We start from the raw sequence: 55,467 nt of genomic DNA on the forward strand, positions 1-55,467 counted from the left end.
GCTACGGCCCCGATAGTAGCAGCGGCAGCCAGTCGGCCGTCCCCCTGGCCGAGAGCGATCGCGTCTATCGATTCGCCGAGAACCTCACCGGCGTCGAATCGCCGCGATTCCGGAGCCCGCCGACGCTGGCTCGCCGGCGCTACCTCGTCCGGTACGCTATCGTCGCGGCCATCGTCGTCGCTGGAGCCTTCGGACTCGCGCAGTTCACCGGCCTCGAGCGCTGGTATCTCGCCGCGGTCGTCTTCGCCGCGGTGCCCCCCGCGGCGCACCTGAAGTACGTCAACCTCGGCTACTACGTCGGCGACGACCACCTCGTGATCCGGAGCGGGTTCTGGAAGCGCCGGACGACCGTCGTTCCCTACTACCGCATTCAGACGGTCTCGACGCGGCGGTCGATCTTCCAGCGCCGGCTCGGACTGGCGTCACTGGCCGTCGACACCGCCAGTTCGCGCACGTTCGCCTGGGGAACGCCGACGATCGACGACATCGCCCTCGAGACGGCTCGCGACGTGCACGGGACGGGCCGGGAACGGCTCCAGATGGCCTTGCGAGAACGCGCCCGCGCGAACGATATCGGGCTTTCGGTGGATTTTACCTGACCGACCCCGAGCCTCCGCGTATGGCAGACGGAGACGACTACCGAATCGAGGAGGACAGCCTCGGCGAGATGCAGGTACCCGCGGACGCCTACTGGGGTGCCCAGACCCAGCGCGCCATCGGGAACTTCCCCATCTCGGGGATCACCTTCAGCCGGCGGTTCGTCCGCGGGCTCGGCGTCGTCAAGAAGGCCGCCGCGCAGGCCAACCGCGATCTCGGCCTGATCGACGACGACGTCGCCGAGGCGATCATCGAGGCCGCCGACGAGGTCATCGCCGGCGAACACGACGACCAGTTCCCGGTCGATATCTTCCAGACCGGCTCCGGGACCTCCTCGAACATGAACGCCAACGAGGTCATCGCCAACCGCGCCGCCGAGATCATGGGATCGGAGATCGGCGACCGCGTCGTCCACCCCAACGACCACGTCAACTACGGTCAGTCGAGCAACGACGTCATTCCGACCGCGATGCACGTCGCCTCCCTCGAGGCCGTCGAGAAGGACGTCATCCCCGCGCTCGATACCCTCCGCGAGGCGCTCGAGGAGAAAGAAGAAGAGTTCGACGACGTGGTCAAGACCGGTCGAACCCACCTGCAGGACGCGACGCCGGTCACGCTGGGCCAGGAGTTCGGCGGCTACCGGACGCAGGTCGCGAAGGGACTCGCACGCGTCGATCAGGTGCGCGACCACCTCGGCGAACTCGCGCTGGGCGGGACCGCGACCGGGACCGGGCTCAACACCCACGAGGAGTTCCCCGGCCGCGCCGCCGAGTACATCACGAAGGAGACCGGCGTCCAGTTCCGCGAGGCCGACAACCACTTCGAGGCCCAGGCGGCCCACGACGCGATGTCCGAGGCCCACGGCGCGCTGCGAACGGTCGCGGGATCGCTGAACAAGATCGCCAACGACCTCCGCCTGCTCGCCTCCGGTCCCCGTAACGGACTCGGCGAGATCGAACAGCCCGAGAACCAGCCCGGCTCCTCGATCATGCCCGGCAAGATCAACCCGGTCGTCGCCGAGGCCGTCAACCAGGTCCACAAGCAGGTCGTCGGCAACGACGCGGCGGTCTCCGCCGGTGCGGCGGAGGGCCAGATCGACCTCAACCTCTACAAGCCCGTGCTGGCGCACAACTTCCTCGAGTCGGCCGAACTCATCTCGAACGCGAGTCAGGTGTTCGGCGAACGGTTCGTCCGCAAGCTGGAGGCCAACGAGGAGTACTGCGAGTCGCGAGTCGAGCAGTCGATGGCGATGGCCACCTCGCTGAACGTTCACATCGGCTACGACAAGGCCAGCGAGGTCGCCAAGACCGCGCTCAAGGAGGACAAGACCGTCCGAGAAGTAGTGCTCGAGAAAGGATATCTCACCGAGGAAGAAGCCGACGAGGTGCTCGATCCCCGGAAGATGACCGAGCGCGGCATACTCGGGCAGGACGACTGAAACGACTGATCTGACCGTTTTTAGTTCGCTGCTGAGTGCGCTATCGTCTCGTTCCGGTCGTCCGCGACGATCAGCGGTCGATCGGATCGATTCGCCCCTCGTCGAGGGGGTCCTCGATATCGCCCATCACCGCCTCGAGCAGGTCGGTCACGGTCACTAATCCGACGACCTCCCCGTCGTCGGACTGCGTCCGACTGCTCGAGGAACTCCGTCCCTCGCTGTCCTCGATCACCAGCGCAATCTCCTGATTCTCGGCCTGGAACTGGTCGACCGCGTCGCTAACGTCCACGTCGGGGGAGAGCGTCATCGGCGGGGCTGCGAGCTCCTCGAAGTCGATGGTTCCGTCGGCCAGTTCCTGACGATGCCGGACGAAAACCGGCGTGTAGACGATTCCGCGGAAGTCAGTCAGCTCCTCGCCGACGAGCGGATACCGCGTCTGCGGTCGTTCCTCCATCTTCCGGAAGTTTTCCTCGGTATCGTCTTCGGTCGACAGCGCGACGATCTCCTCGGGCGGCACCATCAGCTCGCCGATGGACTGGTCGCCGATCTGGAACGCGTTCATCACCTCCTCGCGGCGCTCGTCGGACAGGTCGCCTTCCTCGAGCACGGAGCCGAGCCGGTTCCGGAGGTCCGCGCGGGACTCGATGACGTCCTCTTCGGTCTCGAGCCACGCGCCGGTCATCTCGATTCCGAAGAGTTTGAGCGTCAGTTTCGCGACGCTATCGCCGAGCGTGATGACCGGCGAAATGAGCCAGTGAAACCAGTACAGCGGCGCGGCACCGTACCGGCAAACCATCCGCGATCGCTCGACGCCCAGATACGTCGGCGTCTGCTCCCCGTGGGTTAGGTGAACGAGGTTGATGATGAGGAACGCGAGGATCGCCCCGCTCCCGATCGAGGCCAGCGCCGTGTTCGCGAACACCGGCTCGAAAATGGCCGCCAACGCGGGTTCGGCCACGATCCCGACGGCGATGCTCGAGGCCGTAATCCCTACCTGACACGTGGTTAGATAGATCTCGAGGTCGTCGGTCATCGCCCAGGCCCGCTCGAGTTTGGGGTTCCCGCTGACGAACTCCTCCTCGGTGAACTGCCGTGCGCGCGTCAGCGCGAACTCGATAGCCACGAAGAAGGCGTTCGCCAGGATCAGTAACACGCCCGCGATCAGTCGACCGGCGATGAGGAGTGGATCCATTACGGCTGCCGTTCGATCGCCGCACACAAATTAGTGGGGAGATCGAACCGAACGAAACCGGGTTTTGGGACCGATATGCCAGCAAACGAACATAGCTCAAAGGCGTTAGTTCACACGGAACACGGGTACGGTCATCTGCCAGCGTTCCGAATACTCGAATTCGGGTAAACACGAACTTTGCCCGTTCTTTATTCCCGATCGGTCGGCGGTAAATCGGGACAGTGACGCCGAATCATCTCGGAATCCGGCGGAATAAAATAACCAAGCAGTTTTAGCTGATGCTCGCGTCTGACGAAATATGCACACCTGTCGCAACTGCAACCAGTCGTTCCAGACCGAGCTCGCCCTCGAGTTGCACCGAGATACGTGCAAAAAGGCACAACTCTTCTGTCAGGTATGCGGGGAGCGGTTCCGAGAGGGAGTGGCGACCCAGGACGGCTGGCACTACGAGTGTCCGAACGAGGACTGTGACGGCGACGGCCTCCAGGAGGATCTCTATCGCGTCGAGGACGTCCGGACGACCGCTCACTGAGCTCGCGATTCGCTTCTCGCGGCCCTCATAGATCCGCTGTCTCGAGCGAGAGGTGAAACGGTGATTCACGGGTTCGCGTCGCTGCCGTCGAAACCCGTCCGATGCGACGGCTCACTCGGGAGCGTACGCGGCCGATTTCAATTCGTGAACCACTGTTGACTCGTGTTCGGCGATCCCGCCGACGAGTTCGCGGGCGGCGTCTCCGACGTCGTCCTCGGCGACGACCCTGTTCGCCAGCCCCAGTTCGCGGGCCCGGTCGGGATCGATCGCGTCGCCGGTGAGGGCGATCTCTTTCGCGGCTCTGGTTCCGACGATCCGCTCGAGGGGTGCGATCGTGTGCGTCGCGGCGATCCCGAAGCGCACTTCTGGCAGAGACAGCGTCGTCTCCTCGCCGACGACGAGGAAGTCACAGTGCAGCGAGAGGATGAAGCCGATGCCGACGAGTGCCCCGCGGGCCGCCACGGCCGTCGAATACGGCCGCGATGCGAGGAAGCCGTAGATCTCGTCGTTCAAGTCGTCGATCTGGTCCGCGTACGTTTCGTCGTACTCCTCGTCGGCGACGATCTCCCTGTCCATTCCGACACAGGTCGCCGGGCCGTCGCCGGCGACGATGAGCCCGTCCACCGCCACCTCCGGCAACTCGACGAGGGCATCACGTAGCTCGGAGTGGAGTTCGAGGGTGACCGCGTTGCGTTTGTCCGGGCGGTTCAGTCGGACGGTAGCGATCCCATCGGATCGATCCACCGCGACGAGGTCGTCTGTTGCCATATCGGTCACCGCCCGTCAATCAGCATAAATTCGGGGGGTGACCGAACTGAACGCGATCCGAATCGATCGAACTCTCACGGAGTGCGAACCGCCGCCGCTTTCCCACCCTTTAATCGCGTTTGTTCCGTGACGATACGTATGGAACGGCTCACCCCGCGAGTGCGAGGCGTCTGGCTCGTTCTCGCGTTCGTTCGAGCCGCGATTTTCGGTGGGATCATCGTCGGCGGGGCGATCGCTCTCTCCCGCACCGATCTCTGGACCGACGCGCCGGGCGCACTCGTCCCGGCCGCCGTCGCGATCGCCCTCTCACTCGCCGTCCTGCGGGTCGTCGTCGCCTGGCTGCGATACGGCGTCTGGCGGTTCGACCTCCGGGACGACGATCTCTACATCGAACGCGGCGTCTTCACGCGAACCAAGACGGTCGTCCCCTACGTCCGGGTCCAGCACGTCGACTCCAGACGCTCGCCGCTCGAGCGAACCGTCGGCCTCGCGACGGTGGTGGTGTACACGGCCGGCTCGCGGAGTTCCGACGTCGCGATCCCCGGTCTGACGCCGGCACGCGCGGAGGAGCTACAGGAATCGCTGCGCCGGCTCGCGATCGAGAGCGAGGGTGAAGACGCCGTATGAAGAAACTCCACCCGGCGTCGGTCGCCGTCCGATCGCTCTCGAGAAGCCTCAACACCGGCTTCGTTTTCTTTGTCGTCGGTATCGTCGTCTCGCCCGGCGGCAACGGGATGGATCTGCTCTCGGTGTTCGGCCTCGTCCTGTTCGGTGTTGGTATCGGGATCGTCTACGAGTTCGCCTACTACCAGCGATTTCGGTACGAACTCACCGAAGACACGTTCGACGTTACCTCCGGGGTGATATCGCGTCGGGACCGCGAACTCCCCCTCGGTCGGGTCCAGAACGTCGATATTCGACAGAACGTGATCGAACGGCTCCTCGGCATCGCCGCCGTCCACGTCGAAACCGCCGGGGGCGGCGAGACTGAGGTCAGCCTCAGGTACGTCGACGAGTCGGAAGCCCGGCACCTCAGGCGGCAATTGCGACGCGGCGCGAGCGCCGAGACGGGCGAAGCGGACGACGAGGCGACGCTCGAGGACGGGGACGACGCGGCCGAACCCGCCGCGGAGCCGTCGGCGGACGAAGAGCTCCTGTTCGAGATCGAACCCCGCGAACTCGCGATCTTGAGCGTCTTCACCATCGATCCGGGAGCCAGCGTCCTGGGCGGTATCGCGCTCTCGTTCGCCAGCGGGTTCGATCCCGACACGTTGCTCCCCGCGGATCGAATCGCGGGACTTCCGGGGCCGGCGACGGGTATCTTCCTCCTCGCGTGGGGTGTCTTGCTCTTCGTCCTCGCCGCCTGGATCGTCAGCGCGATCCTCACGTTCACCCGCTACTACGGCTTCCGGCTCACTCGCGTCGACGACGAACTCTACTACGAACGGGGGCTCCTCCAGCGCTACAGCGGGACGATCCCCCTCGAGAAGGTCCAGACGCTGACGATCTCGGAGTCGATCCCCTTCCGGTGGTTCGGCTACGCCGCGCTGGGCGTCGAGACGGCCGGGTACGCGCCCGGTCAATCCGGCTCCCGCGGGACGGAATCCGCGATTCCGCTCGCCGACGCCGACCGCGTGGCCGGGCTCGCACGCGCGATCGAACCGTTCGGTCCGGTGAATCTCGAGTCGCCGCCGCGTCGCGCTCGAGAACGCTATGCGGTCCGCTACCTGCTCGTCATCGCCACGATCGTCGGGAGCGCGTACGTAGTAGCGCGCTACACCGCAATCGTTCGCCAGTGGTACGTCCTCGCCGTTCTCGCCGCGTTCGTTCCCGTGGCCGCCCACTTGAAGTGGTCGAACCGGGGGTACCGCGTCGGCGATCGGTACGTCCTCACGCGGACGGGATTCTGGCGACGAACGACGAAGGTCGTTCCTTACTACCGAGTGCAGGCCGTCCTCCACGAAGCGACGATCTTTCAGCGTCGCCGTCGTCTCGCCAGCGTGACGGCCGACACCGCGAGTTCCGCCTCCTTCTTCGGCCGGGCAGCGACGGCCCACGACATCGACGCCGAGCGGGGCCTCGAGTTGCAAGCGACGATCGAGGAGCGACTGCAGGAGCGACTCCGGATACGGAAGCACCGGCGCTCGACCGATCGGAGATTTCGGGACGCCGCGGAATCGACGGACGGCGAATCGTCAGTTGACGAAGACGATGTGATTTAAGCCGACCACAGTCTGGCCATCGTTCAGTGGCGCCACTCTCGCAGATACGTATAGCGGTATATGATTTATGAGACCGAGGTCGGACACTATTCGTCGCAAAATATTGCGTGAGAAACACACGCAATGGTATCGAGGACTTCGATCTGTCGACCGATACAACCTCGGGCGCAGAGAGAGCCGGGCCGTGTAACACTGGCGGGGAAGACCAACGATAACCCAACCAAAACGCCCTCAGTCGCGTTCTGAGACGATCCGAGCCGATCACGGACACTTGGTCACGACGAGACGTTCTCTGGCGAGAGAGTCATCGGAGGAGTCGTGACTGGCATGCTACGATCGGGATGGCTCTCAGTGTACTGGGATCATCGAAATACACGCAAGGAGAGGGGACTCGCGGAACAGATTGCGACGGAGGCGGGTCGTTTGCCGGATCGATCACGAAACTGCATCGCCTGCAACGCCTGCAACGCCGATATCGATGATGAGATACGTCGAACGCAAGCCCATCGAGACCGACTTCGCATCCTGCCTCCCACCAGCGAGCGAGTCCATCGATGCGATCCTGGTTCGAGGGACGATGCCAGACACTGCGATAGTTGCCACCCTCGTGAAAGGGATCGATAATTCGATGAACCCCAGCGAAATTCAGCCATCATCAGGCGATCGTTCGAGCGTGCCATCGAATCGAACTCCTTCCGTTTGAAGGGACTCGCTGATTCGATCGACCGTCGAAGCGGAGGCCGATCGATACCCTCCGCTCGAGCGATATCGGCCATCGTTATCGAGGGGGCCAAACGGTAACTGCGGGTCGTCGTGAGAGACGAATCGAAATCGGTTGCAGACCGCACGAGACAAAATCCCCACACGAATACGGACACCATCTCAACTCGTCAACTCAACTTTCGCGTATCTATATATTGGATTGTGGGGCCACATTCAACGATCTAATATCCAAATTTGTGTCACCTTTTATATTTACATCTCGAACGGTGTCACCTCATTTGGCGTAATTAGGGGCATGCCATCGGAGATAAATATACTTAGCTCGAATAATGGGTAGATTGAAGATCACCGCGTCTGATAGACGACGTATGAGCGATTCGGCGGATACATCTCGAGCCGCTGTCAAGACTTACGTCCCGTCCTACCAGAAATCGGAGTGGCAATCGCACGCCGACGAACTCGATATGAGTCAGAGCGAGTTCGTCCGGACGATGGTGCAGGCGGGACGAAAGGGGTTCGAATCCGACTCTGCGGAACCCGATTCTCCGGACCCAGACCCTGGGGGTAACGCCCTCGAAACGCAGGTCCTTAAACTCCTCTCAGCTGACACGTATTCGTGGGACGAACTGCTCGAGGCGGTCTCCGACGACATCGAGTCGCGACTGGACGAGACGCTCGAGGAACTACAATCGAGCAATCGGATTCGATACAGCGGACGCCACGGCGGATACACGACGGTCGACGGTGGTGGCGATGGCGACTGAACCCACCGGCGACGCGCCGGCGGACGTGACGGATCCGATCGCGTACTTCCTCGACGACCAGCGCTATCACGGCAAGAGCGAACGGACGCTCGAGGCGTACGAGCGGGTGCTTCGGCGGTTCCAGGCGTTTCTCGCCGATCAATTCGACGTCGAGGCCGTCGGACGGGCTCAGCGGCGGGAGTGCATGGCCTGGATTCACTCGCTGCGCGGCGAGTTCGAAGACAGCACGATCGCGTCCTACGCGTCCTATCTCAACCGATTCTACGACTACATGACCCGCGTCGGCGCCTTCGACGACAATCCGATGGCGCTCGTCATGGAGGAGATGTCCGAATCGATCGATACGAACCCGACGAGACGCGACATCTCCGTCGGTGAAATGCGGTCGTTCGTCGGAACGATCGCTCATCCCCTCGAGCGATGCGTCATCGTCGCCCTCCTCAAGACGGGGATGCGTGTCGGCGAGTGCTGTAACCTCGATCTGCGGGATCTACACCTCGAGCTGCCCGAAATCGACCTCGAGTGGGAGCCCCGCGTCGGCCTCGAGCGGCGGCCCTCGTCGGTGTTCGTCTCGTCCGAGCCGGCCCGCGGAACGACCGTCAACGGCGAGGAACGGACGGCATCGAACAAGCGAAAGCGGGATACGGTCGTCCCGGTCGACGACGAGCTTCGAGCGGCGTTGCTCGAGTGGCTGGCGATCCGCCCCGACGCGATATCGCCGGCGCGGCCGCTCTTCCTCGATACCGGGTCGTCGTGGGGCGAACGGTTGACACCGTCGGACGTCCGCTATATCATCCAGAAGCACGCTCGAGAGTACGGCTGGTACCGGACCGGCGGCGGAACGAAGGAGAACGTCACGCCGCACTACTTTCGGCACTTCTTCACCACGCATCTCCGGGACCGAACCGGTGATCGAGGGATCGTGCAGTACCTCCGGGGCGACGTCGCCGGCGACGTGATCGATACCTACACCCACAACTGGGGCGACCGCGTTCGAGAGACCTATCTCGAGTCCGTTTACTCCGTCATTCGATAACCGAACGCCAACAGGCCGGCCGACCGGTTGTTCGACTATGTAGTCAGGTTCGAATCCGTTATTTGTCCAGGATTCGCTGCAGCTCGGTGTTGAATCGAACGATAGTATCGTCTGGCGACCGGTTCTTTTATCGAAAGTCGACCAACCATCTCTATAATTACTATGAATGTACTCAAATAATCTGCTCTATTTCACTCCTTTAAACTCTATTTCGCTATACCAACATCAAGAGTTAGTGCCTGCCGGACTTCCGAGTTCAGTTCTGATTCTCGTGACGTAGTCGACGAAGGCACGATCCGTCCGCTCCCGCGGGCGCGCTCTATCGATAGAGACGGTCGACTGCACCGCCCCGGGGTCGGCTTCCATGACGATCACGCGATCGGCCAGCGTCACCGCCTCGTCGATATCGTGCGTGACGAACACGACGGTCTGACCGGTCTGCGTCCAGATGTCGAGTAACTCGGAGTGCAAGCGGTCGCGCGTCCGAGCGTCGACACTGCCGAACGGTTCGTCCATCAAGAGGATCTCCGGATCGACGGCGAGGGCGCGAGCGATACCGACGCGCTGTTTCATGCCGCCGGATAGCTCCTTCGGATACGCGTCCTCGAAGCCCTCGAGCCCCACCAGGTCGATCAACTCCCGGACCCGTGCCTCGCAGTCGGGGCAATCACACGCGGGCCGATCGAGGCCGAACCGGATATTCCCGCGGACGGTTCGCCAGGGGAACAGTGCGTACTCCTGAAAGACCATCCCCCTGTCCAACCCAGGACCAGTAACCGGGTCTCCGCCGACCAGTATCGATCCACCATCCGGATCGTCGAGTCCGGCGATCGCCCGCAACAGCGTACTCTTCCCACACCCGGACGGACCGACGACACAGCAGAACTCGCCCTCCGCCACCGTGAACGAGACGTCTGCGAGCGCTTGCGTCGACTCATACGATCTGCTGACGTTCTGTACAGCGATCTTCGCGCTTGACTCTCGACTGGTGGACGAGTCCCTACTTAGCGCCATGCGAGTACCCTCCGTTCGACGAGTCGGAACCCGACATCCATACAGAGGTACGCCAGGCTGATCAGGAACATGTATGCGACGCTGGTCGCCATCGCGAGGTTGTTCGAGGCGTTGATGATCTCGTAGCCGACGCCGGGCGCACCGAACAGTTCGGCTCCGACGACGATCATCCAGCAGCGACCGATGCTCGTCCGGAACCCCGTCAACACCTGTGGAGCAGCACTGGGGAGTGCGACGAGTTTCAGCATCGAGAGATCGCGCTCCACACCGAGCGTCGACGCGGCGTCGGTCAGTTCGCTCGAGACGCCTTCGACGCCACCGTAGGCGCCGTAGAAGTTGATCCAGAACGCGCCGACGAAGACGATGAATGCCGCACCGGTGTGGTGAATGCCAAACCAGACGATCGCGAAGACGACCCACGCCAGGGGCGGAATCGGCCGGAGAACCCGAACGAGTGGCCGCAACCAGTCGTCGAGCGCACCGTTCCAGCCCATCGCCAGTCCCAGACTGATACCACAGCTGGCACCGAGGAGGAGGCCAGGAACGTAGTGGAACAACGTCTGTACGAGGTGCGCGAGCCCGGTCGGCAGTATCAGACTCGATTCCAAGACGGGGACCACGATCGTAGTCGAGGTCGCGAACAGGTCGACGAACGCGCGTACCGAATCAAGCGGTCCCGGTACCAGATACGACGGCTGGGTCGTTAGCGCGCCAACCCACCAGACGATGAGGAACACGAGGAGCCCACCCAACCCGCGCAGATACCGCCACAGCTCTCCCTCGAAGTCGCCGGGGACCGCCGCGTTGGAACTGGTGTCGGTACGCGTACTCATACCTGAATAGCGTCGTAGGGATCGAGCGCGAACAGGTTCTCCGTCGCGATCGGTTCCTCGATGTTGCCGACGTTCGCGACGAATTCGCCCATCGTCGCGGCCTGATCGTTGATCGCGCGTGGATCCGAGAGGAAATCAGACGCCTGTGAGTCCATAGCCGCCGTAGCGAGGTCCTTGCTCACGCCGGAGCCGATGACCGAGGCGGCGTGGGAAGCGGCCGCATCCGCTGAATCTGCCGTGAACTCGGTCGCCGCGGTATGCTGTTCGACGAGCGACTGTGAGATTTCGCTGTCATCGATCACCTGCTGGTTCGCGAACAACACTGTGACCGGATGGTTTTCCAAAATGTTTCCAGACCAGACGAGTTCGTCAACGCCGTCGTCCTGACCGATGATGGTCGCGAACGGTTCCTGGATGATCGTCGCGTCGATGTCGCCCGATTGGATCGTCCGGATCGCCTTCGCCGGTGGGACTTTCGACTTGTTAATTGCGGACTCCATCTCACCGGCGTTGAGAACCTCCCGGATCCAGTATCGGAGGACGATGTCGGGAACGCTCCCGTCGGGTGGGGGACCGAACCGTATCTTTCGACCATACTCCTGCTCGAAGCGCTCGAACGTTGCTACTCCTTCCTGTTCGTAGAGATCGACGAGCTCGGTCGTCCCCATGACCTTGAAGCCGTTTCTCGAGTTCGACGCGAGGACGCCGGCGTCGGTGCCTTTGTCGACGAGGACTATCGCGGGGGTGATTCCGAAGAGCGCAGCGTCGACATCTCCGCTGGCAAACGCCGTGACGACACTGGGACCAGAACTAAATCGCTCGATAGTGACAGCTACTGGAATGTCGTCGTAGTAGCCCTCTTGCTCCATTACGTAGTGTTGCATGTTCGGGTAAATCGGGACGTACGCGACCGTGAGGGAGTCGAGTGACCCGTCTCCTCGACCGAGACAGCCAGCGATTCCCGTTGCCGCAATCGTGGTTGCACCTGTCCTCTGGATCAGTCGTCGTCGCGAGAGTTGAACCATCGATGTTAATAATACCACCTCCAATTCTAATAATACCTATGATTTGAAAAGGTAGAGATGATATTTATAGGAGCTTGAGAGCGTAGATGTTGCTAGAGTCAGCGTGGGCTCAGCGAGAGGGTCATCCTTCCGTGCCGATCCGTCTCTGAGCTATCAGTTCCACCAACGGGGCAGTCTCGAGACCGTCGAACAGTCATTACCGGTGACGGGCCCTCCCGAAGCATTATTAGCCGTTGTGTTGGCATGTCGTTGTGGTATCATATGACAGACGCTACCGTCCACGTGCTCGATCGCGGCAGTCTCGACGTCGACATGAACTACATGATGGAGGGCCACGTGCTCGGCACGCACGACGAGCCGAATCCCGACATCGACTACGGCGAAATACCGGTCTGGAGCCTCGTCATCGATCACCCCGAGGGGACGATCCTCTGGGACACCGGCTCCCACCACGACGCCCTCGAGGGGCACTGGCCCGACGGGTTGTTGCAGGCGTTTTATCCCTACGACGCCCACGAGCATCGCCTCGACGACGACCTGAACGAGGCCGGGTTCGGAATCGACGACATCGACTACGTCTTCCAGAGCCACCTGCACCTCGACCACGCCGGCGGACTGGAGTTCTTCGACGGGACGGACGTCCCCGTTTTCGTTCACGAGACGGAACTCAAGTACGCCTACTACAGCGCCAAGACGGAGGAAGGAAGCGGGGCGTACATTCTCGAGGACTTCGATCACGACCTGAACTGGCGCGTGTTACATCGGGATCGTGAGTGCCACTTCGCGGACCTGGAGTTCGTCCGCTTCCCGGGACACACTCCCGGGCTCACCGGGACGGTACTCCACCTCGACGGCGAGGAGACGCTCGTGTTCACCGGTGACCAGGTCTACATGGCCGACAACTTCGAGGCGGAGATCCCCCTCGGTGCGAACCTCCTCTGGGGGAAGACCGAGTGGTTCGACAGTCTCCGTCGAATCCAGGAACTCGAGCGGCGTCACGACGCTGAAATCGTCTACGGACACGACCCCGAACAGTTCGAGGCCATGCAGCCGGGGTGGGGGCTGTGAGCTACGACAGGTCGGTCTCCGCCAGCCCGCACGAACTCGCGCCGGAAACCGTCTGGCACGTCCAGATGCCACAGATTCGCGTCGGCCGCGGCGCGGTCAGGGAGCTCGGATTCCAGCTGGAGGACCTGGGCGTCGCCGGGGACGCGCGCGGACTGCTCGTGACCGACGAAACGCTCGCCGAGATCGGCCACGCGGGGCGGGTCGCCGACCACGTCGAGGACGAAGGGTTCGACGTCGATATCTACGACGAGTCGGAGCGCGAACCGTCGATCGAGGCCGTCGAGGACTGCATCTCGTTCGTCCGCGAGGAGATGGGCCAAGACGGCTACGACTTCTACGTCGGGCTCGGGGGCGGGAGCTGTCTCGACACCGCGAAGACGACCCGCGCTGTCGTCGCTAACGGCGGCGAGATCCTCGATTACGTCGCCGAGCCGACGGGCTCGGGCGAGGCGCTGACGGACTCGGGCCCGCCCCTCGTCTTGCTCCCGACGACGGCCGGGACGGGGTCGGAGATCTCGCCGGTCGCGATCCTCTCCGTCGCCGAGAAAGACATCAAGGAGGGGATCTCGAGCAACAACGTGCGGGCGGACGCGGCGGTGCTCGATCCGACGCTGACCACGTCACTCCCGCCGGATCTCACCGCGAAGACGGCGATGGACGCGCTCGGACACGCCATCGAGGGGTACACCACTCATCGGTACGACGATCTCCTCCGCCCCGAAAATCCCGCAGATCGCCCGGTGTACGCCGGCCGAACCGGCTTCACCGAACTGTTCAGCGAGAAGGCGATCGCCCTCCTCTCGAGCAACGTTCGACGGGCGGTCAACAACGGCGACGATCTCGAGGCTCGCGAGGCGATGTTGAAGGGGGCACTGTACGGTGCGATCGCCGGGCTGACGGCCGGCGCGAGCCTCTGTCACGCGATGGCGTATCCGGTGGGGAACAAGTATCACACCTACCACGGGGAGACCATCGCCGCCCTCACGCCGGCGAGCACGCTCGGGTACAACGTCGCCAGCGATCCCGAACGCTTCGCGGACATCGCGGAGATGCTCGGCGCGAATACGGACGGTCTGGGTACCCGCGCGGCCGCCGATCGCGCCCGCGAGGAGTTCGTCGCCCTCCAGCGAGATCTGAACGTCCTGCCGAGCGGGCTCCACGAACTCGCCGGCGTCACCGAAGACGAGATCGACTGGCTGGCCGAGCAAACGGTCGACACCCAACAGCGGCTGCTCCGATGTAACCCGCGACCGGTGACGAAAGACGACGTCGCGGAAATCTTCCGCGACTCGCTGCACAACTGGGAGGAATAACTCGAAACCGCGATCGCGCCCTATCCGCCGACCGCGAGTTCCGTCTCGAGGTCGGCCCCGTCAAGCAACGATCGAACGAGGTCGACCGTCTCCGTGGTCTCCGCCGCGTTCTCGAGCAACACCGTCTCGCTGGGGAACAGTTGCTCGCCCAGCAAGAGGCCGTGATCGCGGGCGGTCGAACCGGTGACGGTCAGGTAGACGCCGAGTCCCGCGTCGGCGATGGCCGCCTCCTCCTCGCGGCCCTCCTCTGGGTAGCGAAATTCGACTCCGTCGAGCGTTCGCGTCCCGAGTACGGCCTGAACGAGCCGTTCGTATCTGGGCTCGATACAGAGCGCTCCCTCGTAGGCCTCCAGGAACTCCCGATCGACCGATTCGGCGGACGAAACGACGTCGGGCGTGGCCAACAGCGTGTGGTAGACCGTGTCGCCGAGCCCGGTGACGACCTTGACGTCGGTGTCGGAGGGATCGATTCGAGCGTTCACGTCGGCGATCCGGTCGAGCGGCTCCGGTCGCAGTTCGACGACCTCCTCGAGGACGAGATCGGCGCTGTCGAAGCCGAGCGCGAATTCGTGGGTCCGAAGCGAACGGAACGGCTCCTCGCGACCCACGAGCTGGATCGACGCGTCGTCGGGTGCGCCCTCGACAGCCGCGAGCGGGATCGTCACGCTGTCGAAGACGATTCGCCGCGGCTTCCCGGCGCGGTCGTCTCGCACCAGCGTGTACTCGGGTTCGGTCGGATCGTCGACGGCGCTGTAGTCGGCGAGACGATGGTAGACGTCCGCTGTCTCGGGGTCGACGCTGTCCTTCGTGACCGCCTTCTCGTGGCGGAGCGTCGACGTGATATCGTCCGCGAGTTCGGGAACGTCGAGGCGACCTGCGATTCGGTCGAGCACCGACTCGAGCGGTCGCCCCTTTCGTGGCACAGCGATCGGTATCGTCTCGCCCATCGACCGACTCTCTACCGGCGATAGATAAACGAGTTGTGTTTCAGAAACAGCGGTGCCCGATCCGTCGCGGTCCGCACTCAGTCCGAGAACATCGAGCCGAGCTGGTCGCGCCACTCCTGGATGTCCGTGACGTCCGCCTGCACGTCCTCGAGGTCGTCCGCGACCGTCTCGAGGTCGTCTTCGACGCGATCGATTTCGTCTTCAGTCGCCTCGAGATCGTCTTCGAGTTCGGCGACGTTGGCATCGATCTCCTCGACTTCGTCGGTCAGATCGTCGACGGTATCGTCGAGTTCGTCGACGTCGTCAGCGACACCGCCGATATCCGACTCGAGATCGGCGTTCCAATCGGAGAGATCCGCGATATCGTCGTCGAGTTCGTCGACCCGCGAGTCCGTCCCGGCGAGTCGATCGTCCATCGACGCGAAGTCGTCCTCGAGCCCCTCGATATCGGTCTGGAGCTCCTCGATGAGCTGTGCGCCGGTGCCGTTCTCCTCGAGGAACGTCTCGAGCGCATCGGTGTAGGCGGTGACCTCCTCGACGCGGCGCTGGAGGTGTTCGACTTTCGCGATCTCCGGGCCAGCGGGCTCGAGATCGAGTTCGGATCGAACGGTCTCGAGTTCGGCCTCGTCGACCGTCCCGTCGCGAATTTCGGCTGCGAGTCTGGCCGCGATCGACTCGTCGGAGTCGGGGTCGGCGTCGGGGGTTGTGGCGGCCGGGTCGGCTGTGTCGTCGGAGTCGCCGCCCGTCTCGACTGACTCGTCGGAGTCGTCTCTAGTGTCCGATTCGTCATCCGCGGTTGGTTCGTCATCCGCGACTGGGTCGTCCTCCGCAGCTGGTTCGTCATCCGCGACTGGGTCGTCCTCCGCAGCTGGTTCGTCCTCCGCGGCCGGCGTCTCGGGCTCGGAATCAGCCGTCTCGAGCGAGTCGTCCGCGGCTTCGGCGTCGCTCGCGGACTCCTCATCGTCGACCGTCGCAGTCGACTCATCGTCCTCGACGGTTGACTCGTCAGCAGCCGTCTCCATCGTCGCGTCCGTCTCTGCAGCTTGGTCGTCCGCGGAGCCGTCGGCTGGCTCGTCGGTCGCGGTCACCGCTTCGTCCTCGAGATCGAGTTCGATCTCGGGTTCGTCAGCATCGTCCCCTTCGACCGGCGGTTCGTCGTCCGCCGCCAGCTCGAGGTCGACGCCGAGTTCGTCATCCGACGCCTCGCTGCCGTCATCGACTTCGGGTTCCGGAATCTCTTCTTCCTCGAAGCCGAGATCGATATCCGGCGTCTCGTCGTCCTCGTCGTCCGATTCGACGTCGACCGGCTCCGGATCGGGATCGACATCCCCGAGATCGAGATCGAGCCCCGCCGAATCGTCTGCCGGTGCATCCGCGGTCGCGTCAGCCTCAATGTCCGACTCCGGTGCCGAATCGGCATCGGCCTCGTCGACCGCAGCCTCATCGTCCTGGCTCTCCTCGTCCTCGAGTCCCGGAACGGTGTCCGAGTCGCCGGCGATCATGTCCTTGACGGCCTGATTGCGATCCTCGGAGACGATGTTGCTAATGACCTCGTCGTCCACTTCGTCGGCGCTCGAGCGGTCGTCATCGTCGGTATCGAGTTCGACGACCGACGGCTCCGTGAGGAACTCGGCGGCCCGGCTCTCGTCGTCGAGTTGGATGCCGAAGACCGTCACCAGCTGGTCGCCGGGCTCGAGCGAACCGGTGAATTCGACGTGGTTGTCCTGATAGGCCGTCCAGTCGTCGCTGTGATAGTCGGGGTGGAATCCGACTTTGTCCATCGGGAACGATTCGGGGATGTCCTCGGAGAGCTGAAACGTAACCGGGTCGTCGCGGTCCGATTCGATCTCGAACCGGATCGCGGGAACCGGGAACTCGTCAGCTGCGAACGTCTTCCGGACGGAGATCCCGTCTGCGCTGACCTCGATCTCGTCGTCCGTATCGGCGCTGGTGCTCATATGAGACCAACGTTACCATACCATTACTATAAAACGTGCGGACAGTCTGGGAGACCGTTCGCGATGGGAGCCTACAGGTCGATCCGGTCCCCGATCTCGACGATCTCGAGTCGTCGGGGGTGGTCGAAGCTCGCCGCGTGGTGGTGGAGCGCCGTCGGATCGGCGGTGAGCCCCTTCCACATGTCCCAGTGACTCGGCAGGAGTCGCTCGGTCTCGAGGGCGGCGCCACATTCGACGAGCTGATTCTCGTCGTTGTACCAGCGGGTTCGCTTCGGCTCGCGGGTCTGCTTGTCGGGGATCCGTCCGACGGTGCCGAACGCGAGCGCCGCGAGGTCGATGTCGTACTCGTCGCCGACCCGCTCGAACTCGTCGGTCGGTTTCGTGTCGCCGCCGTGGAAGAAGGTCCCGGCGTCGTGTTCGAACACGTAGCTCACGGGATGGGTCGCGTCGGGATCGTTCGCAGCCTCGACGTGAACCGTGAATTCGCCGATCTCGAGCGCCTCGCCTTCGGCGACCTCGATCAACTGGTCGTTCGTCACGTCCCACTCGTCCGTCCAGGACTCATCCTCGCGGGCGACTGCGACGCTGTCGTCGGGCGCGTAGAAGGTCGCGCCGGTGTTCTCGAGAATCGGTGCCTGACTCGGGCCGTGGACGTGGTCGGTGTGTTCGTGAGTCGCGAGGACCGCGTCGGCTTCGTCGACGGCCGCCGGATCGAACGGGACGGGGATCATGCGAACCGTCCGCGGCGGATCGCCCAGTCCGAGGTACGGGTCGATATAGATCGTCGTTCCCTCGCTGCCCTTGACGATAAATCCGTTACAGCCGAGATACCAGATCGCAACGCCCGTCGGGTTCGCCTCCTCGACGTCGCGAACGAGCCAGTCTCCCCAGTCGCTTTGAATCATACGCGAGAATGCGATAACTGACTGGGTAAGTGTTTTCGTCTCCGCTGACGGGGCGGCGGGATTGTGTCGACGAGGACAGCGCGGCGTGATTTGCCTGGGAGAGAGCGAGGGTGCGAACGGGTCCGGTCGCGGTCTATCGCGAAAACCGCTGGCGGCACCCCTCGCGCTGCGAGTCGGGCCCCTCGAGCGTGCGGACGTCCGTACCCGCCGCCGTATCGTCCGCAACTGCGTCGTCGGTCGTCGCGACGCCGTCTGCGGGCTGGATCCATTCGGCGCGAACGACGGGATGGCCCTCGTACGAGACGCGACCCGTCTCGTCGTCGGAGCCGATGAGCGCCGCGTCGGCCAGCAGGGGAAGGTGGACGTGTACGAGCGAGGCCTCGACCTCATCGACGCGGTCCCGGCAAACCTCCCGCCGGGCCGTCTCGGCTTCGCGAGCCGCGACGTCTCGAGCGAGCGTTTCGGTTCCGATGGGGCGATGCTGATCGCTCAGTACCGACAGGATCGTCCGCCGGCGTTCGTCGGCAAGCGCGCGGAACACCGCATCGAGCGTCTCCAGATCGGCGTCGTGGTGTCCCGAAACGATCCGCTCGAGAGTGGGGTCGTCGACGGCCGAATGCTCGGTCGAAACGACCGCCCCGTCGTCGGTTTCCGCGAGACAGCCGGCGTCCACGAGTTGCGGCACGAGGCGGTGGTGAAGCTCGACGAGCGCCCGCTGGTGGTCGCCCTCGGAGACCGCAGCGAGACGGGTATCCGAGATTACTGCGGCGAGCCTGAACGCAAGATCGTTTTTCTCGATTCCAGCGGGCGATCGCTCCTGGGTGATTCCGAGAACAGCCCGCCGTGAGGCGTCGGCGAGGGTGTCAAAGCCTTCGTCGCGAGCAGCGACGGTGGACCCGCTCGGAGCTGAGTTACTCATTGACTACTCGTCGGTGACTAGCGTGCAAAAGAACTGCTCCAAACTGGTTTGGAATCAGCAGGTCATTACGATTGTTTAGCACAATATTCAACTATATATGATAGTTGTAAGGAGGACGTAGTGTGCAATTTCGGTAAAGCCGAAGAACATATTTTTCTAGCGGATTGTACTCGCGGAGTACCCGACCGAGTAGTACCGATCGCCGAGGCTGCGAGCGTGAGAAGTGCCAAAATGGCTCGACTATCGCGCTACCAGGTACCGTGGAACGTGTCGAACGAGAGGCTATCGAGCGGTTCGTCGCCGACGGCGATCCGGTACTCGCCCGGAGTGAGCATCGGCTTGTGGAACTGCGGGCCGTCGTCGGTCGTGATTCGCGGACAGCCGGTGTTGACGAACGCGTCCATGTCGAAGTTTCGCAGGCGATCCGGCGTGACCTCGTCCATCGTGATGAGGTAGGCGTTGTCGTTGTCGTCGATGATCTCTTGGGCCATCTCCCAGCGCCCCTGGCCGATCTTGGTACAGAAGATGACGCCCCACTTCTCGGCGTCCATCGCCCGGTGGATCGCGCCGTAGCGCTGTTTCATGAACTTCTCCGTGTCCGCTACGGTGACGACGTTGTTGACCGGGTCCGCGATGACGACGTGCTTGTCGGGGTGCTCCATCGCCAGTCCGAGTGGGTGGAACTTCCCGCCGCCGACGTAGAGGACTTGATCCGCTGGCACGTCCGCGCTCGCGTAGTTGCACCCGAGCACCTGCCCCTCGTTGGTCAGGCGCTCGTCGCCGCGACGGCTCTGGACCTCGTAACCGCGTTCCTCGAGGAATTCCGTCATCTCCTCGTAGCGGTTCATGTGCTGGGCCGTCGTGACGAGGCCGACGCCCTCGGTCTCCTCGGGCGGCTCGAGTGTGTCCAGCGACTCTTCCATGATCGGCGTGACCTCGACGTTCGAGAACAGCGGAACGTAGATCACCTTGTCCGTGTCCTTCATCGGCGAGTGGCCGAAGTGGACGAACACGTCCGTCCGCTTCATCAGGTACGTATCGAGATCGCAGGCGCCGTAACAGGGCTGGCCCGACAGCATGAACGTCACGTCGTCGTCGGCCAGCGCACGGAGGTCGTCGGCGACGGCCGGCCCGCGTCGCTTCAACCCCTCGGGGAACTGCAATCCGACCTTTTTGGCGTCGCGCTCCTCGATCGCATCGACGATCTCCTCGAGTTCGTAGTCCCACTCGCGATCGTGCTTGAGACTCATCCCCGTGTTCCGAAGGTCCCCTTCGGTATACTCCGACTCCTGACTCATTGGCCGTTCTAACGGCCACGGACGTATATACTGCACGCTGTACCGAGAGGACCGAATTCGGCGGGTATAACGGCGAAAGCGGCCACGTGGATCGACGCCGAAAATCCGCGTCCGCCCGATCGATTCGCCGAGTGCCGATCAGGGATGCTCGCTCGCACGGTGTGACTCGGTCGACGTCCCCAACTCGCAGGTCGCGAACTCGGCTCGAAAATCGTCGCCGTCGAAGGTCGCCACCACATCGTCTAACGCCGTGAACACCTCGTCGAGTCGTTGCTGGAGCGTTTCGTACTCCTCGCCTGCCACAACGTCGTCCCGGCTTTCGAGCGCGCCGCGTTCGGCCGCGAGCGTCAGACACTCGTCCAGGAGCTCGTCGTACCGAGCGTGACGAAGCAGTCGATCGACGGTCTCGAGAAGCGCCGCTCGCTCGAGGGGTTTTTCGAGGGCGTCACCGGCAGTCGAGTGGACCGCCGCTCCGCGCTCGTCGTTCGAGAGGATCGCCATGGTCTGTGCCGTCGCTCGCCGTTCGATCTCGGCTGCGACGACGGTTCCGGATGCCGTCCGGAGTTCGCGGTCGACTAACACTGCGTCCGTGTCCCCGAGGAGCGACAACAACTCGTCGCCGTTCGTCGCCGTCTCGACCCGGTAGCGATCCTCGAGCCACGATCGCACCTGAGCGACGACGGACGGATCGTCGTCCGCCACGAGAACGGTGTTCGTATCACCAACCATAATTCGAGATGGTAGTACTTCACGACCCGACCAATATCAAACTATGGACTGATTCGTCGTCGATTACACGTTCTGGAGCGGCCGACTCGTCGGACCCGTCGGGACCGTGGGATCGAAAAGCGGGCGCACCTCGAGTCGGACCGACGCATCTCGAGTCGGATCGCAACGACACGTCGAACCGACTCACACCGTCTCGGCCGCGGAAACGACGGGCGGATGTCTAGCCGGTTTTCGGTTCGGTGCTCGGTTCGTTTCCCGTCCCAACAGTCATAGTACTGGAGCGTAAACGGTGGGTTAATGGCAGCGGAACAGGTCCCAGACGGGTATCTCTTCGACCTCTATCGTCGATACATCGGTGAACCGGAAGATCGAACCGACGTCTACGTCGGATTCGGGGTGTTCCTGGGCGGCATCGGACTGGCAGTCGTCGCGCTGTTGCTCTTCCTCTGGGGGAACACGTTCGAGGCGCGATCCGCCGGCTACTTCTCGTGGGTGGGTCCCGCGTACGCGCTCGCGATGATGGCGCTTCCGGTCGTAATGCTCGGGATCGTTACGCTCCTTCCGTCGGAACGGCGGATGTTGTACGCGTCGATCGGCGGCGTGGCGATCACCGTCGCCGCGGTCGCCGGCTTCCTCTTCGCCTATCCGAAGGACTGGAACAACTACGGAGCCGATTACACCGTTCAGGTCGTCGCAGTGTACGCCGTCGGCCTCGCCGGCATCACCGCCTCGACGGGAGCGGCACTGATCGCCCACTACCTCGATATGGCACAGCAAGCGAAGGCGGTGGTGACCGACGAGGAGGTCGACGACGAGCCCGAACTGACCGACGCGGAGATCCAACAGGATATCGACGACGCGATGGAGGGCGTCGAACTCTCGTGGGGCGGCGTTCAGAAGACCGAACACAAGCGCCTGAACTTCTCGAGCGACACCCTCGACGACGTCAGCATCGATTCCGACGCCGGCACCACGACCACCCGATCGACGGGCGTCGACTCGCAGGTCGCCGGTCTCAAGGGGCTGAAAGGAGGCGAGACGAAGGAGACCACCTCGAGTTCGACGGTCGACGACCAGACGGCGAAACTCAAAGAGCTTCGGGAGCAACAGCGGGCCGAAGAGTTGGCGACGGCCGACGACGACAGCGCGGTCGCGACGGTGACGAAACCGTTCTCGAATCTGCTCGATCGCTTCCGAAACCTGGTAAAGCGGAATTAAGACGGGGCTACGGAAAGAAATAGCGTCTTATATCGTAGTATCAGTTCCGAAAGTTTCGCACATAGATTTATAATCCGTCAGTGGCCTTCCCAACACATGGCTAAAGGCCTGGACGTCGGAACGATGAACATCCTGTCAGCACAGCAGGATGGGAACGACACGGTTTTCGTGCAACAGCGTAACTCCTTCGTAGAAATCGAGTACTCGGATATGGCCGAGCAGATGCTCTCGCGAAGCGAAGTCCTCCACATTCGCAAGGACGACAAGGTCTACGTCGTCGGCGACGACGCGCTTAACTTCGCGAACATCTTCAACAAGGAGACCCGCCGACCGATGAAACACGGGATCCTCTCGAACGACGAGCAGAGCGCGATCCCGATGATGAAGCTCATCATCGAGCAGGTCGTCGGCGAGCCCGCGTATCCGGACGAGAAGCTCTACTTCTCGTCCCCGGCGGATCCGATCGACTCCGACCTCTCGACGCTCTACCACCAGAAGACGATCGAGTCCTTCCTCGACGACATGGGGTACGACTCCGAACCGATCAACGAGGGGATGTCCGTCATCTACAGCGAACTCGCGGACAACAACTTCACCGGTCTCGGCATCTCGTTCGGCGCCGGGATGACGAACGTCTGTCTCTCCTACTACGCGGTGCCGGTCATGAAGTTCTCCGTCGCCCGCGGCGGCGACTGGGTCGACGAGCAGGCCGCCCGCGCGACGGGGACGCCCGTCGACAAGGTCACCTCCATCAAGGAAGACGACTTCGAACTCGACTTCACCACCGACGTCGGCGGCGTCGAGGGGGCGCTCTCGATTTACTACGAGAACCTGCTCGACTACGTCATCGAGAACATCGTCACGGAAGTCGACGAGGAAGACGTCGAGGAAGGACTCGACGTCCCCGTCGTCGTCACCGGCGGCACCTCGAGCCCCAGCGGCTTCGAGGCCCTGTTCAAAGACCACCTGGACGAAGCGAACATTCCGTTCTCGATCAGTGATGTCACGCACGCGAACGAACCGCTGTACAGCGTGGCACGCGGTGGCCTCGTCGCGGCTCGCTCCGACGAGGACATCGATCACGAGGAGGAAGCAGAGGACGCCGAAGCGGCCGCCGCAAACGAGTAGCTCGTCGGTTCCGCGGATCGAGATTTTTCTGGAGCGGTATTCGTTCGGCCTCGAGCACCGCGAAGCGACGGTTCGCGTTCAGCTGTCGGCCGACTCCTCGTAGAATCGATTGAACGCGTCTCGCCAGGACTCGACGTCCTCCCCGGTCGGTTGGTGTTCGACGGGAATGTCCGCGAACCCACACCGGGAACACGAGATCGTCGTCACGTCGCCGAGCGAGAGTTCTTCGATGGCCCCCCCACACCGTGGACACTCGTCCATACCTGTAACTTTCACGGGATGTTCTTAACTCTATTCGATTTTGTCATGAATCCGACCGTTCGGATTCGAGCGAGGGGATCGTCCCGCTATCGAGGACGACGTCACGATCGGTGAGACGTCGAACGGACTGTATTACTACAGCGTATTCAACAATCTTTTTGTATGCAAGCCATGTATGGTCGAGCAATGAGTACGACATTATCAGCCGAGTCGGCGATCGACCGGTGTCAGCCGGCCGATGCCACTCCCGTCGCCCTCGAGGCGACCGCGCTCGAGTCGACCGCCCCCGAGTACCTCCGCGAGCTCAAGCGCGAGCTAACCGCGGACGGACTGGTCCCCGCCGAGTTGATCGTCGCGGCGTGTTTCGACGAGGACTGTTCGCTCGCGACGCAAGCGGAGGTCGATCGCATCCGGGGCTACGTGCGCGCCGGCTCCTTCCTCGGCGTCGGAACCGTGACCGTCACGGTCGACGACGTCGCGGACCCCGCGAAGGTCCGCCCAGCGCTGGCGGCCTGTGCCGAACGGGCCGACCGCGAGGGGCTCGCGTTCGATCTCGAGGGACCGATTTCGGTCGAGCACTGACCGGCGGGGATGTCCGGTCCGTCTCGGCGTACGATCGCCCGTCGACTCGAGTCGATCGAGGACTTTTCCGAGCCCTCGGCGCGATTAGAACAGTATCTGACGCCGGCGGAGCTGGCCGCCCATCTCTGCCATCTGGCGGGGTTGCAGGGAGATCTCGAGGGGCAGGTCGTCGATCTCGGCACCGGGACGGGAATGCTCGCGATCGCTGCGTCGCTCGCCGGTGCCGACCGGGTCGCGGGGATCGATCTGGATGCCGGGGCGCTCGAGATCGCTCGGCGGAACGAGCGGGCGATTGCGGGCGGTGGCGGTGATGGTGGCAGCCGAGATCAGCCGATCGAGTGGCTCCGCAGCGACGTCTCGCGCCATCCGTTTTCGCTCGCCGACGCCACTGTGCTCTCGAACCCCCCCTTCGGTGCACAGCGCGGGAACCGACACGCGGATCGGGCGTTCCTCGAGACGGCCCGCGAGATCGGAGCCGTCTCCTATACGATCCACAACGAGGGGAGTCAGACGTTCGTCGAATCGTTCGCCGACGACGAGGGCGGAACGGTAACGCACGCGTTCCGGGCCGAGTTCCCGATTCCGAACCAATTCGAGTTTCACACTGCGGCACAGGAGACGCTCGAGGCCGAGGTCTTTCGTATCGAGTGGTCGTCTCATAAGTGACGGAAGCCGGATCGATTCCGGCAGTCTCGAGCGGTTCTCAGTGCCTCGGGCGTTTTGCTACCACTGGCAACACGGAATTTCCACACCCTCCCCAGCCGATTCGCTCGTTTCACTCGCTCATCCCTCGCACAGGTCATCGACCGCCCTCGTTTTCACTTCGGTCGGTCGACAGCGCGCGCCACCGCACAGTGGTTCCCGGTGCAGAGAGAAATCGAAGATCAGTAGCCGTTGTACGTCTCCTGACTCGCGACCGCAACTCGCGTCCCGTCGGCGGCCGCGTAGATCGTCTCGTTTTCGCGTTCGAAGGTGAGTCCGCCGGCCGTTACCGCTCCGTTTTCGTCGGGAAACGGCGTCGTCGCGACGGCACCGGCCTCGCTCGAGTTAACCGCGAGGACGAACGTCCCGTCGTCGGAGCCGACGGTCACGTTTCGGCCGGCGATCTGCGCTTCGGCCCGGGAGGCGTTGGATTCGTGTGCGAGCCGTCGGTCCGCGCCGTCTTCCCACAGCCAGACCTGATAGACGACGTCGTTGCCGACCGGTTCCCAGCCGGTACGTTCGACGTGGACCGCCTCGCGCCAGCCGGGGCCGCCGACGTAGACCGTCTCCTCGCCGGTAAAGGCGAGCCGCTGGGCGCTGACCGCCTCGAGCCAGATCTCGCGCCGGTCGCTGGCGACGATCACCCCGCTGGACTCGAGGCCCTCGTCGTCCTCGAGGGCCTCGATACCGATCCCGGTGACCAGCCCGTTGGGAACGTCCTCGGCGTACTCGACGGTGTAATCCTCGATCTGGACGGCCGCGTCCGAGGACGCGGTCGACTCGTCGACGACGAGGAAGTTCGCGGGGATGGCCATCCCGGCGACGATCGCGAGGACGCCGATAACCGTCAGGAACGCGGCCCCCTTGCGGGTCAGATCCGAGAGGCGTCCGGACTCGGGGTGCGGTCTATTTGCGCCGAGGATTTCGCGGACGCGATCGACGTGGCCCGTGACGATGCCGTCACTGCGGCCACCGCCGGCCAGCTCGAGCGAGCGAGCGAGCGGCCGCTCGGCGTCACCGACGGCTCCCGCAGTTCGGTCCGCCGAGCGAGCGAACAGCTGCCGAACCCGCGGTGGGAGGAGGGGACGCTCGGACGCGGTCATCGAGAGCGTGACCACCAGGGCGAGCACCGAGACGATCGCGACGCCCGGCCCCTGGAAGAGCACGAAGGTGTTCTCGGCTCCGTACCAGTAGATCGCCCACAGCCCCTTCGAGAACCCGAACAACAGGACGGCGAGCCAGAGCCGAAGCGGGTTCGGGCGGACGCCCCGCCGCTCGAGGAGGACGATGCCGAGGACGAACCCGATAAAGAGCCCGAGCGCGTGCCCCTGGATGGCGATGCCGGCCCAGGACGGCGCGGACGGCGGGCTCGGCTGGGCGGTGTAGACGCTGATCGGATTCTGCAGCGCGTAGTAGAGCCGCAGGACGACGCTCTGGACGCCGAGCGTCCCGACGATGGTCACGATCGGGTAGTGGACGATCGCGAACCCGGCGAGGGCGAAGACGACCCCCGAGAAGCCGATCACGGGGCCGAGCGCGAACAGGCTCGTCAGCAATCCGACCCCGACGACGGCCAGCGGGAAGAGCACGAACGCCCGTATCCGCGGGTTCGCGCGCCACGAGTCGGATCGCTTCGGCTCTCGATCGTCCGGATAGTGGCCCCAGGCGTATTCGGCGAGCGGCGCGACGACGACCGTCCCGGCGAGGTTGCCGATGAGATGACCGGGACCCGCGTGGGAAAACGCCGCGGTCGCCATTCCGAGCGGATAGAAGTACGACCACGTGCGGAAGGGGATCGTCACGGGATCGTCGAAATCCGCGATCCCGCTCTGGACGAACAGGTAGACGCCGACGACGAACGCGATCACCACGAGCGACCCCCACGGAACGCCGTACACGAGCCGCTCCCGAGCCACGTCTCGCCAGCGCCGCGCCGGCCGGTGGACCCGTCTGACGACCGCGATCGACCCGACCAGCGACGCGGTGACGGCGACCGCAAGCAGGGCCGCGAGCAAGCGCATATGCCGTGGTTCGAACGGGGCCGTATAGTGGTTTACCATCAGGACCGTCGTCAGCCGTCCGGCTCGAGCCGCGTCCCCCTCGCGCAACTGTCCCGGTGACGGTCGCGGCGAACCGCGACGAGCGTCGGCTTCGAAAGGTACAAGCGGCCGACGACCGGACTACTCGCCATGGAACTGCGGGTCACCGAGAGCACGGAGAACGAACTGTCCATCGAGATCGCCGGCGAGGACCACACCTTCATGAACGTGCTCAAAGGCGCACTGCTCGAGCACGACGATGTCAGCGCAGCGACTTACGACGTCAATCCCGAACAGTCGGGCGGCCAGACCGAGCCGATCCTGACGATCAAGACCGAGGGCGGCGCGGATCCGCTCGAGGCGCTCGAGGAGGGGGCCGTGACCGTCCGCGAGAAAGCGAATTCGTTCCGCGACGCGTTCGAAGCCGCGGCCTGAACCGACACGACGACCGCAGTCGCAGTCATCGCGATCGGACGGCACTCGATTCGTACTGGAATTCGTCTCCCGTATTGCTCTTCTACTCGAGTCGCTTCTCGAGGGGTTCGTGCGACCGGTCGGGGAGCTGATCGCGCGACCGACCGATCCGAGTGAAACGCGCAACTCAACACGCGGCGTAGAAGACGAAGATATCCCCGTCGGGCGCGCTGTGAACGTCGAATCCTTCGGCGTCGAAGCCGGTCACTACGTCGTCGCCGTACTCCGCGAGGAGTTCCTCGGCGATAGCGTCCCCGAACGCTGACTCGTCGCTGTAGTTTTGAACGGATACCTCGGCGAGAGTCAGGCGTCCACTGACGACCCGCGAGTCACCGCAACCGTGACCGAACTCGTCGGGGTCTACGGCCTCGGGCTCCCGACCGTCGAACTCCATCGCGACGAGCCCGCGGTTCTGATACTCCGCGTACGCCGCGAGCCCGTCGTCGTGCGTTCGCGACGCCGACGGCTCCCGTTCGTCCTCGAGCCGCTCGTGAATCTCTCCTTCCGTCGCCTCGAGATCGATTCCGGCGGCCTCGGTTCCCTCACCCGGTGCGTCCGGCGGCGACGGCGGCCCGATACCCGGTAGTATCGACGGGGAGATCACGCCCGTCGCGAACAGCGCGACGATGACCCCGATCACGACGAGGATCGGTAGATACGGTTTCGCGACCGCGAACCAGCTCGGGGTGGTTAGCTCGCGCTCGAGCCCCTCGTAAGTTTGCTCGACCCGCTCGAGATCCGGGTTGCCACAGCGGGAACACGGCGGCGTGTTCCGGACGTGCTCCCGGCCGCAGTTCGGACAGGCCCAGACGTAGTCGGGGCCGGTGTCGACGGTTCCGGATTCCGTCAGTTCGGCATCGGAGTCGACGCCGCTCTCGGTCCCGCTCTGGCTTCCATCGTCGACGCGGACGACCGCCTTCTCGAAGGTGTTGTGACCGCAGGCATCACAGGGTGGGTCGTTTTCCGCGTGCGGTTTGCCACACCGCGTACACCGCCATTTCACTGGTCGAAAAGCGGGACCGCGGCGAAATAAACGTATTGGAAGGGCGACGGAACGCTCGCCGATTCTCGGACGACTCGTACTAAGCAGTGACTTCAGCGGTGAACGGAGATGCCGTGAATTTCAGAGACGAACGGGGACGCCGTGTTCGTCGAGGTAGGCCTTCGTCTCCTCGATCGAGTACTCGTCGAAGTGGAAGATCGACGCCGCGAGTCCCGCGTCCGCACCGGCCTCGGTGAACACGTCGTACATGTCCTCGGGACCGCCACAGCCCGAAGAGGCGATAACCGGCGTGTCCACGGTCTCGCTGACGGCAGTCGTCAGCGGCAGGTCGTAGCCGTCCTTGGTGCCGTCCTTGTCGATCGAGTTGACGAATAGCTCGCCGGCGCCGCGCGATTCGGCTTCTGCGGCCCACTCGAGGACGTCGATCCCGGTCCCCTCGCGCCCGCCTTTCTTCGTACACTCGAACCAGCAGGATTCGCCGTCGATCTCGACGTAGTGTTCGCCCCCCTCGTCGAACCGCCGCCTGGCGTCGACGCTGATGACGATACACTGGTTGCCGAACGCTCTCGCGCCCTCGTTGATGAGTTCGGGCCGCTCGAGCGCGCCGGTGGTGATCGAGACCTTGTCCGCGCCGGCCCGGAGCGTTTCCTTGATATCATCGGTGGTACGGATGCCGCCGCCGACCGTGAGGGGAATGAAGACCTCGTCGGCGACGCGCTCGACGACGTCGAGCATCGTCTCGCGGCCCTCGGCGGAGGCGGTGATGTCGAGGAAGACGAACTCGTCCGCACCCGCGCGATTGTACGCGCGGGCCATCTCGACCGGATCGCCGGTGTATTTCAGATCCTCGAAGTTGACGCCGGTGTAGACCGCCGGGTTCCCGTCGTCGTCGAGGTCCACGTCGATACACGGGATGACTCGCTTGGTCAGGACCATGTGGTAACTACCGTACGATTCGCGCTCCGGGTAGTAAAGGGGTCTGGATCGATCGCGCGCGATGACGCGCTGTCGGGCCGGTCGATCCCGGTCACCGACTCGAGGGACGGGTCCGGACTTCTGCCCCAGACGACCGGCCGCCGGCTCCCACCGCGGACGATCGGTGTAGGTGTCCTTAAGTGATCGAGTCGAGAAGGGACGCGTATGGCAGACGACACCGAACCCCCCGAGAATGACGATTCGGGCGCCGACGTCGGTCACGATCTCGACGCCGACCGGACGACCGCACCGATGAGCGATTACTCGTCCCGAGCCGTCTTCATCGGTGCTCTCGTCGCACTGGTCGGCGCAGCGATCGCCTTCGGAATTCCGTTGCTCGCGGTCTGAATATACGCTAGAAGACGTACTCGTCGTCGTGGCCCATCATGCCGTCGTCTTCGAATCCGGTTCCTGCGCCCTCGTCTTCGTCCGAGGGTCCACTGGTCTTGTATGCCTTGATGCCCGTCGAAAGGAGGTCCTCGATCGCCTCCTCGCGGTTGACGAACTCGCCGCGTTCGACCATCTGGGCGATCTGCATCTCGAGGTGCTCCGGTATGGTGATCTCTACTTTCGGCATCTGATTCGGCTTTCGGCGAGGGGGTATTTAGGTTTGACGGGGAGTCCACATCGCTCGGAAGCAAACGATCCGTCTCCCCGGAACGATAGTCCCGATAAAGGAATGCCGAAGCCGTCGCGCGGGGTACGGACGGGGCGGGAGTCGGCGTCGCTGGTTGGGTCGCCCTAGCGATTGCCCATCATCGAATCGAACGCGTTTTTCAGTTTGGTCCCCGGCTGGGTCAGCGTCTCGAGTTGCTGGCTCATCTTCCGCTGGTTGAAGTAACTCGCGAACGCGAGGATCGTCGGCGGCCAGAGGCCGACGAACGCGCCGAGCTGGCGCTTTCCGCGGAAGAAGAAGTAGTACAGCGAGAGGCCGACCGACGCGGCCGACGCGACGACCGCGGGGCCCATCGCCTGTTGGCCGATCTCTTCTGGTTCCTGTCCGGACAGTTCCCGTTCCGTTAGCTGTTGTTTGCTCGCCATGCATTGATAGCCGTCGCCGAGACCGTACTAAGGGATGACGAGGGTTTCGACGGTAACCCCCGAGTTGCATCCGTAGTCGTATCGTTTCGACCAGTTGTCGTCCCGGTCCCCGCTTGCCAATTTGGGATTGCTCCGGGGCGACCGTCTCGGTCGCGGCGGGACTCGTGTCTCAGTGTCCATCCGGGACTCTCGTGCCAGGGACTCGAGTCAGAGCTACCGATCGGACCGAATCGAACGCGATGCCCATTCGGAGTGCTGTCGGTCAGTTTCGGCGCACCCGCGACCTGCAGGCGGGTCCACCGAGACGCGGATACGACAGACCGTCTCAGGTAACAGGTAAAGCAGACCGTATCGGGCAACAGGTAGAGCAGCCCGTCTCAGGTGATGGCGTCAGATCTACGTCTATCGGGGCGCACGAACGAGTATGGATCCGACGGACGCGACTGACATCTATCAGGAGTTCGGCGACGATCGACTGCCGCCGGGACAGCGCGAGACGTCCGCGTTTCCCGTTCTCTCGAAGAGTAGTACCCCCGACTGGGATCCCGAGACGTGGGAGTTCACCGTCACCGGCGCGGTCGACGAGGAACTGACGTTTTCGTGGGACGAGTTTCGAGCGTTACCGACGGTCACGCAACGGCAGGATTTTCACTGCGTGACCGGCTGGAGTAAGTTCGACTGCGAGTTCACCGGCGTTTCGTTCCCCGAGATCGCCGCCCGAGCCGGTGTCCACGACGACGCGGTCCACGTCATGTTCTCGGCGCTGGACGATTACACGACCGATCTCCCGCTCGAGGACTGCATGCGCGATGAGGTCTTGTTCACGTGGGCGTTCGACGGCGAATCGCTCCCCGACGATCACGGCGGCCCGCTCCGGGTGGTTACGCCCCACAAGTACGCCTACAAGGGCGCGAAGTGGGTCGACGGCGTCGAATTCCTCACGGAGCCCCAGCGCGGATACTGGGAGCGCCGGGGGTACTCCCGGACCGCGGACCCGTGGCAAGAAGAGCGGTACAGCTAGCGTCGCTTCCGTCGCGAACTTCGAAGGGGACTCGTTTCGCGATCGGTCGGCAAATAGTTAGGCTGAAGGCGGGGCGGTCCCGACGTGGTGTCGATGGATCGATCGTCGGGCGAGGGTCGACTGGCTGGTGGGACCGAGTCGGCGGACGGCGCCGTCGAACTCGTCAGCCGCAGTCGCGACCTGGGAAGTGTTTCCGTCAGTTCTATTCTCGACGGGAACGTAGATTCGCGCATCCAGTGGGCCGATCCCGACGGTCTGGAACTCGTCGGTCGAGGTGTCGCCGTTCGGTTTCGCGCGGACGGTGCCGACAGGTTCGATCGAATTCGATCGCAGGCGAGCCGAGCGTTCGACCGGCTCACGCACGACGGGCCCGCGGCGGCCCGACCGCGGGCGTTCGGCGGATTCTCGTTTCACGACGGCCACGAGTCGGCCGCCCCCTGGACCGGCTTCGACGCCGCCTCGTTCGTCGTTCCGCAGGTCCTCGTGACCCGCACGGACGACGAGACGTGGTTGACGGCCGTCGGAAGTCGAGCCGACGAGGTCGAGGACCGCCTCGAGCGCTGGCACGACCGCCTGACCGCCCTACCGAGGATGCGACCGAGCGTTTCGCCACCCGGCGTCGCCGGAACGCGGCGCACCACCTCGCCGGCGGAGTGGACCGCGCAGGTCGAAACCGCCCTCGAGCGAATCGCTGCGGGACGGCTCGGAAAAGTCGTCCTCGCGCAGGCCCTTTCGGTCGACCTCGAGGGGCCGATCGACGTTCCCGCGACGCTCGAGCGGTTGGGTCGCCAGTACCCCAACTGTTACCGATTTCTGGTCGGTCACGACGTCGGCGGCACGTTCTTCGGTGCGCCGCCGGAGCGTCTCGTTTCGAAACGCGGCGACCGCGTCGAGACGGAGGCGCTGGCCGGCTCGGTCCCCCGAGGCGAGACGCCGGCCGAAGACGAAACGCACGTCGAACGGATGCGGGCCGACGCGAAGTTCCAGCACGAACACGGGCTCGTCGTCGACGCGATCCGCGAACAGCTCGCTCCGTTCACGCGAGAGCTCACCGTCCGCGAGCAGACGATTCGTCGATTGGCGACCATCCAGCACCTGCAGACGCCGATCGAGGCGACGCTCGAGGGCGATCGTCACGTTCTCGAGATCGTCGAGGCGCTTCACCCGACGCCCGCGGTCGGCGGCGTTCCGCCCGACGCGGCCTGGGAGACGATCCGCGACGCGGAGCCGTTCGACCGGGGCTGGTACGCCGCGCCGGTCGGCTGGTTCGACGCCGCCGGCGACGGCGAGTTCGCGGTCGCGCTTCGCTCCGGCGTCGCGAGCGACGAGACGGTGACGCTGTTCGCGGGGAACGGAATCGTCGCCGACAGCGATCCCGATGACGAGTGGGACGAAGTACAGCTGAAGTTCCGGCCGATCCTCGACGAATTACGGTAGTACCTGTACCACAATGACCGCACCCAATCGCGCGACCCTCTGGGGTCGCGTCCTCGCCGACGAACTCGCAAAGAGCGGCCTCGAGGCCGTCTGTCTCGCGCCCGGCAGTCGATCGACGCCGCTGACGGTCGCCTTCGCCGAGCACCCCGCTATCGACGTCTACTCGCACGTGGACGAGCGCTCGGCGGCCTACTTCGCGCTCGGCCGCGCACGGCGGACCGGCGAGCCGACGGCGCTCGTCTGTACCTCGGGAACGGCGGCCGCGAACTTCCACCCGGCCGTGATGGAGGCCGATCGGGCGCGCGTCCCGCTGCTCGTCCTGACGGCCGACCGCCCCCACGAACTCCGGGATAGCGGGGCGAACCAGACGGTCGATCAGGTCAAACTGTACGGCGACGCGATCCGCTGGTACGCGGAGCTTCCGGATCCCGAGGCCGACGAGCGCAAAGTTCGGAGCCTCCGGACGACCGCCGCTCGAGCGCTCGCCGAAACGACCGGCGTCTCGCCGGGTCCGGTTCACCTCAACTGTCCGTTCCGAAAGCCCCTCGAGCCGATCGACGTGCCCGGTGACGTCCCGGAGTCGTTCGCCGAGACGCCGGCTGGAACGGGACGAGACGGACCGTTCGTCGAAACGACCGGCGGGACGCGAACGCTCGCGGCCGACGACCACCGACGGCTGCTGGGTGCGCTCGAGGCGGCCGATCGGCCGCTGTTCGTCGCGGGACCCGCCGATCCGGCCGATCTCGCCGACCTCGAGCCCGCAGCGGTCACCGACCTCGCCGACCGGTTCGGTGCGCCACTCCTCGCGGATCCGCTCTCGGGGCTTCGGTTCGGCCCGCACGTCGGGTCGACGGGCGGAGATGAGAACGGCGAGGGGCAGAGCTCGATCTACGGCGGCTACGACGCCTACGTCGACGAGTTGCCGTCTCCGGACGTCGTCCTCCGGTTCGGGGCCTCCCCGACGTCGAAACCGCTTCGACACTGGCTTCGGGACGCCGACGCCCGGCAGTTCCTGATCGATCCCGCGGGCGCGTGGCGCGAGGCGACGTTCACCGCGACGGACCTGCTGGCGGCCGATCCCGGGGCCGTCGTCGACGGGCTGCTCGAGACGGTCGCGGAACGCACCGAGGGCGAGCACACCGATTCGGCGACGAGCGCGACGGTCGACCGCGACTGGCGCGTCCGGTTCAATATTGCCGAACGCCGCCACTGGGAGATCCGAGACGAGGCGCTGACCGCGAGCGCGCTCGAGTCGGCGCCGTTCGAGGGCGCGATCCTCGCGTCCGTCTTTTCGAACGCGCCGGACCCGGCGACGGTCTTCGTCTCGAACAGCATGCCGATCCGGGACGCCGACCGGTTCGGCCGGCCGCGAGCGGCCGACCTGACGGTGCTCGGGAACCGCGGCGCGAGCGGGATCGACGGGATCACGAGCACGGCGCTCGGTGCCGGCAGCGCGACCGACGATCCGCTCGTGCTCGTCACCGGCGATCTCGCCTTCTATCACGATTCGAACGGATTGCTCGCGGTCGATCGCTGCGACGTGGACGCGACGATCGTGCTGCTGGACAACGACGGCGGCGGTATCTTCCACAAACTCCCGATCGAGGAGTTCGATCCCCCCTTCACGCGGCAGTTCAAAACGCCCCACGACCTCGAGTTCGACGCGCTCTGCGAAACGTACGGCCTCGAGTTCGAGCGCGTGGCTCCCGCGGACTTCGCGGCCGCCTACCGCCGATCGATCGAGGCCGCGGGGACGCAGGTACTCGCGGTCGAATTCGATTCCGACGCGAACCACCGGCGGCGCGACGCGCTCGCGGAGCGGGTTACGGACGCGGTCGCGAGCGCGCTCGAGGGGGACGCTATCGACGGTTCGGACTGATTTCGGGCCTCGTTCTCACCTAGTACCGGCATGCGGTGGCGCGCGCTATCGCTCGTCCGAACGATAGTGAGGACGATCGATGACATTGTGCGAGGGATGAGTGAGCGCAGCGAACGAATCGGCTGGGGAGGGTGTGGAAATCCCCTGTGCCCACGGAGCAGGACACTCATCCCTCTGTTCTTGCTATCACGCACAAACGTATCTCCTCACATGAGCAGCGTCCATACAAATACCCTCAACTTTCATGGCCGGAGGGCCCACCAGAGGGCGACGGCGTAGCCAAAGGGGATCCAGGCGAAGCCGAGCGCCAGCAAGCCGAAGAGGGAGAGCGGATCGACCAGCGAAAACCCCGCCATCCCGGCCGGAAAGAGGACGCTCCAGACGCCGAACGTCACCATCGCGACTCGAGGCATCGTGAGCAGGTAACCGACCAACAAGAGCGTGCACGCGGCAACGATCGCGTTCACCGGCAGCGAAAACAGCGGTGTGAGACTCGCGACGACGAGCATCGGGTACAGGACGGCGATCGATCCCACCGAAACCGCCGTCGTCCCGTCTATCGGCGGTCCCTCCCACTCGAGATCGACCGCGCCGTCCCAGTCGTGGACGGCGTAGCGGAACCCGTTCCCACCGTCGCCGTCGGCGTCCGCCGCGCCCCCGGGCCCCGCGGGCCCCGGATTCGAGGTGCCGCTGGCGTCCGATCGGTCACCGTCGAATGGCCACTCGCCCGTCGCTCGTCGCTTTTTCCGTCGGCGTTGCCGATTGCTCCGCTGGCGCGCGTGATGGTTCCCCGCTCGAGCGCCGTTGACGCCACCGGTCCCGCTTCGGGTCCGCCGGTTCGTTCGGGCTCCGCTCGAGCGATCCGATTTCCGTCGGCCAGCCGTAGTCGCGCCGTTGTCGGTCGCGGAACCGCTCGTGTCCGCGCCGCTCGAGTCGGCTGCAGCGTTCGCGTCGTCGCCGCTCGAGCGTTCCCCGCCGGCAGGTCCTCGCGCGAGACTGACGTACGCGTCGTGGCCGAGGCGATCGTAGCGTGCGCGCTCCGTGCCGTCCGTGAGCACCGACTTCGCGGTCGTGACCCGCTGGAATCGCTCGGACGCATCGGGGTCGTCGGAGTGATCCGGATGCGTCTCGAGGACGCGCTCTCGGTAGGCCGACTCGATTTCGTCTCGAGTGGCATCGGACCCGACCTCGAGTATTTCGTAGTACGACTCGCCCATCGCGTGAGCGGTTCGGCGGCCGGATAAAAAACCACTCGGGCTAGATGAGTGTCACTCCCAAAGGGTGATCGCGCCAGTACCCAATACTCGCTGGAGCGAACATTCGGTCCGCATCCACCATCTAAACCATATGCTGCTATATCAAATCGGTCGAATCGCGACGAGAACCTATTTCACGTCCCGCACACCACACTCGAGCAAATGGTTTCGGAACTCTTCGATCCGGAGCAGTGGGAGCCTGTCGCCGATCTGAACGACGAGTTCGAGGACATCACGTACCACCGAGCGGTCGACTCCGGCACGGTTCGGATCGCGTTCGACCGACCCGACGTTCGCAACGCCTTTCGACCGGGGACCGTCGACGAGCTGTACGACGCCTTGGATCACGCCAAGCGCCAGACCGACGTGGGCTGTATCCTCCTGACCGGCAACGGTCCGTCGTCGAAAGACGGCGGCTGGGCGTTCTGTTCCGGCGGCGACCAGACGATCCGCGGGGAAGACGGGTATCAGTACGAGGGAGACGAGGAACGCGCGTCCGAACAGGGACGTCTCCACATTCTCGAGGTCCAGCGCCTGATTCGTCACGTTCCGAAGGTGGTCGTCGCCGTGGTGCCGGGGTGGGCCGTCGGCGGCGGCCACTCGCTGCACGTCGTCTGCGACCTCACGCTCGCGAGCGCGGAGCACGCGAAGTTTCTCCAGACCGACCCCGACGTGGCGAGCTACGACGCCGGCTTCGGCTCGGCGTACCTCGCCAAACAGATCGGCCAGAAGAAGGCCCGCGAGGTGTTCTTTCTCGGGAAGACCTACGACGCCGAGGAGGCCGCGGAGATGGGCATGGTCAACGAAGCGGTGCCCCACGACGAACTCGAGGCGACCGCACTCGAGTGGGGCGAGCGTATCAATTCCAAGAGTCCGACGGCGATGCGGATGCTCAAGTACGCCTTTAACATGACCGACGACGGAATGGTCGGCCAGCAGGTCTTCGCGGGCGAGGCCACGCGGCTGGGCTACATGACCGACGAGGCCGCGGAGGGACGGGACGCCTTCGTCGAGGGTCGCGACCCCGATTTCGACGACTACCCGTGGCACTACTGAGCAACTGAGTTTCCGATGTTCACCGCTCGAGTAACTCGGCTATGAATCGGCGAACGTACCTCCGGCGGACGGCCGTCCTCCCGGCGACGCTCACCGTTGCTGGCTGTACAGCGCCGGGTAGCGGGACGGACGAGGGTAACGAGAGCAGCGGCGACCGCGAAACCGGAGCCGAACGCGATGGCGACGATGCCGCGGGAGCCGCGCCGATTCCGATGATCGAGAATCCGCCGGACGCGGTCTATCTCCCCGGCCACCGGAAATCGATGCGAGTCCTCGAGCCGGTGCGGACCGGCGACTACGCGCTGGCACCTTTGCTCACGTATCCCCACCCGTTCTGGCTCGTCACCGGAACCGATCACCAACTCGTCGAACCCGGCGGCAGCCGCGGGGTCCACCTGATGATTGTCGTCTGGGACCCGGCGACAGAGCGCGTCCTTCCCGTCGACAGCACGCCCCAAGTGACGATCGCCGGCGAGGACGACTGGCGCCGACGATCGTCGCTGTGGCCCATGCTCTCCCAAGAGATGGGGCTCCACTTCGGGGACAACGTCTCCCTCCCGAGCGATGGCACCTACGCCGTCAGGGTCGACCTGCCGCCCGTTTCGATGCGGCGAACCGGTACGTTCGCGGGACGCTTCGGCGAGACCGAGACGGTAACGTTCGAATTCACCTACGACGCGACCTTCCGCGAGGAGGTCGTCGACGGCATCGACCTCCTCGACCGAGAGCGCTGGGGCCAGCGGGGTGCGCTCGAGCCCATGACCACCGATAGCGGCGGAGAAACGGAGGGAACGCACTCCGAGGTTCCGTACTCCGCACTGTCGCCCGCCGACGACTACCCCGGAACCCAGTTGCTCGACCCGGACGCGGACGCCGGGACGGACTCGGGCGACGAGGGACCGATGAGCGGCGATGCGGCGTTCGTCGTCACGCTGCTCGAGTCCGGTTCGCGACTAGCAAACGGCGACGACCGGTACCTGCTCGTCTCGCCGCGGACGCCGTACAACCGCGTGCCGCTCACGAACATGTCGCTGCGCGCCGGGGTCCAACGGGATGGGGAACCAGCCGTCGACACCCCGCTCGAGCTTTCAGGAACGCTCGATAGCGAGTTCGGGTTCCACTACGGAGCGTCCCTCGCGGACGCACGACCGGGCGACTCGGTGACGCTCACGATCGAATCACCGCCGCAAACGGCGCGACACCAGGGATACGAGACCGCGTTCGGCGAGATGGAGCCGCTCGAGCTGGTGGTTCCCGAGCCGTAATTTCACTGTCGACAGGGCGTCGGTCGGCTCGCAATGCCAACGTTGACACTCTCTCGAGTGGGACACTCGATTCATGAGTTCGGCCGAGGTCGAGATATCACGGACGAAGGCGTGGCTGATGGCAGCCCGCCCCCAGACCTTGCCCGCGGCTGCAGCCCCGATCATCGTGGGGACGGGGCTGGCAGCCGACGAGGGGGTGTTCGCGCTGTTGCCGGCGGTGATGGCGTTCGTCGGGTCGGCGCTGATACAGGTCGGGACGAATTTCGCGAACGACTACTACGACGCGGTCAAGGGCGCCGACACGGCGGATCGCGAGGGCTTCACTCGAGTAACGCAGTCGGGGCTCATCTCTCCCGAGCAGGTCAAGCTCGCGACCGTCGTGACGTTCGGGCTGGCGATCCTCACCGGGACCTACCTCGTCTACGTCGGCGGGCTCCCGATCCTCGTGATCGGGCTCGTGAGCGTTTTCTGCGGCTGGGCATACACCGGCGGCCCCTACCCGCTGGGCTATCACGGACTGGGCGACCTCTTCGTGTTCGTCTTCTTCGGCCTCGTCGCCGTGACCGGGACCTACTACGTCCAGGCCGCGGCCGTCCTCGCGGAGCCGCTGGCGACGACGATCCCCGACGGAACGATACCGCTCGAAGCCGTCGCAGCGAGCCTGCCCGTCGCCGGGATCTCGACGGCTATCCTCGTCGTGAACAACGTCCGCGATCTGGAGACCGACGCCGAGACCGGCAAACGGACGCTCGCGGTCCGCCTCGGCTACCGGTGGAGCCGCCTCGAGTACGTCGCCATGCTCGCCCTCGCCTACGCGGTCCCGGTCTGGTTCTGGCTCGCAGCCGGCTTCGGGCCCGGCGTATTGCTCCCGCTCGTCACGCTGCCCTACGCCGCGATGGTCACCCGAACCGTCTGTACGCGAACCGACGGCGAGGCGCTCAACCCCGCGCTCGAGGGGACCGGCAAACTGCTCGCGATGTACGCGATCTGTTTCGCGGGGGGACTGGTGTTCCTATGAGTCAGCCCGAGGACCTCGCGCTCGAGTACCGATCGTTCTCGCTCCCCCTCGCCGAGCCGCTGCAGACGGCCGACGGGACGATCGACTCGCGGGACGGATTTCTCGTCCGCTTGGTCGACGAGAGTAGCGATATCGATGGGAACGGAACCGGCGGCGAAGTCCCGCCCGAATCCGCCGTCGGCTACGGTGAAGCCGCGCCGCTGCAGGGGTGGACGGAGTCCCTCGAGGACTGCGAACGGGCGCTCGAGCGCGCTCGGGACGCGCTTCGGACGGGCGGGCCGAGCGAGGCGCTCGAGACCGTCGACCGGCAGGTCGCGGCCAGGCACGCGCTCTCGCTCGCGCTCGCGGACCTGCAGGCGACGCGCGAGTCGACACCGCTGTACCGCTATCTCGGCCAGGGGCCGATGGTGGGGCGGGTTCCCGTCAACGCGACGATCGGCGACGGCTCCCCCGCGGAAACGGTGTCCGAAGCGCGTCGGGCGGTCGATCGCGGCTTCGATTGCTGCAAGTTGAAGGTGGGGATCCGGAGCGTCGAGGACGATATCGAGCGCGTTCGTCGCGTTCGCGACGCCGTCGGCTCGAACGTCGAACTGCGAGCCGACGCCAACGAGGCCTGGACCTACGAGGAAGCCGAATCGGCGCTCGACGCCTTCGCGGAGCTGGGGGTTTCGATCCTCGAACAGCCGCTGCCCGCCGGCGCGCTCGAGGGACACGCCGACCTCCGGGCGATGAGCCGCGGCGTCTCGATCGCGCTCGACGAGGGGCTGCTCGAGCACGGCGTCGACGCGATCTGCGAAGCCGACGCGGCGGACGTCGTCGTCCTGAAGCCGATGGCGCTCGGCGGGATCGACGTCGCCCGCAAGGTCGCGGCCTGGCTGACCGAACTCGATACCACGCCGCTGGTAACGACGACGATCGACGGGGTCGTCGCGCGGACGGGCGCCGTTCACCTCGCGGCCGCGATCCCCGACGTCCCGGCCTGCGGGCTCGCGACCGGCGAACTGCTCGCGGCGGATCTCGGACGGGATCCCGTGTTACTCGAGAAGGGATCGGCCGTCGTGCCGCAGGCGAAGGGACTCGGCGTCTCGGACGTCTGGAGCGAGCGATGACTCCGGATCCAGTCGACTGGCCGACGCGCGATCCGATCGCCCACCGCGTCGCCGCGACGCCACAGCGGACGGCCCTGATCGACGTCGAGACCGACGCGGCGTGGAGTTTTCGCGACTTCGATCGCCGCGTCGACCGCGCCGCGGCGGCTCTCGAGTCGGCCGTCCTCGAGCGAGACGTTGCTGCGCGAGGCGATTCCCGGCGAATCGGCGTTCTCATGGACGCGCGCCCGGCCTTCGCGACCCTCTTTTTCGCCGCGATGCGGACCGGAACGACCGTCGTCCCGCTCAACGTTCGCGAGACGACCGGCGAACTCGTCGCGAAAGCCGAGCGGACCGATATCACCGCCGTCGTCTGCGAGCGGGGCACCGAAGCCGCGGCGCTCGAGATCGCGGCCGAAACCGAGTCGGTCGACGTTCGGTCGGTCGACGAATCGACCGACGACCGGGCGGGATCGCTGCTCTCGTCCGAGTCGAGCGACGCGGCTGAGACCGACCGCGGGCTCGACAGTCGATCGGTCGAGCCGGTCCCGCTCGAGCGCGACGACACGCAGCTGCTCATGTTCACCTCCGGGACGTCCGGAGAGCCGAAGGGCGTCCGGCTCACGGTCGGCAATCTGATCGCGAGCGCCACCGCCTCCGCGTTCCGACTCGGCGTGATGCCGGGGGATCGGTGGCTGTGCTGTCTCCCGATGTACCACATGGGCGGGCTGGCACCGGTCCTCCGGTCGGCGCTGTACGGCACGCCCGTCGTGATCCAGCGCGGCTTCGGCGCGGAATCGACCGCGCGCGTGCTCGAGGAGTACGATATCACGGGCGTCTCGCTCGTCCCGACGATGTGCAAGCGCCTGCTCGAGGCCGGCTGGGAACCGGCCGACTCCCTGCGGTTCGTCCTGCTCGGCGGCGCGCCGGCCTCGAGCGAGTTACTCGAGCGCTGCCGGACGGTGAACGTTCCGGTTCATCCGACCTACGGGATGACCGAGACGGCGTCCCAGATCGCGACGGCGACGCCGACGGAGATCGACGCGCACGAGGGAACCGTCGGACAGCCGCTGTTGTTCACCGACGTCTCCGTCGTCGACGAGAGCGGCGCACCGGTCGGGCCCGACGAGCAGGGGGAACTCGTCGTGTCGGGACCGACGGTGACGCCGGGCTATCTCGACGAGGGCCACACCGCGTCCGCGTTCGGCGAGCGCGGCTTACACACCGGCGACGTCGGCTATCGCGACGCGGACGGTCGACTGTGGATCCTCAATCGCCGTAGCGACCGGATCGTCACCGGCGGCGAGAACGTCGATCCGGGCGAGGTCGTCGCAGTGCTTCGATCGCATCCCCGCGTCGACGACGCCGCGGTCGTCGGGCTCGCCGACGAGGAGTGGGGCGAACGGGTCGCGGCGCTCGTCGTCCCCGACCCCGAGACCGATTCGGTCGGGCGGCTCGAGCGGTCGCTACTCGCTCACTGCGACGGACGCCTCGCCGGGTTCAAGCGACCGAAGACGATCGGGTTCGCCGACGGGCTTCCCCGGACGGCCTCGGGGACCGTCGACCGCGACGCCGTCAGGAATCGACTCCTCGAGGACGGCATCGACGCGACCGAATCGCCGTGATTCCGGCGGTGGCCGTCGTCGGGCGACGCCCGATTGCCTGAGTGACGGAGTGGCGCTCAGTTTCCGCCGAGGAGGACGGTATCGAGACGGCACACTCGAGTGTGGTAACGGCTCTGGAGACGGTCCCGAGACAAAGAGTATATCCGTATTTAGCCGCGGGATTCGGGACACATCTGATGGTAGCTCACGAAACTGTGAGTAGTGACATCACGCGGCCGAAGATCACGCGGTCAAACAGCTGTCGTGTTGACAGCGTTCTCAGTCTCGACGACGCTCTCGGGGGTATCGACCGATGAACGCGGGGAAACTCCTCGGCCTCGAGGACGCGTCGCGGGCGGAACGGGCCCTCTTCTTCGTAACGATGGGCGTGATGCTCTCGCTCGGCGGGTTCGGCTTTCTCCGGCCGTCGCTGCTGAGCAGCGCTCTCACCGGCGCGAAGGGATGGATACTCACCTACTTCGGCTGGTGGTTCATCCTCCTCGGGTTCGTTCTACTCGTCGCCGTCTTCGCCTTCACGGTCTCGCGATACGGTCGGCTCCGTATCGGCGGCCCCGACGCCGAACCGGAATTCGGCCTCTTTTCGTGGCTGTCGATGGTGTTCACCGTCGGGTTCGGCGCCTCGGTTCTCATCTGGGGCGTCGCGGAACCGGTGTCGATCGTCCAGCATCCGCCGCCGGATCCCGCTCCCGTCCAGGGCGCGTCAGCCGAGTCGATGGCGCTCGCCTTCATGTTCATTCACGAGGTGTTCCCGGGGCTGGCGATGTGGTATCTCCCCGTCGCGATCGCCTTCGGGATCGTGGTCTACACGGACGGCGTCGGCGACTACAAAATCAGCTCGATGCTCACCGGCGTCGTCGACGAAGACCGCATCCCCGGGCTCTATTGGCTGGTCGATCTGGCGGCGCTGATCGCCACGATCGGCGGCATCTCGACGACGCTCGGCTTCAGCGCACAGACGATGTCCGCGATCCTCAGTCGCGTGTTCGGACTCGACGCGACGATCCTGACCTACGCGGTGTTCGCCCTGATCGGCACCGTCTTCCTCGCCGACGTCTGGCTGGGCCTCCGGAAAGGGATCCGCAACGCGGCTCGAGCGACGGTGGTGCTCATCGGCGTCGCGATGGCCCTGCTCGTGGTGGTCGGACCGACGCTCTACATGCTCGAGTTGAGCCTGGACGCGACGGGCGTCTGGCTCAGCAATCTGTTCCGGCTGACGCTGTACACCGCGCCGGGAGCCGAAGGTAACTGGGCGGTCAACTGGACCGGCTTCTGGTGGGCCTGGTGGGCCGCCTGGAGTATCTTCGTCGGGAGCTTCGTCGCCCGCGTCTCGAAGGGGCGGACCATCCGGGAGATGTTCGCCGTGCTCGTCGTGGTCCCGACGGTCTTCACGTGGATCCAGCACGGCCTCATCGGCGGCTGGGTGCTCGCGCCGGGCTACCAGGAACCGGTCGCGGCGGCGATGGCCTCGGCCGGCAATCCCGCAGCCGTCGCGAGAGCGCTCGAGATCACGCCCTTTGGCACGGTGCTCGCGGTGCTGTTCGTCCTCATCATCGCCGGCTACATCATCACCTCCCTCGACTCGGCGGTGTTCATGATCTCGGCCATCACGCTGGGCGACGAGAATCCGAACCCGCGAAACCGCGCGTGGTGGGGCGCGCTGCTCGCGCTCTTCGGGATGATGTCGCTCCGGCTCGAGGAGTTCAGCGCCATCGAGTCGCTCTCGGTGACGATGGCGCTCCCGTTCTCGCTGTTCCTGTTGCTCATCCTGTACGGCAGTTACGTCGTCGCCCGGGACTACGTCCGGGAGGAGGAACGGGGTCGGCTGGGTCCCCAGACGGTCCGCCAGCAGCGAACGAGCCGCAACGTGAGCGACGACGATTAAGCGAGCGCCCCGTCGGAGCCGAAGTTAAGACGCTGGCGTCCCTACGCCGACCCGTGTGTACGCTCACGCTCGCCTGGCAGGTTTTCGACGACGCGCCGGTCGCGGTCGCCGCGAACCGAGACGAGGCGCTCGAGCGCGAGGCGCTGCCGCCCGCCGTCTACGGTGAGGAGCCGCTGATCGTCGCCCCGAGCGACGCCGAGGCCGGCGGCACCTGGATCGGTTACAACGAGTACGGCGTCTTCGTCGGCGTCACGAACAAGTGGACCGACGCCGATCTCGCCGGCGAGCGCTCTCGAGGGCTGCTCGTCGCCGACGCGCTCGAGGCTCGCTCCGCCGCGGACGCGAAATCGATCGTCGAGGCGGCGACCGACGCCGACGAGTACGACGGTTTCTACCTCGTCATCGCCGACGCGGCGGACGCGTACTGTTACGAGTGGGACGGCGCGCTCTCCCTGACCGAGTTCGAGCCGGGAGTTCACGTCGTCGTCAACGTCGCCATCGACGACGCGGTCGACGTGCCGTCGATCCGACCGGACGCGGGCCGAGAGCAAGCGGCGAACGCGAACGCAGTGCGAGCGGCGCTCGCGGCCGAGTCCGGAGAGAGCGTAGCGGCGTGGCTCGAGCGGGCGGGCGACGTGCTCGGCGACCACGAGTACGGCGTCTGTATCCACGGAGACGGGTTCGGGACCCGATCGTCGTCGCTGATCGCGCTCGGTCCGGAGACGACGCGGTACGCCTTCGCATCGGGGCCGCCCTGTCGAACGAGCTACGACGACGTCTCCGTCAGCGCCGGCGACGATGCGACCGATCCGGCTTACGGGGGCCGCGAGACCGACGAAGACTCTGCGCTCGAAGGGGAAGGGCACATTTAAGCGGCTCGCTCCATCTCGTATGGGTATGGACGCACTCCTGCCTGTAGCGACGCACACGGCGAGGTGGTCACCGTGAGCGTTACCGCGGCCGAAGCCGAACTCACCGAGGACGAGCGGGCCGGGCTCGAACTCGTCCGCGAGTCCGGCGGCATCCACCAGAGCGACTTCTGGAAGGAACTGGACGTCTCCTCGCGCAAAGGCAGCCGAATCGTCGAGTCGCTCGTCGAGAAGGAACTCGTCGACCGCGACGAGACCGTCTACGACGGTCACAACACCTACTACATCTCGCCGACCGCTCGAGACCTCGATTTCACCCTCCTGATGGCCGGCGACATGCTCTCGCCGTTTATCGGCGAGGAGGAGGTCGACCCCAACAGCGACGCCTTCTCGCAGTGGATCATGAACCTCGCGTACGAGGAGTGATCGGTTCGTCGCAGTAGCCGGTCACGTTTCGGCCGACCCGTTCGAAGCCCGCGCGCCCCGCACTTGAGCGACGTGGGTGAACGTGACCAACCCCAATCCCCCGACGAGGTTTCCTGCGGTCGCGATGGCGATCGTCTCGGCCAGCGCCCAGTACCCGATACCGGCACTGAAGAGGAACCCAAAAAACACGTGAATCGCGGTGACGATCACGTGGTCGAACGGACCGAGGGCCAGCAGAAACCCGACGATGTAAGCCATCGTGATTCGGCTTCGCACGGTGTTGACGGCCTCGAGGAGGTACGACAGGAGACTCACCAGCGCGCCGCCGATGATGGCGCTGGCGAACATCCCCCGCATCGGTCGGTGGACGATCCCTTCGGCGGTCCGGGAGAGCGCGTGCGCCGATCCCGACGGGAGGACGCCGTCGACGGCGAAGACGAACGCGAAGAGGAACCCGCCGACGAGATTGACGACGAGGGTGACGGTCCACAGTCGAAGGAGCGGACCGAACAGCCATGAGCCGTCCTCATCGACCGCCTTCGCGGCCGGGTCGAAGAAGTTCTCGTTGAACAGTTCCGTTCGGCCGACGACCAGAAAGACGACGCCGACGCCGAAGGCGAGCGCACCCGCGACGTGCGCGACGTCGCCGAACCGCGGTTCGACCAGCGCGTCGACGACCCCCAGCGCTGCGATGCCGAAAACGATGGTGAACCCCGCGATGAAGCTGGTCGCCGTCAGCTCGAGCAGTGATTGATCGAGTCGCCGTTCGCCTTCCTCGACCGCCCGATCGAATATCTCGTCGGGGTCCGGAGCGATGGGCACGCCCTGATTACGAATCACTGATAGATAATGGCTCGACATGAATACGCCGCGGCCGTCGAGGGCTCGAGGTGGCTACGGAACGATCTCGAACGAGCGCATGGAGCCCCGCTCGAGTTCCGTCGAGGGATGTCCACCGGCGGTGCCGGCGGACTACTCGTAGGGGTCGAACCGTTCGATGAGAACGAAGGGGTCGCGTTCGCGGTTGTAGTATGGAACGTCGCCGTCGAGGGCTTCGATGAGTCGCCGGTGGACCTCGCGTGCGGCTCGGCCCTCGTCGGGCGCCAGGTGATGTTGCCCGCGCATGTCCGTCCAGAATCCGCCGTCGAGCCAGAGCAGCGTTTCGTCGTTCGACTGATAGACGACCTCTCCCTCCTTCGCGAGTCCGTCGACCGCGAGCTGGCGACCGGAGAGCTGTGCGCGCGCGAGAACGGCGATGAGCTGACGACGAGAGACGGGAGCGTGCAAGGCGACGTTGTCGATCGTGTCGGCGAAGTACTCCTCCACGAGATCGCACGCTCTCGAGAACTCGTCGAATTCGACTTCCTGATCCTGTGAGAGTTTCATGAGAGTCTCTTGCAGTGATTCGTTCGGTATGGTCCTAGTTGACAGAGCTGTATAAAAATGTATCTGTCGGCGACGGTCCGGACGCGGCCGAATCGGGCGAGAAGTGAGTAGCGGTCGTCGCGGCCCGTTCAGTCGAGCGCGCTCGCGGCGCGAATCAACCGCTCCTCGCCGAACGCGGGACCGATGAGCTGGAGCCCGACGGGGAGACCGTCGGTCTCGCCCGCCGGAACCGATATCGCGGGCAGATCGGCGAGGTTCACGGGAACGGTGTTCGCGTCGGCGAGATACAACTGGAGGGGGTCGTCCAGACTCTCGCCGAGTTCGAACGGCGGAACCGGCATCGTGGGACTGGCGAGCACGTCGGCTTCCGAGAGGGCCTCGTCGAAGTCCTGTTTGACCCACGCGCGAGCGTCCTGGGCCTTCTCGTAGTACTTGTCGTGGTAGCCCGCCGAAAGCGCGTAGGTCCCCAGCAGGATCCGGCGCTTGACCTCGTCGCCGAACCCTTCCTCACGAGCTTTCGCGAACGCTTCGTTCCAGTTGCCGTCGTAGCCGCCCGAACGGCCGTAGCGGACGCCGTCGAAGCGCGCGAGGTTGGATGACGCCTCGGACATCGCGATCACGTAGTAGGCTTCGACGGCGTGTTCGACCGAGGGGAGGCTAACCTCGTGGTACTCCGCACCGCGGTCCTCGAGCTCTCCCACCGCCGCCCAGAACGTCTCGACGACGCCCTCGTCGGCCCCCTCGAGTAGCTCCGTGGGAACGCCGATACTGAGCCCGTCGACGTCGCCGGTGGCGGCGTCGGCGTAGCTCTCGTCGGCCTCGAGGGGCGCCTCGCGCGTGGTTGCGTCCCGGTCGTCGCTGCCGGCGATCACGTCGAGCAGCGAGGCGGCATCCTCGACGGTCTCGCCGAAGGGACCGATCTGCTCTAAGCTGTTGCCGTAGGCGACGAGGCCGTATCGGGAGACCAGTCCGTACGTGGGCTTGATACCGACGACGCCGCAGAATGCGGCCGGGCAGCGGACCGAGCCGCCGGTGTCGGAGCCCAGCGCGAGGTCGGCCTCGCCGGCGGCGACCGCGGCCGCCGAACCGCCGGACGAGCCGCCGGGAACGTGGCCCGGCGCGGCGGGGTTGTCCGTCGCGCCGAAGTAGGAGGTCTCGGTGGTCGTCCCCATTCCGAACTCGTCCATGTTGGCCTTGCCAACGATGGTCGCACCGGCGTCTTTCAGTCGGGAGACGACCGTCGCGTCGTAGGGCGGGACGTAGTCCTCGAGCATCCGCGAACCGCAGGTCGTCCGGACGCCTTCGGTGGAGATGTTGTCCTTGACCGCGACCGTTTTGCCGGCCAGCGGGCCGTCGTCGTCGCCCTCGATCTGTGCGTCCGTGATGAAAATATCGTCCGACATGGTTACGAGACGTTGGGCCCCTTGAAGTAGCCGTCCTCGGTTTCCGGCGCGTTCCGGAGCGCCTCCTCGCTGTCGAGCGAGGGCCGTTCCTCGTCCGGTCGCATCACGTTCGCGAGATCGGCGTCCCGATCGACTTCCGGTACCTCGTCTAGCGTCTCGAAGTACTCGAGGATGTCCGCGAACTGCTCGGCGAACCGGTCGACCTCGTCATCTGCGAGGTCGACGCGAGCCAGCTCCGCGACGTGGCGGACCTCCTCGGGACTGACGGCGTCGTCGCTCATACGTGTTCGCACCGCCCTCCGGAGAGTAAGGGTTTCGATACCGCCCCACCCCGCGCGCCGAGCCGAGTAGACGAACCGGGAGGATCGAATCGCCGTCGCCTCCACGGACGGCGTCCGAAACCGGTCGCGCGAGCGAGTCGAGTCCGAACGGAGCCGCTTCCTCGAGCGAGACGATCCCCGACCGTCAGTCACGGTTCGCATCGTCGATCGACCCACCGCGTTCGAGACGGGACCAGGTTCGAAACGGGGACGAGAGTGCCATTTCAATACGATGTTACCTCGTTCTAATACAGTACTAACCGCGCCGACGGTGCGACTAATGGGTTCATACTCAAGGGCGTTGTCACGGGACGAATCGTATGGATTGCGATAACTGCGAGTCCGACGAGGTTGCGTACACGCTAACGACCTACGTCGAACGCGGCGTCGAGGAGAGCGTCGATCTCCACTTCTGCTCGAGCGACGTCGATCTCCACTTCTGCTCGAGCGACTGTCTCCGCGTCTGGACGTGACGACCCGCAAGACCGGATCGAACCGCTCGAAGACCGAGCCATGCCGGGACGGTCGTCCCGGTTCAACGTGACGACGGATGGAACAGGAGGCGTCTCATGAAACCGAACGAACGGCCGACGGCGACGGAAGCGGAGCTCGGGGCCGTAGTCCCGTCGACGGTCGACGCGAAATCGAGCCGACGAACGGTCAACGGTGTCGAGTTACACGTCGTCACCGCCGGCGATCGAGCGGATCCGCTGCTCGTCTTGCTCCACGGCTTTCCCGAGTACTGGTACGAGTGGCGATCGCAGATCGCCCCGCTCGTCGACGCCGGCTATCGCGTCCTCGTCCCCGATCAGCGGGGGTACAACCGCAGCGAGAAGCCTGACGGGGTGCGAGCGTACCGAACGGACGCGCTCGCGCGGGACGTCGTCGCCCTGATCGCCACCGAGGAACGCGACGCCGCCCACGTCGTCGGCCACGACTGGGGCGGGGTCGTCGCCTGGTACCTCGCGTGTCGGTTCCCGGGCGCCGTCGACCGCCTCGCCGTCGTCAACGCGCCCCATCCGACCGCGTATCGCCGACAGTTGCTCGCGAACCTCGAGCAACTGCGCCGGAGCTGGTACGCCGTCTGTTTTCAGCCGCCGCGGCTCCCCGAGTTCGCGTGTCGGTACGACGGGTATCGCCTCCTCGAACGGGCGCTTCGCGAAACGGCCGCGCCGGGAACGTTCAGCGAGACCGAGCTGGCACGCTACCGGCGAGCCTGGGGTCGGACGGGCGCACTCACCGGGATGCTCAACTGGTACCGGGCGGCCGCGCGACATCCGCCGAATCCGGCGATCGATCGCGTCGCCGCGCCGACGCTCGTTGTCTGGGGTGAAGACGATTCGGCACTCGCCCCCGCGCTAGCGGTCGACAGCGCGGCGTTCTGTGCGGAGCACCGCCTCGAGATACTGCCGGGTGTGAGTCACTGGGTGCCCCACGAGGAACCCGAGCGGCTGACGGAACTGTTGCTCGAGCACGCTCGCGTGGCGTAGGGTGACCCGCGGCGACGGATGGTGGCCTGTGTTCGGTCCCGTGCGACGGGGACTCGGCCTCGGCTCACCCGATCGGAACACGTTCGGGAGAGGACTCGCATCCCCGGTGTGCGTCAGTTCGATCGACTAACACCGCAGGTATCGAAAGACGGGCCGTCACGACTCCCGTCGGTCGGCGTCGACGCTGTGCGGTGGTCGCCCTCGAGAGCCATGATCGACCTACACACGCGCCCGGACCCGATCGGCCGAGTCGCTTCCGACCCGTTCGTCGTCGCCCTCGCCGCCGCCGACGCGGTCGTCGTGACGGCGTTTCTCGGCTTCGGCCTGTACTCCCACGGGCTCGAGCCGTGGGTGTACCCGATCTACACCCTCCGAACGGCGGCTCCGTTCGTGATCACCTGGGGGATCGTCGCCCCGCTACTGGGCGCGTACCGTCGCCGGACGCTCGAGTCCGTCGGACGGACGGTCGCGGTGGTCGGTGCCGCATGGCTCACCGTCACGCTGCTCGGCGGCGGGATCCGCGCGTCGCCGTACTTCCCCGGCGGTGCCCCGCCCGTGTTCCTGCTGGTCAACGCCGCCCTCGGACTCGGATTCGTCCTTCCGTGGCGGCTCGCGGTGACCGGCGGCTGCCGCGCGCGACGGTGACCGGTACGCGGTCGTCGCGTGCAGTACTGACGGGGACGCGACCGCGGTGACGACGGTGGCCAGTGGTCGCGGAACGTACCGCCGATCCGGACTCGAATCGAACGGCCGCCCGTCCCTCGCGGTCTCGAGCCGAGCGGCCGACCGCGGACGGTCCGAACTCGTTCGGCATCACGGCTACCCGGCGTCCGCGAGTATCCGTTACGAGATGAGTTCGTGTGCGCTCTGCGGGCTCCCGACGCCCGAGCCGCCGGTGACCGCGGACGACGTCGCCGGCTCCTTTTGCTGTCGGGGCTGCCTCGAGGTGAGCGCGACGCTCGCCGACGTCGACGACGTGGACGGCCCGAGCGTCGCGGATCGGGCGGCCGAGTCCGCCGAACGAGCGGTTCCCGACGGTGCTTCGGAGGCGTTCCTCGCGATCGAGGGGATGCACTGTTCGACCTGCGAAGGGTTCGTCTCCCTGCTCGGCGAACGCGAGGAGGGGATTCTAACCGTCGAAGCCAGCTACGCGACCGACACCGCCCGCGTCGTCTACGACCCCGATCGGCTGCTCGAGGCCGACCTCCCCGACGCGATCTCGGGGTACGGTTACGAGGCGCGGTTTCGCGACGATAAAGCGGGCGGCAAGCGGACTCGAGCCGACGAGGAGATCGCGCAGCGACTGCTGATCGGCGGGTTCCTGGCGATGCTCGTCATGCCGTGGTACCTGTTCTCCCTTTACCCGAGCTACGTCGGACTCGAGACGGGGATTCTCTCGGTCGATGCGACGTCGCCCGTCGGGATCTACCTGCCGATGGCGATGATCGGCCTGTTGACGGGCGGCGTCCTGTTCTACACCGGCTATCCCGTGTTGCGCGGCGCGTACGTCAGCCTCCGGGTCGGCCAGCCGAACATGGACCTGCTGATCGCCATCGCGGCGACCGCGGCGTACGGCTACAGCACGGTCGCGCTGGCGACGGGGAGCACGCACCTCTACTACGACGTGACCGTCGCCGTGATCGTGGTCGTCACGCTCGGAACCTACTACGAGCGCCGGATCAAGCGTCGGGCGACGGATCTGCTCACCGACGTGACCGCCGCGCGGGTTCGCGACGCGACTCGCCGAACGGCGGAGGGGGTCGAGACGGTTCCGATCGATCGGCTCGAGGCCGGCGACGAGGTGCTCGTCAAACCCGGCGAGCGGATCCCCGTCGACGGGACGGTCGTCGAGGGGACGGCGGCGGTCGACGAGTCCGTCCTCACCGGCGAGTCGCTGCCGGTCACGAAACGGCCGGGGGAGCGGGTCGTCGGCGGCGCGATCGTCACCGATAGCGCGCTCGTCCTCGAAGCGGGCGAAGGGGCCGAGAGCACGCTCGATCGCATCGCGACGCTCATGTGGGAGATCCAGAGTTCGACGCCGGGCGTCCAGCGGCTGGCCGACCGGCTCGCGACGATCTTCGTCCCGCTCGTCCTGACGCTCGCGGTCGTCCTCACGGGCTGGCGGCTCGCGACGGGGACGCCGGTCAGCGACGCGGTCCTCACGGGGCTGACGGTCCTGGTCGTCTCCTGTCCGTGCGCGATGGGGCTGGCGACGCCGCTGGCGGTCGCCTCCGGGTTGCGCGACGCCCTCGAGCGCGGGATCGTCGTCGCGAACGCGGCCCTGTTCGAGTCGGCGTCGGCCGTCGAGACAATCGTCTTCGACAAGACCGGCACGCTGACGGCCGGCGAGATGAGCGTCCTCGCGGTCCACGGCGACGCCGACGCGGTCGCTCTCGCCGCGGCCGTCGAGCGCCGTTCGGAACACCCCGTCGCCGACGCTATCGTCGCTTACGCGGCGGCGGAGCAGCCTGAGCGAGCGGCGAGCGACGAGCACGCCGCGGCCGACGGTGGCTCCCTCGAGCCCGCAGCGACTGCGGCCCCGACCGCGGCGGGAGATGCCCCCTCCGCGATGGACGCTGACTCGGCCGCGGTCGAGGGCCGTCTCGAGGTGACCGACTTCGAGCGCCATCCCGGAGCGGGCGTCAGCGCGATGCGACACGAAGAGCGCGTCGTCGTCGGCACGCCCGCGCTCGTCGAGCGACTGGTCGGCCCGATTCCCGCCGCGCTCGAGCGGGCGATCGGCGAGGCTCGAGCGGCCGGTCGTCTCCCGACCGTCGTGGGCTACGACGGACGAGCGCGGGCCGTCATCGTCGTCGGCGATCGAACGCGGGCCGAGTGGCGCGACGTTCTCGAATCGTTCGCAGACCGCGAAGTCGTCGTACTGACGGGTGACGACGAGGCCGCGACCGAGACGTTTCGCGACCACCCGGCGGTCGACCGCGTCTTCGCGGGCGTCCCGCCCGACGGAAAAGTCGAGACCGTCAGACGGCTCTCCCGCGGTGGGGTGACGGCGATGGTCGGCGACGGAACGAACGACGCCCCCGCGCTGGCCGCGGCGGACGTCGGCATCGCGCTCGGCCACGGGACGGCCCGCGCGACGGACGCCGCCGATGCGGTCGTCACCTCGAGCGACCTCCGCGGCGTCCGCGCCGTGTTCGATCTCGCGAACGGCACTCGCCGTCGCATTCGCGAGAACGTCGCCTGGGCGTTGCTGTACAACGCCGTGGCGATCCCGCTGGCCGCGGCCGGGCTGCTCAATCCGCTGTTCGCCGCGGTCGCGATGGCCGCGAGCAGCACGATCGTCGTCGTCAACTCCTCGCGGCCGGTGCTGGACGATCGATGAGCCCGTTTCGCCAGCGAGGTCGTTCGGTCGCGCTTTGGCTTCGATCGATTTCGAATGCCGTCTCACTAGATCGAAACGGATCCGTTCCGAGTCCGAGCCCCGCTCCACCCCCGCACTTATTGACACACGTTACCAAGAAACACATATGGAGCGAAGACGGCTCCTCATGGCGTCTGCGACCGCCGCGGCGGTCGTGCTCGCGGGGTGTGGGGGCCCGGAGGACGACACCGATGAAGACGGCGGTGGCGGATACGCTCTCGACGAATCGGCACGGTAAGTGTCTCGAGATACCGGCCGGAGCGTGAGGTCTTTCTGACGCGCGTGCGCCACCGAACCGCCCCCGGACAGCTACTGCTGTGACCGAATTCAGGGGGAAAAGCGGGTCGCATTACGCAGTGGTACCGATCGCGACGGGTGGTACTCCCGGTCGGTCCAGTTCGCGCACCGACCGCCGGGATCGCGTCTACGCTTCCGGGACCGACGACGCGTACCGGCGGTAGCGACGCAGAGTTTCGCCGTCTTCGTCGCGGAGTTCGACGACGAACTCCGCCTGGCCGACGGTCTCCTCGAGGTCGGCTTCGCGGATCGTGAACTCGTAGGGCGACTCCTCGACGCGCTCGATCTCGCTGTCGCCGCTGGTCACGACGACGCTGTCGACCCCCGTCGAGTCCGAGAGGTGACAGTCGATCTCGCCGCTCGATTTGCTACACTCCAGATCCGGGTCGACGTCCGCCCCCGAGTCGTCCTGCAACGGCGACTGGAAGTCGAGTAACATGGGGGAGATCGGTGCCGTCCCGAGCAGCAAGACGATGGTCAGGAACACCGAGAGGTTGATCTTCGAGCCGTGGCGAGCGATCCGCCGGACGGTCGGGCGTTCGGCGGTTCGCCGAAGCCGGATCACGAGCGGCACGATCACGGCGTGGGTCAACGGTCCCCAGAGGATGAGGACGAAACCGTAGGCCCGAACGTACTCGAGGATCGTCCAGTCGATCCCGTAGGAGAGGACCAGGCTGCTCGCCGACCAGCAAAAAAAGCCGAAAAAGAGCAACCCGGCGCTCTTGAACAGCCGCCAGATCGGCGTGTTGGCGTAGTAGACGCTCAGGAGGTCCCGCCAGGCCTGAACGAGGACTCGCCTGATGAACGATAGCGGCGATGCAGTCGCGTCGGCGTCGGAGTGTGTCATGGGTGGGTGGATCGAACGAAGCGGTTCGTCTGGCCGATCAGGCGCCGATCGACCAGAGCTGGGTCAGCAGATACCAGTTCAGCAGGTAGGTAACGACGAAGGCGACGAGGAAGACCAGACAGAGGACGAACGTCCCGCGCATCTCGTAGGCGTGGACGGGATCGTCGGGGTCCTGAGCCATTCCAAGGCCACCGTCCGCGACGAGGTTGGCGTTGTCGTCGGCGTTCTCGACGCGGTCGCCGAAGACCAGCGAGCCGACGGCCACGAGGACGAAGAGGATGCCGCCCGCGATGGCGAGCAGGGCGAAGATCCCGAAGACGGCGAACAGGGGTGAGGCGGCCGAGAGGCTGAACTCGGTGCCCGGGATGTTCTCGACGACCTCGGCGGTCCGCCGAGGAACGCCGTAGAGGATGCCGACGTACATCATCATCAACACGGCGACGCCCATCGCGGCCGAGTAGAAAAACGGCTGGATCGACGCGAGCCGCTCGGAGATGTACTGGCGCATGAACATCGTTCGGATCACGAAGAAGACCAGGCCCATGAACGCGACCGTGGTCCCGAGGACGACCGTCGCGTGGAAGTGCCCGACCGTCGCGAACGTGTTGTGCCAGGTCATGTTGAGCTGCAGTTGCCCCATCATGACCCCCGTGATCCCGCCGAGGAAGCCGAACAGAATGATCGAGAAGATCGTCGAGGAGAACACCGGATCCCGCCAGGGAGCCGACGTCAACCAGCCGAACAGCCCGCCGCCCTTCCCGCGCTTTCGGCGGCCGGCCTCGATTCCCGCCGGAATGGCGAACGCGTGGATCAGAC

The 55,467-nt window shown here is 65.4% G+C and carries 55 protein-coding genes (2 of these 55 only partly in view); 31 read left to right on the forward strand and 24 right to left on the reverse strand.

What is annotated here, in order from left to right; all coding sequences use genetic code 11:
• Both AC0QDI_RS24020 and AC0QDI_RS24025 read left to right on the forward strand, forming a co-directional pair.
• Positions 1–599, forward strand: partial view of a PH domain-containing protein gene (locus AC0QDI_RS24020; RefSeq protein WP_474672536.1) — the 3' portion only. The gene continues 1,006 nt to the left of window position 1, outside the view; the window shows 599 of its 1,605 coding nt (coding positions 1,007–1,605); its start codon lies off the left edge, out of view; its stop codon occupies positions 597–599.
• Positions 600–619: 20 nt separating this feature from the next.
• Complete coding sequence (locus AC0QDI_RS24025; RefSeq protein ID WP_474672538.1) at positions 620–2,035, forward strand: class II fumarate hydratase; 1,416 nt, start codon at positions 620–622, stop codon at positions 2,033–2,035.
• Between the two features lie 70 nt (positions 2,036–2,105).
• Here AC0QDI_RS24025 and AC0QDI_RS24030 read toward each other — a convergent pair whose 3' ends face one another.
• Positions 2,106–3,227: a CNNM domain-containing protein gene (locus AC0QDI_RS24030; RefSeq protein ID WP_474672540.1), complete on the reverse strand. Its 1,122-nt coding sequence runs from the start codon at positions 3,225–3,227 to the stop codon at positions 2,106–2,108.
• A gap of 298 nt (positions 3,228–3,525) precedes the next feature.
• Between AC0QDI_RS24030 and AC0QDI_RS24035 the strand changes: the two genes are divergently transcribed.
• Positions 3,526–3,759: an HVO_2901 family zinc finger protein gene (locus AC0QDI_RS24035; RefSeq protein ID WP_474672542.1), complete on the forward strand. Its 234-nt coding sequence runs from the start codon at positions 3,526–3,528 to the stop codon at positions 3,757–3,759.
• A 111-nt stretch (positions 3,760–3,870) separates the two neighbouring features.
• Here the strand turns inward: AC0QDI_RS24035 and AC0QDI_RS24040 are convergent, their stop codons facing one another.
• Positions 3,871–4,527 (reverse strand): enoyl-CoA hydratase/isomerase family protein, encoded by a 657-nt coding sequence (locus AC0QDI_RS24040; protein ID WP_474672544.1) that lies wholly within the window; start codon positions 4,525–4,527, stop codon positions 3,871–3,873.
• A 138-nt stretch (positions 4,528–4,665) separates the two neighbouring features.
• On the opposite strand from AC0QDI_RS24040, the gene AC0QDI_RS24045 reads away from it, so the two are divergent.
• From AC0QDI_RS24045 to AC0QDI_RS24060, 4 genes are all read left to right on the forward strand, one after another.
• The gene (locus AC0QDI_RS24045; protein WP_474672546.1) at positions 4,666–5,154 is read left to right on the forward strand and encodes a PH domain-containing protein; all 489 of its coding nucleotides are present in this window, start codon (positions 4,666–4,668) and stop codon (positions 5,152–5,154) included.
• Entirely contained in the window at positions 5,151–6,749 is a 1,599-nt protein-coding gene (locus tag AC0QDI_RS24050) for a PH domain-containing protein (protein ID WP_474672548.1), read from the forward strand. Before AC0QDI_RS24045 ends, AC0QDI_RS24050 begins: the two co-directional genes overlap by 4 nt.
• 1,091 nt (positions 6,750–7,840) lie before the next feature.
• The gene (locus AC0QDI_RS24055; protein WP_474672550.1) at positions 7,841–8,236 is read left to right on the forward strand and encodes a DUF5805 domain-containing protein; all 396 of its coding nucleotides are present in this window, start codon (positions 7,841–7,843) and stop codon (positions 8,234–8,236) included.
• A complete protein-coding gene (locus AC0QDI_RS24060; protein WP_474672552.1) occupies positions 8,226–9,272 on the forward strand; it encodes a tyrosine-type recombinase/integrase in 1,047 nt (348 codons plus the stop codon). Before AC0QDI_RS24055 ends, AC0QDI_RS24060 begins: the two co-directional genes overlap by 11 nt.
• A 225-nt stretch (positions 9,273–9,497) precedes the next feature.
• On the opposite strand, the gene AC0QDI_RS24065 is transcribed toward AC0QDI_RS24060, so the two are convergent.
• The 3 genes from AC0QDI_RS24065 to AC0QDI_RS24075 are packed head-to-tail and all read right to left on the reverse strand — an operon-like array spanning position 9,498 to position 12,144.
• Positions 9,498–10,286, reverse strand: coding sequence for an ABC transporter ATP-binding protein (locus AC0QDI_RS24065; protein ID WP_474672554.1), 789 nt, complete (start codon positions 10,284–10,286; stop codon positions 9,498–9,500).
• Positions 10,277–11,119, reverse strand: a complete 843-nt coding sequence (locus AC0QDI_RS24070) for an ABC transporter permease (protein ID WP_474672556.1) — start codon at positions 11,117–11,119, stop codon at positions 10,277–10,279. The genes AC0QDI_RS24065 and AC0QDI_RS24070 overlap by 10 nt, the downstream gene beginning before the upstream one ends.
• Complete coding sequence (locus AC0QDI_RS24075; protein ID WP_474672558.1) at positions 11,116–12,144, reverse strand: ABC transporter substrate-binding protein; 1,029 nt, start codon at positions 12,142–12,144, stop codon at positions 11,116–11,118. Before AC0QDI_RS24075 ends, AC0QDI_RS24070 begins: the two co-directional genes overlap by 4 nt.
• Positions 12,145–12,405: 261 nt before the next feature.
• On the opposite strand from AC0QDI_RS24075, the gene AC0QDI_RS24080 reads away from it, so the two are divergent.
• Positions 12,406–13,212, forward strand: coding sequence for an N-acyl homoserine lactonase family protein (locus AC0QDI_RS24080; RefSeq protein WP_474672560.1), 807 nt, complete (start codon positions 12,406–12,408; stop codon positions 13,210–13,212).
• Positions 13,209–14,525, forward strand: a complete 1,317-nt coding sequence (locus AC0QDI_RS24085) for a hydroxyacid-oxoacid transhydrogenase (protein ID WP_474672561.1) — start codon at positions 13,209–13,211, stop codon at positions 14,523–14,525. The genes AC0QDI_RS24080 and AC0QDI_RS24085 overlap by 4 nt, the downstream gene beginning before the upstream one ends.
• Positions 14,526–14,545: 20 nt before the next feature.
• Here AC0QDI_RS24085 and AC0QDI_RS24090 read toward each other — a convergent pair whose 3' ends face one another.
• The 6 genes from AC0QDI_RS24090 to AC0QDI_RS24115 all read right to left on the reverse strand — a co-directional run bounded on the left by AC0QDI_RS24090 (position 14,546) and on the right by AC0QDI_RS24115 (position 21,281).
• On the reverse strand, positions 14,546–15,472 hold the full coding sequence (locus tag AC0QDI_RS24090; RefSeq protein ID WP_474672563.1) for a phosphoribosyltransferase HisG-related protein: 927 nt from the start codon (positions 15,470–15,472) through the stop codon (positions 14,546–14,548).
• A 77-nt stretch (positions 15,473–15,549) separates the two neighbouring features.
• Entirely contained in the window at positions 15,550–17,430 is a 1,881-nt protein-coding gene (locus AC0QDI_RS24095) for an AAA family ATPase (protein ID WP_474672565.1), read from the reverse strand.
• A gap of 71 nt (positions 17,431–17,501) precedes the next feature.
• Entirely contained in the window at positions 17,502–18,335 is an 834-nt protein-coding gene (locus AC0QDI_RS24100) for an MBL fold metallo-hydrolase (RefSeq protein ID WP_474672567.1), read from the reverse strand.
• 133 nt (positions 18,336–18,468) lie between these two features.
• Positions 18,469–19,254, reverse strand: a complete 786-nt coding sequence (locus AC0QDI_RS24105; RefSeq protein ID WP_474672569.1) for a DUF7344 domain-containing protein — start codon at positions 19,252–19,254, stop codon at positions 18,469–18,471.
• Between the two features lie 248 nt (positions 19,255–19,502).
• Positions 19,503–20,552, reverse strand: a complete 1,050-nt coding sequence (dph2, locus tag AC0QDI_RS24110) for a diphthamide biosynthesis enzyme Dph2 (RefSeq protein ID WP_474672571.1) — start codon at positions 20,550–20,552, stop codon at positions 19,503–19,505.
• Positions 20,553–20,690: 138 nt separating this feature from the next.
• Entirely contained in the window at positions 20,691–21,281 is a 591-nt protein-coding gene (locus AC0QDI_RS24115) for a response regulator (protein ID WP_474672572.1), read from the reverse strand.
• Positions 21,282–21,578: 297 nt separating this feature from the next.
• On the opposite strand from AC0QDI_RS24115, the gene AC0QDI_RS24120 reads away from it, so the two are divergent.
• A complete protein-coding gene (locus tag AC0QDI_RS24120; RefSeq protein WP_474672574.1) occupies positions 21,579–22,499 on the forward strand; it encodes a cell division protein CdpA domain-containing protein in 921 nt (306 codons plus the stop codon).
• A 96-nt stretch (positions 22,500–22,595) separates the two neighbouring features.
• Positions 22,596–23,627: a disk-shape morphogenesis protein volactin gene (locus tag AC0QDI_RS24125; protein ID WP_474672576.1), complete on the forward strand. Its 1,032-nt coding sequence runs from the start codon at positions 22,596–22,598 to the stop codon at positions 23,625–23,627.
• 78 nt (positions 23,628–23,705) lie between these two features.
• On the opposite strand, the gene AC0QDI_RS24130 is transcribed toward AC0QDI_RS24125, so the two are convergent.
• Entirely contained in the window at positions 23,706–23,888 is a 183-nt protein-coding gene (locus AC0QDI_RS24130; RefSeq protein WP_474672578.1) for a hypothetical protein, read from the reverse strand.
• Between the two features lie 186 nt (positions 23,889–24,074).
• Here AC0QDI_RS24130 and AC0QDI_RS24135 point away from each other — a divergent pair, with 186 nt between their 5' ends.
• Together AC0QDI_RS24135 and AC0QDI_RS24140 are read left to right on the forward strand one after the other, a co-directional pair.
• The gene (locus AC0QDI_RS24135) at positions 24,075–24,470 is read left to right on the forward strand and encodes a DUF7961 family protein (protein ID WP_474672580.1); all 396 of its coding nucleotides are present in this window, start codon (positions 24,075–24,077) and stop codon (positions 24,468–24,470) included.
• A 9-nt stretch (positions 24,471–24,479) separates the two neighbouring features.
• Positions 24,480–25,136, forward strand: a complete 657-nt coding sequence (locus AC0QDI_RS24140; RefSeq protein WP_474672582.1) for an METTL5 family protein — start codon at positions 24,480–24,482, stop codon at positions 25,134–25,136.
• Positions 25,137–25,354: 218 nt separating this feature from the next.
• Here AC0QDI_RS24140 and AC0QDI_RS24145 read toward each other — a convergent pair whose 3' ends face one another.
• Positions 25,355–27,193 (reverse strand): rhomboid family intramembrane serine protease, encoded by a 1,839-nt coding sequence (locus AC0QDI_RS24145; RefSeq protein ID WP_474672584.1) that lies wholly within the window; start codon positions 27,191–27,193, stop codon positions 25,355–25,357.
• A 168-nt stretch (positions 27,194–27,361) separates the two neighbouring features.
• Between AC0QDI_RS24145 and AC0QDI_RS24150 the strand changes: the two genes are divergently transcribed.
• The gene (locus tag AC0QDI_RS24150; RefSeq protein ID WP_226041513.1) at positions 27,362–27,646 is read left to right on the forward strand and encodes a DNA-directed RNA polymerase subunit L; all 285 of its coding nucleotides are present in this window, start codon (positions 27,362–27,364) and stop codon (positions 27,644–27,646) included.
• A gap of 166 nt (positions 27,647–27,812) precedes the next feature.
• Here the strand turns inward: AC0QDI_RS24150 and AC0QDI_RS24155 are convergent, their stop codons facing one another.
• Positions 27,813–28,688 carry a hypothetical protein gene (locus tag AC0QDI_RS24155; RefSeq protein ID WP_474672587.1) on the reverse strand — a complete coding sequence of 292 codons (876 nt, stop codon included), beginning with the start codon at positions 28,686–28,688 and terminating at the stop codon, positions 27,813–27,815.
• Positions 28,689–28,808: 120 nt separating this feature from the next.
• The gene (gene hisF, locus AC0QDI_RS24160) at positions 28,809–29,624 is read right to left on the reverse strand and encodes an imidazole glycerol phosphate synthase subunit HisF (protein WP_474672589.1); all 816 of its coding nucleotides are present in this window, start codon (positions 29,622–29,624) and stop codon (positions 28,809–28,811) included.
• A 204-nt stretch (positions 29,625–29,828) separates the two neighbouring features.
• Between hisF and AC0QDI_RS24165 the strand changes: the two genes are divergently transcribed.
• A complete protein-coding gene (locus tag AC0QDI_RS24165; RefSeq protein ID WP_474672591.1) occupies positions 29,829–30,011 on the forward strand; it encodes a DUF7550 family protein in 183 nt (60 codons plus the stop codon).
• Between the two features lie 7 nt (positions 30,012–30,018).
• Here AC0QDI_RS24165 and AC0QDI_RS24170 read toward each other — a convergent pair whose 3' ends face one another.
• On the reverse strand, positions 30,019–30,240 hold the full coding sequence (locus AC0QDI_RS24170; RefSeq protein ID WP_098727151.1) for a ribbon-helix-helix domain-containing protein: 222 nt from the start codon (positions 30,238–30,240) through the stop codon (positions 30,019–30,021).
• A gap of 164 nt (positions 30,241–30,404) precedes the next feature.
• Entirely contained in the window at positions 30,405–30,704 is a 300-nt protein-coding gene (locus AC0QDI_RS24175; protein ID WP_226041508.1) for a hypothetical protein, read from the reverse strand.
• 424 nt (positions 30,705–31,128) lie between these two features.
• Here AC0QDI_RS24175 and AC0QDI_RS24180 point away from each other — a divergent pair, with 424 nt between their 5' ends.
• The 3 genes from AC0QDI_RS24180 (at position 31,129) to menD (ending at position 35,041) form a co-directional block, all read left to right on the forward strand.
• Complete coding sequence (locus AC0QDI_RS24180) at positions 31,129–31,725, forward strand: sulfite oxidase-like oxidoreductase (protein WP_474672593.1); 597 nt, start codon at positions 31,129–31,131, stop codon at positions 31,723–31,725.
• A gap of 93 nt (positions 31,726–31,818) precedes the next feature.
• Positions 31,819–33,162: an isochorismate synthase gene (locus AC0QDI_RS24185; protein WP_474672595.1), complete on the forward strand. Its 1,344-nt coding sequence runs from the start codon at positions 31,819–31,821 to the stop codon at positions 33,160–33,162.
• Between the two features lie 13 nt (positions 33,163–33,175).
• The gene (gene menD, locus AC0QDI_RS24190; RefSeq protein ID WP_474672597.1) at positions 33,176–35,041 is read left to right on the forward strand and encodes a 2-succinyl-5-enolpyruvyl-6-hydroxy-3-cyclohexene-1-carboxylic-acid synthase; all 1,866 of its coding nucleotides are present in this window, start codon (positions 33,176–33,178) and stop codon (positions 35,039–35,041) included.
• Positions 35,042–35,283: 242 nt separating this feature from the next.
• On the opposite strand, the gene AC0QDI_RS24195 is transcribed toward menD, so the two are convergent.
• The gene (locus AC0QDI_RS24195; RefSeq protein WP_474672599.1) at positions 35,284–36,258 is read right to left on the reverse strand and encodes a J domain-containing protein; all 975 of its coding nucleotides are present in this window, start codon (positions 36,256–36,258) and stop codon (positions 35,284–35,286) included.
• A 201-nt stretch (positions 36,259–36,459) separates the two neighbouring features.
• Between AC0QDI_RS24195 and AC0QDI_RS24200 the strand changes: the two genes are divergently transcribed.
• The 8 genes from AC0QDI_RS24200 (at position 36,460) to AC0QDI_RS24235 (ending at position 45,526) form a co-directional block, all read left to right on the forward strand.
• Complete coding sequence (locus AC0QDI_RS24200; protein WP_474672601.1) at positions 36,460–37,353, forward strand: 1,4-dihydroxy-2-naphthoyl-CoA synthase; 894 nt, start codon at positions 36,460–36,462, stop codon at positions 37,351–37,353.
• A 41-nt stretch (positions 37,354–37,394) separates the two neighbouring features.
• Positions 37,395–38,618: a DUF7350 domain-containing protein gene (locus AC0QDI_RS24205; protein WP_474672603.1), complete on the forward strand. Its 1,224-nt coding sequence runs from the start codon at positions 37,395–37,397 to the stop codon at positions 38,616–38,618.
• A gap of 73 nt (positions 38,619–38,691) precedes the next feature.
• Positions 38,692–39,636, forward strand: a complete 945-nt coding sequence (locus AC0QDI_RS24210) for a 1,4-dihydroxy-2-naphthoate polyprenyltransferase (RefSeq protein ID WP_474672605.1) — start codon at positions 38,692–38,694, stop codon at positions 39,634–39,636.
• Positions 39,633–40,745, forward strand: coding sequence for a mandelate racemase/muconate lactonizing enzyme family protein (locus AC0QDI_RS24215; RefSeq protein ID WP_474672607.1), 1,113 nt, complete (start codon positions 39,633–39,635; stop codon positions 40,743–40,745). The genes AC0QDI_RS24210 and AC0QDI_RS24215 overlap by 4 nt, the downstream gene beginning before the upstream one ends.
• Complete coding sequence (locus AC0QDI_RS24220) at positions 40,742–42,349, forward strand: class I adenylate-forming enzyme family protein (protein WP_474672609.1); 1,608 nt, start codon at positions 40,742–40,744, stop codon at positions 42,347–42,349. The genes AC0QDI_RS24215 and AC0QDI_RS24220 overlap by 4 nt, the downstream gene beginning before the upstream one ends.
• Before the next feature lie 292 nt (positions 42,350–42,641).
• On the forward strand, positions 42,642–44,231 hold the full coding sequence (locus tag AC0QDI_RS24225) for a BCCT family transporter (protein WP_474672611.1): 1,590 nt from the start codon (positions 42,642–42,644) through the stop codon (positions 44,229–44,231).
• 53 nt (positions 44,232–44,284) lie between these two features.
• Positions 44,285–45,103, forward strand: coding sequence for an NRDE family protein (locus tag AC0QDI_RS24230; RefSeq protein WP_474672613.1), 819 nt, complete (start codon positions 44,285–44,287; stop codon positions 45,101–45,103).
• Between the two features lie 72 nt (positions 45,104–45,175).
• Positions 45,176–45,526, forward strand: a complete 351-nt coding sequence (locus tag AC0QDI_RS24235; RefSeq protein ID WP_474672615.1) for a helix-turn-helix transcriptional regulator — start codon at positions 45,176–45,178, stop codon at positions 45,524–45,526.
• 21 nt (positions 45,527–45,547) lie between these two features.
• Here the strand turns inward: AC0QDI_RS24235 and AC0QDI_RS24240 are convergent, their stop codons facing one another.
• The 4 genes from AC0QDI_RS24240 to gatC all read right to left on the reverse strand — a co-directional run bounded on the left by AC0QDI_RS24240 (position 45,548) and on the right by gatC (position 48,596).
• Positions 45,548–46,348: a formate/nitrite transporter family protein gene (locus AC0QDI_RS24240; protein ID WP_474672617.1), complete on the reverse strand. Its 801-nt coding sequence runs from the start codon at positions 46,346–46,348 to the stop codon at positions 45,548–45,550.
• Positions 46,349–46,498: 150 nt separating this feature from the next.
• Positions 46,499–46,912, reverse strand: a complete 414-nt coding sequence (locus AC0QDI_RS24245) for a DUF8048 family protein (protein WP_474672619.1) — start codon at positions 46,910–46,912, stop codon at positions 46,499–46,501.
• Between the two features lie 128 nt (positions 46,913–47,040).
• Positions 47,041–48,315 carry an Asp-tRNA(Asn)/Glu-tRNA(Gln) amidotransferase subunit GatA gene (gatA, locus tag AC0QDI_RS24250; protein ID WP_474672621.1) on the reverse strand — a complete coding sequence of 425 codons (1,275 nt, stop codon included), beginning with the start codon at positions 48,313–48,315 and terminating at the stop codon, positions 47,041–47,043.
• Positions 48,316–48,317: 2 nt separating this feature from the next.
• A complete protein-coding gene (gatC, locus tag AC0QDI_RS24255; RefSeq protein WP_474672623.1) occupies positions 48,318–48,596 on the reverse strand; it encodes an Asp-tRNA(Asn)/Glu-tRNA(Gln) amidotransferase subunit GatC in 279 nt (92 codons plus the stop codon).
• A 359-nt stretch (positions 48,597–48,955) separates the two neighbouring features.
• On the opposite strand from gatC, the gene AC0QDI_RS24260 reads away from it, so the two are divergent.
• The 5 genes from AC0QDI_RS24260 (at position 48,956) to AC0QDI_RS24280 (ending at position 53,745) form a co-directional block, all read left to right on the forward strand.
• Positions 48,956–49,108, forward strand: a complete 153-nt coding sequence (locus AC0QDI_RS24260; RefSeq protein WP_474672625.1) for a hypothetical protein — start codon at positions 48,956–48,958, stop codon at positions 49,106–49,108.
• A gap of 96 nt (positions 49,109–49,204) precedes the next feature.
• Entirely contained in the window at positions 49,205–50,125 is a 921-nt protein-coding gene (locus AC0QDI_RS24265) for an alpha/beta fold hydrolase (protein WP_474672627.1), read from the forward strand.
• Between the two features lie 210 nt (positions 50,126–50,335).
• The gene (locus AC0QDI_RS24270) at positions 50,336–50,770 is read left to right on the forward strand and encodes a DUF3054 domain-containing protein (protein WP_474672629.1); all 435 of its coding nucleotides are present in this window, start codon (positions 50,336–50,338) and stop codon (positions 50,768–50,770) included.
• A gap of 205 nt (positions 50,771–50,975) precedes the next feature.
• On the forward strand, positions 50,976–53,468 hold the full coding sequence (locus AC0QDI_RS24275) for a heavy metal translocating P-type ATPase (protein WP_474672647.1): 2,493 nt from the start codon (positions 50,976–50,978) through the stop codon (positions 53,466–53,468).
• 145 nt (positions 53,469–53,613) lie between these two features.
• Entirely contained in the window at positions 53,614–53,745 is a 132-nt protein-coding gene (locus AC0QDI_RS24280; protein WP_474672631.1) for a hypothetical protein, read from the forward strand.
• A 186-nt stretch (positions 53,746–53,931) separates the two neighbouring features.
• On the opposite strand, the gene AC0QDI_RS24285 is transcribed toward AC0QDI_RS24280, so the two are convergent.
• Together AC0QDI_RS24285 and AC0QDI_RS24290 are read right to left on the reverse strand one after the other, a co-directional pair.
• Positions 53,932–54,651, reverse strand: a complete 720-nt coding sequence (locus tag AC0QDI_RS24285) for a hypothetical protein (protein ID WP_474672633.1) — start codon at positions 54,649–54,651, stop codon at positions 53,932–53,934.
• A 37-nt stretch (positions 54,652–54,688) separates the two neighbouring features.
• Positions 54,689–55,467 carry the final stretch of a cytochrome c oxidase subunit I gene (locus AC0QDI_RS24290; RefSeq protein ID WP_474672635.1) on the reverse strand. It continues 967 nt past the right edge of the window, so the window shows 779 of its 1,746 coding nt (coding positions 968–1,746); the start codon falls outside the window, past its right edge; its stop codon occupies positions 54,689–54,691.

Source organism: Natrinema sp. LJW11 (assembly GCF_056135975.1).

What these genes read in the sequence shown, in the direction of transcription:
- AC0QDI_RS24025 (WP_474672538.1), top strand. Translation starts at nt 620, where the DNA reads ATGGCAGACGGAGACGACTACCGAATCGAGGAGGACAGCCTCGGCGAG.
- AC0QDI_RS24030 (WP_474672540.1), bottom strand. Translation starts at nt 3,227, where the DNA reads ATGGATCCACTCCTCATCGCCGGTCGACTGATCGCGGGCGTGTTACTG.
- AC0QDI_RS24035 (WP_474672542.1), top strand. Translation starts at nt 3,526, where the DNA reads ATGCACACCTGTCGCAACTGCAACCAGTCGTTCCAGACCGAGCTCGCC.
- AC0QDI_RS24040 (WP_474672544.1), bottom strand. Translation starts at nt 4,527, where the DNA reads ATGGCAACAGACGACCTCGTCGCGGTGGATCGATCCGATGGGATCGCT.
- AC0QDI_RS24045 (WP_474672546.1), top strand. Translation starts at nt 4,666, where the DNA reads ATGGAACGGCTCACCCCGCGAGTGCGAGGCGTCTGGCTCGTTCTCGCG.
- AC0QDI_RS24050 (WP_474672548.1), top strand. Translation starts at nt 5,151, where the DNA reads ATGAAGAAACTCCACCCGGCGTCGGTCGCCGTCCGATCGCTCTCGAGA.
- AC0QDI_RS24055 (WP_474672550.1), top strand. Translation starts at nt 7,841, where the DNA reads ATGAGCGATTCGGCGGATACATCTCGAGCCGCTGTCAAGACTTACGTC.
- AC0QDI_RS24060 (WP_474672552.1), top strand. Translation starts at nt 8,226, where the DNA reads ATGGCGACTGAACCCACCGGCGACGCGCCGGCGGACGTGACGGATCCG.
- AC0QDI_RS24065 (WP_474672554.1), bottom strand. Translation starts at nt 10,286, where the DNA reads ATGGCGCTAAGTAGGGACTCGTCCACCAGTCGAGAGTCAAGCGCGAAG.
- AC0QDI_RS24070 (WP_474672556.1), bottom strand. Translation starts at nt 11,119, where the DNA reads ATGAGTACGCGTACCGACACCAGTTCCAACGCGGCGGTCCCCGGCGAC.
- AC0QDI_RS24075 (WP_474672558.1), bottom strand. Translation starts at nt 12,144, where the DNA reads ATGGTTCAACTCTCGCGACGACGACTGATCCAGAGGACAGGTGCAACC.
- AC0QDI_RS24080 (WP_474672560.1), top strand. Translation starts at nt 12,406, where the DNA reads ATGACAGACGCTACCGTCCACGTGCTCGATCGCGGCAGTCTCGACGTC.
- AC0QDI_RS24090 (WP_474672563.1), bottom strand. Translation starts at nt 15,472, where the DNA reads ATGGGCGAGACGATACCGATCGCTGTGCCACGAAAGGGGCGACCGCTC.
- AC0QDI_RS24095 (WP_474672565.1), bottom strand. Translation starts at nt 17,430, where the DNA reads ATGAGCACCAGCGCCGATACGGACGACGAGATCGAGGTCAGCGCAGAC.
- AC0QDI_RS24100 (WP_474672567.1), bottom strand. Translation starts at nt 18,335, where the DNA reads ATGATTCAAAGCGACTGGGGAGACTGGCTCGTTCGCGACGTCGAGGAG.
- AC0QDI_RS24105 (WP_474672569.1), bottom strand. Translation starts at nt 19,254, where the DNA reads ATGAGTAACTCAGCTCCGAGCGGGTCCACCGTCGCTGCTCGCGACGAA.
- dph2 (WP_474672571.1), bottom strand. Translation starts at nt 20,552, where the DNA reads ATGAGTCAGGAGTCGGAGTATACCGAAGGGGACCTTCGGAACACGGGG.
- AC0QDI_RS24115 (WP_474672572.1), bottom strand. Translation starts at nt 21,281, where the DNA reads ATGGTTGGTGATACGAACACCGTTCTCGTGGCGGACGACGATCCGTCC.
- AC0QDI_RS24120 (WP_474672574.1), top strand. Translation starts at nt 21,579, where the DNA reads ATGGCAGCGGAACAGGTCCCAGACGGGTATCTCTTCGACCTCTATCGT.
- AC0QDI_RS24125 (WP_474672576.1), top strand. Translation starts at nt 22,596, where the DNA reads ATGGCTAAAGGCCTGGACGTCGGAACGATGAACATCCTGTCAGCACAG.
- AC0QDI_RS24130 (WP_474672578.1), bottom strand. Translation starts at nt 23,888, where the DNA reads ATGGACGAGTGTCCACGGTGTGGGGGGGCCATCGAAGAACTCTCGCTC.
- AC0QDI_RS24135 (WP_474672580.1), top strand. Translation starts at nt 24,075, where the DNA reads ATGAGTACGACATTATCAGCCGAGTCGGCGATCGACCGGTGTCAGCCG.
- AC0QDI_RS24140 (WP_474672582.1), top strand. Translation starts at nt 24,480, where the DNA reads ATGTCCGGTCCGTCTCGGCGTACGATCGCCCGTCGACTCGAGTCGATC.
- AC0QDI_RS24145 (WP_474672584.1), bottom strand. Translation starts at nt 27,193, where the DNA reads ATGCGCTTGCTCGCGGCCCTGCTTGCGGTCGCCGTCACCGCGTCGCTG.
- AC0QDI_RS24150 (WP_226041513.1), top strand. Translation starts at nt 27,362, where the DNA reads ATGGAACTGCGGGTCACCGAGAGCACGGAGAACGAACTGTCCATCGAG.
- hisF (WP_474672589.1), bottom strand. Translation starts at nt 29,624, where the DNA reads ATGGTCCTGACCAAGCGAGTCATCCCGTGTATCGACGTGGACCTCGAC.
- AC0QDI_RS24165 (WP_474672591.1), top strand. Translation starts at nt 29,829, where the DNA reads ATGGCAGACGACACCGAACCCCCCGAGAATGACGATTCGGGCGCCGAC.
- AC0QDI_RS24170 (WP_098727151.1), bottom strand. Translation starts at nt 30,240, where the DNA reads ATGCCGAAAGTAGAGATCACCATACCGGAGCACCTCGAGATGCAGATC.
- AC0QDI_RS24175 (WP_226041508.1), bottom strand. Translation starts at nt 30,704, where the DNA reads ATGGCGAGCAAACAACAGCTAACGGAACGGGAACTGTCCGGACAGGAA.
- AC0QDI_RS24180 (WP_474672593.1), top strand. Translation starts at nt 31,129, where the DNA reads ATGGATCCGACGGACGCGACTGACATCTATCAGGAGTTCGGCGACGAT.
- AC0QDI_RS24185 (WP_474672595.1), top strand. Translation starts at nt 31,819, where the DNA reads ATGGATCGATCGTCGGGCGAGGGTCGACTGGCTGGTGGGACCGAGTCG.
- menD (WP_474672597.1), top strand. Translation starts at nt 33,176, where the DNA reads ATGACCGCACCCAATCGCGCGACCCTCTGGGGTCGCGTCCTCGCCGAC.
- AC0QDI_RS24195 (WP_474672599.1), bottom strand. Translation starts at nt 36,258, where the DNA reads ATGGGCGAGTCGTACTACGAAATACTCGAGGTCGGGTCCGATGCCACT.
- AC0QDI_RS24200 (WP_474672601.1), top strand. Translation starts at nt 36,460, where the DNA reads ATGGTTTCGGAACTCTTCGATCCGGAGCAGTGGGAGCCTGTCGCCGAT.
- AC0QDI_RS24205 (WP_474672603.1), top strand. Translation starts at nt 37,395, where the DNA reads ATGAATCGGCGAACGTACCTCCGGCGGACGGCCGTCCTCCCGGCGACG.
- AC0QDI_RS24210 (WP_474672605.1), top strand. Translation starts at nt 38,692, where the DNA reads ATGAGTTCGGCCGAGGTCGAGATATCACGGACGAAGGCGTGGCTGATG.
- AC0QDI_RS24215 (WP_474672607.1), top strand. Translation starts at nt 39,633, where the DNA reads ATGAGTCAGCCCGAGGACCTCGCGCTCGAGTACCGATCGTTCTCGCTC.
- AC0QDI_RS24220 (WP_474672609.1), top strand. Translation starts at nt 40,742, where the DNA reads ATGACTCCGGATCCAGTCGACTGGCCGACGCGCGATCCGATCGCCCAC.
- AC0QDI_RS24225 (WP_474672611.1), top strand. Translation starts at nt 42,642, where the DNA reads ATGAACGCGGGGAAACTCCTCGGCCTCGAGGACGCGTCGCGGGCGGAA.
- AC0QDI_RS24245 (WP_474672619.1), bottom strand. Translation starts at nt 46,912, where the DNA reads ATGAAACTCTCACAGGATCAGGAAGTCGAATTCGACGAGTTCTCGAGA.
- gatA (WP_474672621.1), bottom strand. Translation starts at nt 48,315, where the DNA reads ATGTCGGACGATATTTTCATCACGGACGCACAGATCGAGGGCGACGAC.
- gatC (WP_474672623.1), bottom strand. Translation starts at nt 48,596, where the DNA reads ATGAGCGACGACGCCGTCAGTCCCGAGGAGGTCCGCCACGTCGCGGAG.
- AC0QDI_RS24260 (WP_474672625.1), top strand. Translation starts at nt 48,956, where the DNA reads ATGGATTGCGATAACTGCGAGTCCGACGAGGTTGCGTACACGCTAACG.
- AC0QDI_RS24265 (WP_474672627.1), top strand. Translation starts at nt 49,205, where the DNA reads ATGAAACCGAACGAACGGCCGACGGCGACGGAAGCGGAGCTCGGGGCC.
- AC0QDI_RS24270 (WP_474672629.1), top strand. Translation starts at nt 50,336, where the DNA reads ATGATCGACCTACACACGCGCCCGGACCCGATCGGCCGAGTCGCTTCC.
- AC0QDI_RS24275 (WP_474672647.1), top strand. Translation starts at nt 50,976, where the DNA reads ATGAGTTCGTGTGCGCTCTGCGGGCTCCCGACGCCCGAGCCGCCGGTG.
- AC0QDI_RS24280 (WP_474672631.1), top strand. Translation starts at nt 53,614, where the DNA reads ATGGAGCGAAGACGGCTCCTCATGGCGTCTGCGACCGCCGCGGCGGTC.
- AC0QDI_RS24285 (WP_474672633.1), bottom strand. Translation starts at nt 54,651, where the DNA reads ATGACACACTCCGACGCCGACGCGACTGCATCGCCGCTATCGTTCATC.